Origin of the sequence: uncultured Adlercreutzia sp., from assembly GCF_958431955.1 — a bacterium.
Taxonomy (GTDB): Bacteria; Actinomycetota; Coriobacteriia; order Coriobacteriales; family Eggerthellaceae; genus Adlercreutzia.
This window is the reverse complement of sequence record NZ_CAUASN010000015.1, coordinates 1-57,671: the sequence shown is the minus strand read 5'-3', so window position 1 is coordinate 57,671 and position 57,671 is coordinate 1. Positions and strand designations below refer to the sequence as shown.

The 57,671-nt window shown below is 66.6% G+C and carries 45 protein-coding genes and 1 tRNA gene (1 of these 46 running past the window's edge); 11 read left to right on the top strand and 35 right to left on the bottom strand.

All coding sequences use genetic code 11. The annotated features are described in order from the left end of the window. Positions 1-682, bottom strand: the 5' portion of a protein-coding gene (locus Q5064_RS06320; protein ID WP_302963114.1) for a helix-turn-helix transcriptional regulator. The gene continues 518 nt to the left of window position 1, outside the view; the window shows 682 of its 1,200 coding nt (coding positions 1-682); the start codon lies at positions 680-682; the stop codon falls past the left edge of the window. 504 nt (positions 683-1,186) lie between these two features. Between Q5064_RS06320 and Q5064_RS06315 the strand changes: the two genes are divergently transcribed. Then, positions 1,187-2,815, top strand: a complete 1,629-nt coding sequence (locus Q5064_RS06315) for an FAD-binding protein (RefSeq protein WP_172711591.1) — start codon at positions 1,187-1,189, stop codon at positions 2,813-2,815. A gap of 325 nt (positions 2,816-3,140) precedes the next feature. Here Q5064_RS06315 and Q5064_RS06310 read toward each other — a convergent pair whose 3' ends face one another. From Q5064_RS06310 to Q5064_RS06295, 4 genes are all read right to left on the bottom strand, one after another. Further along, positions 3,141-3,776, bottom strand: a complete 636-nt coding sequence (locus tag Q5064_RS06310) for a 5-formyltetrahydrofolate cyclo-ligase (RefSeq protein ID WP_135970694.1) — start codon at positions 3,774-3,776, stop codon at positions 3,141-3,143. Positions 3,777-4,168: 392 nt separating this feature from the next. Continuing rightward, positions 4,169-4,244 (bottom strand) — tRNA-Ala (locus tag Q5064_RS06305). Positions 4,245-4,312: 68 nt separating this feature from the next. After that, positions 4,313-4,639 carry a Veg family protein gene (locus tag Q5064_RS06300; RefSeq protein ID WP_016308269.1) on the bottom strand — a complete coding sequence of 109 codons (327 nt, stop codon included), beginning with the start codon at positions 4,637-4,639 and terminating at the stop codon, positions 4,313-4,315. Between the two features lie 281 nt (positions 4,640-4,920). Beyond that, positions 4,921-5,673 (bottom strand): SDR family NAD(P)-dependent oxidoreductase, encoded by a 753-nt coding sequence (locus Q5064_RS06295; RefSeq protein ID WP_302963110.1) that lies wholly within the window; start codon positions 5,671-5,673, stop codon positions 4,921-4,923. A 217-nt stretch (positions 5,674-5,890) separates the two neighbouring features. Between Q5064_RS06295 and Q5064_RS06290 the strand changes: the two genes are divergently transcribed. Continuing rightward, positions 5,891-6,880 (top strand): C-terminal binding protein, encoded by a 990-nt coding sequence (locus Q5064_RS06290; protein WP_302963109.1) that lies wholly within the window; start codon positions 5,891-5,893, stop codon positions 6,878-6,880. 219 nt (positions 6,881-7,099) lie between these two features. Here the strand turns inward: Q5064_RS06290 and Q5064_RS06285 are convergent, their stop codons facing one another. The 10 genes from Q5064_RS06285 to Q5064_RS06240 form a co-directional block, all read right to left on the bottom strand. Next, the gene (locus Q5064_RS06285) at positions 7,100-8,299 is read right to left on the bottom strand and encodes an NADP-dependent isocitrate dehydrogenase (protein WP_302963108.1); all 1,200 of its coding nucleotides are present in this window, start codon (positions 8,297-8,299) and stop codon (positions 7,100-7,102) included. A 192-nt stretch (positions 8,300-8,491) separates the two neighbouring features. Next, complete coding sequence (gene recQ / locus Q5064_RS06280) at positions 8,492-10,369, bottom strand: DNA helicase RecQ (protein ID WP_302963106.1); 1,878 nt, start codon at positions 10,367-10,369, stop codon at positions 8,492-8,494. Further along, complete coding sequence (locus Q5064_RS06275; protein WP_302963105.1) at positions 10,369-10,989, bottom strand: GNAT family N-acetyltransferase; 621 nt, start codon at positions 10,987-10,989, stop codon at positions 10,369-10,371. The genes recQ and Q5064_RS06275 overlap by 1 nt, the downstream gene beginning before the upstream one ends. A gap of 402 nt (positions 10,990-11,391) precedes the next feature. Next, entirely contained in the window at positions 11,392-12,378 is a 987-nt protein-coding gene (locus Q5064_RS06270; protein WP_302963104.1) for a hypothetical protein, read from the bottom strand. A gap of 748 nt (positions 12,379-13,126) precedes the next feature. After that, on the bottom strand, positions 13,127-14,692 hold the full coding sequence (locus Q5064_RS06265) for a cellulase family glycosylhydrolase (protein ID WP_302963103.1): 1,566 nt from the start codon (positions 14,690-14,692) through the stop codon (positions 13,127-13,129). 173 nt (positions 14,693-14,865) lie between these two features. After that, the gene (locus tag Q5064_RS06260) at positions 14,866-15,963 is read right to left on the bottom strand and encodes an rRNA adenine dimethyltransferase family protein (RefSeq protein ID WP_302963101.1); all 1,098 of its coding nucleotides are present in this window, start codon (positions 15,961-15,963) and stop codon (positions 14,866-14,868) included. Continuing rightward, positions 15,947-17,044, bottom strand: a complete 1,098-nt coding sequence (locus Q5064_RS06255; protein WP_302963100.1) for a flavodoxin family protein — start codon at positions 17,042-17,044, stop codon at positions 15,947-15,949. The genes Q5064_RS06260 and Q5064_RS06255 overlap by 17 nt, the downstream gene beginning before the upstream one ends. Next, positions 17,037-18,071, bottom strand: a complete 1,035-nt coding sequence (locus tag Q5064_RS06250) for a TatD family hydrolase (RefSeq protein WP_302963098.1) — start codon at positions 18,069-18,071, stop codon at positions 17,037-17,039. Before Q5064_RS06250 ends, Q5064_RS06255 begins: the two co-directional genes overlap by 8 nt. Positions 18,072-18,091: 20 nt before the next feature. After that, positions 18,092-19,666, bottom strand: coding sequence for a methionine--tRNA ligase (metG, locus tag Q5064_RS06245; protein ID WP_302963097.1), 1,575 nt, complete (start codon positions 19,664-19,666; stop codon positions 18,092-18,094). A gap of 230 nt (positions 19,667-19,896) precedes the next feature. Next, on the bottom strand, positions 19,897-22,452 hold the full coding sequence (locus Q5064_RS06240; protein ID WP_302963095.1) for a hybrid sensor histidine kinase/response regulator: 2,556 nt from the start codon (positions 22,450-22,452) through the stop codon (positions 19,897-19,899). Positions 22,453-22,706: 254 nt separating this feature from the next. Between Q5064_RS06240 and Q5064_RS06235 the strand changes: the two genes are divergently transcribed. Then, a complete protein-coding gene (locus Q5064_RS06235) occupies positions 22,707-23,693 on the top strand; it encodes a sortase (RefSeq protein WP_302963094.1) in 987 nt (328 codons plus the stop codon). 69 nt (positions 23,694-23,762) lie between these two features. Here the strand turns inward: Q5064_RS06235 and nifU are convergent, their stop codons facing one another. Beyond that, positions 23,763-24,218: a Fe-S cluster assembly scaffold protein NifU gene (gene nifU, locus Q5064_RS06230; protein WP_302963121.1), complete on the bottom strand. Its 456-nt coding sequence runs from the start codon at positions 24,216-24,218 to the stop codon at positions 23,763-23,765. Between the two features lie 44 nt (positions 24,219-24,262). Continuing rightward, positions 24,263-25,489 (bottom strand): cysteine desulfurase NifS, encoded by a 1,227-nt coding sequence (gene nifS, locus Q5064_RS06225; RefSeq protein WP_302963092.1) that lies wholly within the window; start codon positions 25,487-25,489, stop codon positions 24,263-24,265. 152 nt (positions 25,490-25,641) lie between these two features. On the opposite strand from nifS, the gene Q5064_RS06220 reads away from it, so the two are divergent. The 4 genes from Q5064_RS06220 (at position 25,642) to Q5064_RS06205 (ending at position 30,871) form a co-directional block, all read left to right on the top strand. Then, positions 25,642-26,043 (top strand): Rrf2 family transcriptional regulator, encoded by a 402-nt coding sequence (locus Q5064_RS06220; protein ID WP_302963090.1) that lies wholly within the window; start codon positions 25,642-25,644, stop codon positions 26,041-26,043. Between the two features lie 172 nt (positions 26,044-26,215). After that, a complete protein-coding gene (locus tag Q5064_RS06215; protein ID WP_302963088.1) occupies positions 26,216-26,350 on the top strand; it encodes a hypothetical protein in 135 nt (44 codons plus the stop codon). 109 nt (positions 26,351-26,459) lie between these two features. Further along, positions 26,460-29,102 (top strand): hypothetical protein, encoded by a 2,643-nt coding sequence (locus Q5064_RS06210; protein WP_302963086.1) that lies wholly within the window; start codon positions 26,460-26,462, stop codon positions 29,100-29,102. Continuing rightward, a complete protein-coding gene (locus tag Q5064_RS06205; protein ID WP_302963085.1) occupies positions 29,009-30,871 on the top strand; it encodes a hypothetical protein in 1,863 nt (620 codons plus the stop codon). The genes Q5064_RS06210 and Q5064_RS06205 overlap by 94 nt, the downstream gene beginning before the upstream one ends. 74 nt (positions 30,872-30,945) lie before the next feature. Here Q5064_RS06205 and Q5064_RS06200 read toward each other — a convergent pair whose 3' ends face one another. The 4 genes from Q5064_RS06200 to Q5064_RS06185 are packed head-to-tail and all read right to left on the bottom strand — an operon-like array spanning position 30,946 to position 37,940. Next, positions 30,946-31,521 (bottom strand): M48 family metallopeptidase, encoded by a 576-nt coding sequence (locus Q5064_RS06200; protein WP_302963083.1) that lies wholly within the window; start codon positions 31,519-31,521, stop codon positions 30,946-30,948. 33 nt (positions 31,522-31,554) lie between these two features. Further along, entirely contained in the window at positions 31,555-32,412 is an 858-nt protein-coding gene (gene rsmI / locus Q5064_RS06195) for a 16S rRNA (cytidine(1402)-2'-O)-methyltransferase (RefSeq protein ID WP_302963082.1), read from the bottom strand. After that, positions 32,412-37,202 (bottom strand): 2-hydroxyacyl-CoA dehydratase, encoded by a 4,791-nt coding sequence (locus Q5064_RS06190; RefSeq protein ID WP_302963081.1) that lies wholly within the window; start codon positions 37,200-37,202, stop codon positions 32,412-32,414. The genes rsmI and Q5064_RS06190 overlap by 1 nt, the downstream gene beginning before the upstream one ends. A 21-nt stretch (positions 37,203-37,223) precedes the next feature. Further along, positions 37,224-37,940 carry a TetR/AcrR family transcriptional regulator gene (locus Q5064_RS06185; protein ID WP_302963080.1) on the bottom strand — a complete coding sequence of 239 codons (717 nt, stop codon included), beginning with the start codon at positions 37,938-37,940 and terminating at the stop codon, positions 37,224-37,226. Between the two features lie 352 nt (positions 37,941-38,292). Between Q5064_RS06185 and Q5064_RS06180 the strand changes: the two genes are divergently transcribed. After that, positions 38,293-39,597, top strand: a complete 1,305-nt coding sequence (locus tag Q5064_RS06180) for an LCP family protein (RefSeq protein WP_302963079.1) — start codon at positions 38,293-38,295, stop codon at positions 39,595-39,597. Positions 39,598-39,739: 142 nt separating this feature from the next. Here Q5064_RS06180 and Q5064_RS06175 read toward each other — a convergent pair whose 3' ends face one another. The 11 genes from Q5064_RS06175 to Q5064_RS06125 form a co-directional block, all read right to left on the bottom strand. Next, positions 39,740-40,171, bottom strand: a complete 432-nt coding sequence (locus Q5064_RS06175; protein ID WP_302963078.1) for a DUF4405 domain-containing protein — start codon at positions 40,169-40,171, stop codon at positions 39,740-39,742. After that, positions 40,168-40,530, bottom strand: coding sequence for a hypothetical protein (locus Q5064_RS06170; RefSeq protein ID WP_302963076.1), 363 nt, complete (start codon positions 40,528-40,530; stop codon positions 40,168-40,170). Before Q5064_RS06170 ends, Q5064_RS06175 begins: the two co-directional genes overlap by 4 nt. A 111-nt stretch (positions 40,531-40,641) precedes the next feature. Continuing rightward, positions 40,642-41,910, bottom strand: a complete 1,269-nt coding sequence (nrfD, locus tag Q5064_RS06165) for an NrfD/PsrC family molybdoenzyme membrane anchor subunit (protein ID WP_302963074.1) — start codon at positions 41,908-41,910, stop codon at positions 40,642-40,644. A 17-nt stretch (positions 41,911-41,927) separates the two neighbouring features. After that, the gene (locus Q5064_RS06160) at positions 41,928-42,560 is read right to left on the bottom strand and encodes a 4Fe-4S dicluster domain-containing protein (protein WP_302963073.1); all 633 of its coding nucleotides are present in this window, start codon (positions 42,558-42,560) and stop codon (positions 41,928-41,930) included. Beyond that, on the bottom strand, positions 42,561-45,107 hold the full coding sequence (locus Q5064_RS06155; RefSeq protein ID WP_302963072.1) for a molybdopterin-dependent oxidoreductase: 2,547 nt from the start codon (positions 45,105-45,107) through the stop codon (positions 42,561-42,563). It abuts the gene before it with no gap. Positions 45,108-45,292: 185 nt separating this feature from the next. Then, positions 45,293-46,678: a radical SAM protein gene (locus Q5064_RS06150; protein ID WP_302963071.1), complete on the bottom strand. Its 1,386-nt coding sequence runs from the start codon at positions 46,676-46,678 to the stop codon at positions 45,293-45,295. 186 nt (positions 46,679-46,864) lie between these two features. Beyond that, positions 46,865-47,263 carry a GntR family transcriptional regulator gene (locus Q5064_RS06145; protein WP_302963070.1) on the bottom strand — a complete coding sequence of 133 codons (399 nt, stop codon included), beginning with the start codon at positions 47,261-47,263 and terminating at the stop codon, positions 46,865-46,867. A 35-nt stretch (positions 47,264-47,298) separates the two neighbouring features. Beyond that, complete coding sequence (locus Q5064_RS06140; protein ID WP_302963068.1) at positions 47,299-48,273, bottom strand: slipin family protein; 975 nt, start codon at positions 48,271-48,273, stop codon at positions 47,299-47,301. 53 nt (positions 48,274-48,326) lie between these two features. After that, on the bottom strand, positions 48,327-49,298 hold the full coding sequence (nrfD, locus tag Q5064_RS06135) for an NrfD/PsrC family molybdoenzyme membrane anchor subunit (protein WP_302963067.1): 972 nt from the start codon (positions 49,296-49,298) through the stop codon (positions 48,327-48,329). Positions 49,299-49,539: 241 nt separating this feature from the next. Further along, positions 49,540-50,178 carry a carbonic anhydrase gene (locus Q5064_RS06130; RefSeq protein ID WP_302963066.1) on the bottom strand — a complete coding sequence of 213 codons (639 nt, stop codon included), beginning with the start codon at positions 50,176-50,178 and terminating at the stop codon, positions 49,540-49,542. Positions 50,179-50,373: 195 nt separating this feature from the next. After that, positions 50,374-51,261, bottom strand: a complete 888-nt coding sequence (locus Q5064_RS06125) for a LysR family transcriptional regulator (protein WP_302963065.1) — start codon at positions 51,259-51,261, stop codon at positions 50,374-50,376. Positions 51,262-51,462: 201 nt separating this feature from the next. Here Q5064_RS06125 and Q5064_RS06120 point away from each other — a divergent pair, with 201 nt between their 5' ends. Then, the gene (locus Q5064_RS06120) at positions 51,463-53,070 is read left to right on the top strand and encodes an FAD-dependent oxidoreductase (RefSeq protein WP_302963063.1); all 1,608 of its coding nucleotides are present in this window, start codon (positions 51,463-51,465) and stop codon (positions 53,068-53,070) included. Positions 53,071-53,331: 261 nt separating this feature from the next. Here the strand turns inward: Q5064_RS06120 and Q5064_RS06115 are convergent, their stop codons facing one another. The 3 genes from Q5064_RS06115 to Q5064_RS06105 form a co-directional block, all read right to left on the bottom strand. Then, positions 53,332-54,624, bottom strand: a complete 1,293-nt coding sequence (locus Q5064_RS06115; protein ID WP_302963062.1) for a HipA domain-containing protein — start codon at positions 54,622-54,624, stop codon at positions 53,332-53,334. Between the two features lie 3 nt (positions 54,625-54,627). After that, complete coding sequence (locus Q5064_RS06110; RefSeq protein ID WP_302963061.1) at positions 54,628-54,840, bottom strand: helix-turn-helix domain-containing protein; 213 nt, start codon at positions 54,838-54,840, stop codon at positions 54,628-54,630. A 190-nt stretch (positions 54,841-55,030) separates the two neighbouring features. Continuing rightward, entirely contained in the window at positions 55,031-55,156 is a 126-nt protein-coding gene (locus Q5064_RS06105) for a helix-turn-helix domain-containing protein (protein WP_242369493.1), read from the bottom strand. Positions 55,157-55,402: 246 nt separating this feature from the next. Here Q5064_RS06105 and Q5064_RS06100 point away from each other — a divergent pair, with 246 nt between their 5' ends. Both Q5064_RS06100 and rhaM read left to right on the top strand, forming a co-directional pair. After that, positions 55,403-56,767 (top strand): PFL family protein, encoded by a 1,365-nt coding sequence (locus tag Q5064_RS06100; protein ID WP_302963060.1) that lies wholly within the window; start codon positions 55,403-55,405, stop codon positions 56,765-56,767. A 199-nt stretch (positions 56,768-56,966) separates the two neighbouring features. Then, positions 56,967-57,278, top strand: a complete 312-nt coding sequence (rhaM, locus tag Q5064_RS06095; RefSeq protein WP_302963059.1) for an L-rhamnose mutarotase — start codon at positions 56,967-56,969, stop codon at positions 57,276-57,278. Positions 57,279-57,671 lie beyond the last annotated feature (393 nt).

Here is a 57,671-nt window from a genome sequence, read left to right as displayed (position 1 = left end):
CATCGAACACGCGGATGAGCGCCAGCACCACGCCGGCGGCCGCGGAGAAATCGCCGTGGGTAAGCGAAGAGAAGCTCACAGCCACAAGCCCCAAGAACAGCACCGCGAAAAGCCCGTTGCCGAACAGGCACACCGCACGCAGGTACCGCGATGCCTTCGAAGACGTCGCGAGCATGAGCACGCTGAGCGCGAACAGGAGCAAAAACGTCACCCCGCGGGACAGCGGCGCATCGCCCAAATATTCCAGCACCGGATCGGCCACATAGAGCAGACCGTGCACGAGCACCGTCGCGAAAAAGATGACGTAGAAGAAGCGCCACCCGTTTCCATAGAGGTCGGCGTCGCACGGGGAAGGAACTTCTCCCCCGTCCGCCGCGGCAGACGCGGGGACGGCCAAAAGCCCGAAGCAAAGCTGGGCGATGCCGCTCAAGCTGAGACCGGCCACGGCGATAAACGCGTAGAAGGGCGCAGGCGCCGAGTACGCGAATGCCACATGGCCGCAGAGCGCCGCCAAAACCACGAGTGCCAGAACTGCCTTCAAGCCCTCCCGTCGCGCAAGAACGCCGAGCATGAGGAACATCCGGGCTCCGAGGGCCACCAGACCGAGGGCGTAACAGCCGGCGCCCAAAGCACCCCATATCAGCGCCGCATCGGAACCCACTGAGGGAGCAAACCAAAGCATCACCGTACCGCCTGTTGCCACGACGGACGCCGCGGCGGCAACGCTGAGGGGGCGAAGAATTCGCCCAATGCGTTCGCAGCCCACGATGCAGCCAATCAGCCCAGCGGCAAAAATCAGGGAGAAAAGGGCGAAAACGACGAACTGCTGCGCCCCGAATCCGGAGAACAGCGTCGTGTGGTAGAGGTTGTGCTGCAAGTACGGAACGGTGAAGAGCACGCTGAAGAAGCACGCCGCCATCCGCCGCACGCTGTCAAGCGATGGGATCCGCTTTTTCGTTCCTTCGCGCATCGCCCCTCCCCCATCCTGCGACGAATGCCGCATATCGCCTGATCATCTTCATATTTGCCCAATTTTTGGGCAAAGCATCCATGGAGCCAATGCTCGAAATTACCCTAAAACGGGAGTTTCGCCCGAAGCATTTTCCCTCCATGATCGAGCCACTGCATGGTAGCAAATTCTCCGCATCCATGCAGCGAAGGAGAACCTATCGGAAGGGAGATTATCATGGCAATGGCACAGAGCCGCCGGTCCTTCGTGAAGACCGCGGGAACGACGCTTCTCGTTGCGGGGCTGACGGGCATGGGCCTGGCAGGTTGCAGCTCGAAAGGCGGCGCCTCCGAGAGCGCACCAGCCGCAGACGGCGACTTCGCCTGGGACGAGGAAACCGACGTGCTCGTCGTGGGCGCGGGCCTGGCCGGCGTGGCCGCGGCCGTCACCGTGGGCAAGGAGAGCCCCGATGCCTCGTGCCTGCTCATCGAGAAGGGCACAAGCCCCCTCGGCAACGGCAACAGCCCGTTTTCCAGCGGCTGGTTCATGTACACGAGCGCCGACCGCGAGCAAGCGGCCCTCGACTATCTGAAGGAGCTGCGCCACAGCGACACGGGCACGCCCGACGACGTGCTCGCCGCCTTCGCGACCGAACTGACCCGCAATCTCGATTGGATCAAGGAGCTCGGCGCCGCCGACACCGACCTGACCATCGTCCCCGGCACCACCGACTACGCCTGCTTCCCCGAATACCCCGAGCTGGAGCATTCCGCGGCCATCGACTACGCCGCATTCACCGCCGAGGACAGCAAGTGGGACCACGTCACCAAGTTCATGAACGAGGTGGTGGGCGGCCTGCCTTCCGTCACGCTGAAGACCGAGTGCCCGCTCGTGGCCCTGGTGCAAGATCCGACCACCAAAGCGGTGCTCGGCGGCATCTACAACGACGGCAAGAACGACGTGCGCGTAAAGGCGAACAAGGGCGTCATCATGACCTGCGGCGGCTTCGAGAGCAACCCCGATATGATGGCCAACTATTTCTCCCAGCCCACGGTGACTCCCATCGCCGCCCAAGAGAACACCGGCGACGGCCACCGCATCTGCGCCCTGCTGAACGTCGCCGAGTGGCACATGAATTCCGGCGCCGGCTTCTGGAACACCATCCGCAAGCTCGACGATTCGGGATGGGGCAAGTACAACGGCTCGGGCAGCCCGCTCAAGAACCTCGGCATTACCGTAGGCGACAACGGACGGCGCTTCTACATGGATTGGGACGCCTGCTGCACCTTCGATTGGGACCAGTTCTACGCGGGCGTGCCCATGAACGCCGCGGTGGGTTCGCGCCACGGCCACATGCAGTTCGGCGGCAACTGGCACCTTTTGCCCATGCCCGAAATCAGCTGGTTCGTCTGCGACCAGGCCGCCATGGACGCCGGCGCCTACGCCTTCCAAGGCACCGACCCGGTCGCCGAGGGCTTCGGCTACAAGGCCGACACGCTGGAGGATCTGGCAGCCCAGGCGAACCTGCCCGTCGACGAGTTCGTCGAAACCGTGACCGTGTGGAACGGCTACTGCGAGAACGGCAAGGACCTCTCCTTCTTCCGGCCGCCGAGCACGCTGACCCCGGTGAAGACCCCGCCGTTCTACATCATGATGCAGCGGCCGCAGATGCTGAACACCGACGGCGGCCCCGTGCGCAACGCCAAGGGCGAGATCATCGACATCGAGGGCAACGTCATTCCGCACCTCTATTCCGCCGGCGAGTTCGGCTCGGTGTGGTCGGGCCATTACCAGGGCGCCGGCAACCTGGGCGAGTGCCTGGCCTTCGGCCGCATCGCCGCCCGCAGCGCGCTCGCCAACGAGTAGACCGCTCGACCCGCGGTCGACTGCGCCCGCGGGCACCCGCATCGCGCCATTCCCCAGCCCCGCCGACCCCTCCCCCGGCGGGGCTTTTCATCGGGGATGGCTTGCGCAAAGCAGGGAGAGCATGGAGCCGGCCCCGTTCGCAACCTTACGCCGCATACCCGCAGAAGGGAAACGGAAATCATCCCGAGAAATTTGGCAAAAACTCAAGTTAGTAGGGTGGGGATTTGAGAAAACGCTCGTCTGCCGACCCTTATTGCCCCCAGGTTGCCGTTTCGGAAGGTGCCGACGCTTCGCAAACCCTACCAAACTCGTTTTTTTGCGAAAATCAGCTTGAGATTTTTGAAAGTGCCCGCAAACCGTGCTCAGTCACCACTTCGTCCACTGGCATGTCATAGTCCTCGTGCGGGAGGTGGTCGGCGAGCTGGGCGGCGCGGCAGAGGCCCATGGAGGTGCCGGGGAACGTGGGCAGGAAGGTGTCGTAGAAGCCGCCGCCGTAGCCGAGGCGGTAGCCCTCGCGGTCGAAGGCGAGCCCGGGCACGAGGGCAACAGGGGTGTGGAAGTCGCGCGGCGTCACCTCGCGGGCCGGGTCAGCTGGCGGCTCTTCCACGCCGAAGGAGCTGCGCTCAAGGCAGTCCAGGGAATCCACCGCGTACCACCGCATCTGGCGCGTACCGGGCACCACCCGCGGCAGGGCCACGGTCTTCCCCAAGCTCCACGCCCGTTCGATAAGCTCCCGCGTATCCACCTCAGCCCCAAAGCTCAGGTACGTGAACACCCCGTCGGCTTCCGCAAACTCGGGCAACGCCGCCATGCTCCCCGCAATAGCCGCATCCGCCGCCCGACGCTCCCCTTCCGACAACTTGGCCCGGAGCATCCTGAAGTGCTGCCGCAGGAGATTCTTATCTGCTGGTAACTCCACCGAGCGTTCCCTTTCTCTCGCATCAAACACGCAGCCCTGCATGAGAGACTGTCCGCTCCAAAGCACATCCATCCTGAGCATTCCTCGCATGCAGATACTTCCCCGCAATCCCCTTTTGAATGAACTGCCCGATTTTGTATCCAAATCTGCAGTTATCAGCGTCTCGAAGGCCTCGGCGTCGAGCCTCATTCTTCTCGCAAAACCAAAACGCCAGTTCAGAGCTATATGAGAAGTGCTACACACTGACCGGCAAATAATACCGACGCTGATAACTGCAGATTTGAGTACATCATACGTCAGTTCGCGAAAATGAGCGAATGCAGGACGGTCGCGCATTGTATAAACGCGGGCAAGGTCGATAGCGTGCGGGCACAGATGCGGGCACAATCCATGCAAAACGGCCCCGGGATATTCCCGAGGCCGTTACATTTCCGTGGTGGAGATGATGGGATTCGAACCCACGACCCCCACGTTGCGAACGTGATGCTCTCCCAGCTGAGCTACATCCCCACGAAGGTGTGCGCTTTCGCGCAAGGCAGTAGTTTGCCCGATTTGGCGGCGGTTGTCAAGCGCTGCCCTTAAGAGACCACGCGCTCTTCCATAACGTAGTCGATCAGCTCCATGGACTCGTCCACAAAGGGGGCGAACAGGGGCTCGCCGTTCTGGGACAGCTCCACCATGCCGGTGAGCACGTCCACGTACTGGTAGGACTGACGGGCGGTGCGGCCGCGCTTGCGGTCCACCTCCATGATGAACAGCTGCGGGTGAACCTGGGTGAGCACGCCTTCGCTCTCCACGATCTTCGAGCGGCCCATGTTGGCGCGCACTTTCAGTCGTTGACCGACGAAATCATTCAAGGTATCATGAATGCCATCGACGATCTTTGCCTGCTTGGCCAAATCCATTGACTAACTTCCTCACGTGTGCTGACGGTACAAGTACAGCCCCATATCATACCACGATTGTCAAGCCCCGCAACTTTTTTCGGTCGCGGGAAGACCGACACCGCCTAACGGATTCCCCGCTTGGAGGCCACTTCAAGAGCCTTGCCGACCACGGGAGCGTAATGCTTCACGATGCCGCCGCCCCGCCCGCACCAACGGCGAAGGGGCGCACCCTGCGGTGTGGGCGCCCCTTCGCCGTTGAAATGCCTCCGTGCCACGGCCTGAACAGCCGCGCGGCAGCCCTACGAGTGCTTGTGGATGCCACCGTCTACCATGTAGGACTGGCCGGTAAAGTAGCCGCCCTCGTCGCTGACGAGCAGCACGATGAGCGGGGCACAGTCCTTTTCGGTGGTACCGATATAGCCCAGCGGGGTTTTCGACTCCAGGTTCCGCAACGCCTCGGCTTGGGTCTCGCGGAAGAAGTCAGTGGCGATGATAGGCAAAAACACGTTCACCGTGATGCCGTAGCGGCCCCACTCGTTGGCCGCCGTGCGGGTGATGGCGCGGATGGCCTCCTTGGCCATGCCGTAGGCGCCGAAGCCCGCGTTGCCGTCGTAACCGGCCGCGGAGGCGGTGTTGATGATGCGCCCGTGACCGCTCTCCTTCAAGTAGGGGAAGCACGCCTTCATGAACATCATGGAAGCGAGCGGGCCGCTCTCGAAGGCTTCCAGAGTGTAGGCCTCGTCCACGTCGTTGATCTCGCGGTACTGCATGGCGCCCTGGGCGCAGTTGATGAGGATATCGATGCCGCCGAAGCGCTCGACGCACTGCTCGACCACGTTGTTGATCTGATCGATGTCGGTCACGTCGCAGGCCACGGGCAGCACTTCCCCGCCGAAGGCCTCCACTTCCGCCTTCAGCTCCTCGAGCTTCTCCACGCGGCGCGCGCAGGCGCAGATCTTCGCGCCGTTCTCGGCCAGCACCTTCGCCAGCCCGCGCCCCACGCCAGAGCTGGCGCCCGTCACGATGGCCACACGTCCCTCGAGCTTCTTCATGTCGTCTCCCATCTGTTCGTACCGCACGGTTGCACCCCGATGCGGCGCCTGGACGGGCGGGGCCGAGAAGCGGTATAGCGGCCGGGCCTTCCGAGGGCGCCGTTTGACGACCGGGCCTGTAAGTATAGAGATGTTCGCCGCCCAATGCCGCGAAAGACCCGCGCGGGGGCTACAATGGGCAACCGAATGGAACAGCGTCGCGTGAAAGGAAGGCCCTATGGCGACCATCGTGATGTCGGATTTCGATTTCGACGACTGCGCGTTCGAGCGGGAGATGGTGGAGGCCGCCGGCATCCGCTTCGAGAGCTTCGACGACGGCCGCGCCCGCACGCCGGATGAGATCGTCGAGCACCTGCGCGGGGCCGACGGGGCCATCACCTCCTACGGGCGCTACACCGCCGAGGTGTTCGAGGCGCTGCCCCAGCTTAAAGTGGTAGCGAAGACGGGCACCGGGGTGGACAACATCGACGTGGCGGCCGCCAGCGAGGCGGGCGTGGCCGTGTGCAACGTGCCCGGCTACGGCACCGAGGTGGTAAGCGACCACGCCATCGCCCTTGCGCTCGCGTGCCTGCGGCGCATCAACGAGATCGATGCCGACATGCGCGCTGGCGTGTGGGACTTCCACCGCCGCCGCCCCTTGGGCCAGGTGCGCGGCCGCACCTTCGGCATCGTGGGCTACGGCAACATCGGGCGCGCCTGCGCGCGCAAGGCCGCGGGCCTCGGCTTTTCCGTGGTGGTGTGGGACCATAAGGGACACCCGGGAAGCCTGACGCCCGAGGGGTACCCCTACCGCGAGCTGGACGAGCTTCTACGCGAGGCCGACGTCGTGAGCTTCCACACGGCCCTCGTGCCGGCCACGCACCATTTGCTGAACGCCAACAACCTCAAGCTCATGAAGGAGGATGCGGTGGTGGTGAACACCTCGCGCGGCGCCGTGGTGGATCTGGACGCCGTGGCGGCCGCCCTGTGCGCGGGAAAACTCTGGGGCGCGGGCATCGACGTGTTCGAGACCGAGCCCGTGCCGGCCGATGCGGCCATCATGCGCGCGCCGCACACCGTGCTCACGAGTCATGCGGCCTACTGGTCCGAGGAGTCGGCCGCCGAATTGCGCCGCCGCTGCACGCAAAACGCCATCGACGTGGTGCTCGGCCGCATGCCCGAGGCCTGCGTGAACCCGGAGGTGCTCCCCTGCGCCCTCGCGAAGTAGCGGGGCGCAGGAGGGCACGACCAGGGGCGTTTGCGTGCTGAAGCGTTGGAAAATGTGCTTTTCTGTACACTGCTCTGATCTGCTGTTTCTTTAGGTTTTCGCAGGTCAGGCTAGGAGTTTTCTCGTGCCCAAAAGTTCACATTTTCCAACTGATTCGTCCCAGAAAAGCAGGATTTCCAAACAGGGGAAGCAAGGGCCCAGCAACTGGGCCCTTGGGTCTTAGGCCAGGCGGCGGGCGATAGCCTGGATGAACTCGCCCGTGCTGAGAGTCACGGGATTCGGCAGGCTCGTGATGCGAGCCAGGTCGCCGGTCATCTCGCCGGCCTCGATGGTGGCCAGGGTAGCAGCCTCCAGGCGGTCGGCGAAGGCCACGAGCTCGGGCAGCTCGTCCAGCTCGCCGCGCTTGCGCAGAGCGCCCGACCAGGCGAAGATGGTGGCCACGGAGTTCGTGGACGTCTCCTTGCCCTCCAGGTGCTTGTAGTAGTGGCGCTGCACGGTGCCGTGGGCGGCCTCGTACTCGTAGACACCGGCGGGGCTCACGAGCACCGAGGTCATCATGGCCAGCGACCCGAAGGCGGAAGACACCATGTCGCTCATCACGTCGCCGTCGTAGTTCTTGCAAGCCCAGATGAAGCCGCCGTCGGCCTTCATCACGCGGGCCACGGCATCGTCGATGAGCGTGTAGAAGTACTCGATGCCGGCCTCCTCGAAGCGGGCGGCGTACCGGTCGTCGTAGATCTCCTGGAAGATGTCCTTGAAGCGGTGGTCGTACTTCTTGGAGATGGTGTCCTTCGTAGCGAACCACAGATCCTGCTTGGTGTCGAGGGCGTACTCGAAGCAGCTCATGGCGAAGCTCGCGATGGAGGCGTCCAGGTTGTGCATGCCCTGGGCCACGCCGGCGCCCTCGTACTGGAACACGAGCTCGCGAATCTCGGTGCCGTCGTCGCCGGTGTAGACGAGCTCCACCTTGCCGGGGCCGGGCACGCGAATCTCGGCGTTCTTGTACACGTCGCCGTAGGCATGGCGGGCGATGGTGATGGGGCGCGTCCAGTTGCGCACGCAGGGCTCGATGCCCTTCACGATGATGGGGGTACGGAACACCGTGCCGTCCAGCATGGCGCGGATGGTGCCGTTGGGGCTCTTCCACATCTCCTTCAGGTCGTACTCGTCCATGCGCGCGGCATTCGGCGTGATAGTGGCGCACTTCACGGCCACGCCGAGGCGCTTGGTGGCCTCAGCCGACTCGATAGTGACCATATCATCGGTGGCGTTGCGGTTCTCCAGGCCCAGATCGTAGTACTCGGTCTTCAAGTCGACGAAGGGGCAGATCAGCTCGTCTTTGATCATCTGCCAGATGATGCGGGTCATCTCGTCGCCGTCCATCTCCACCAGCGGCGTAGTCATCTGAATCTTGGTCATGACGCTCCTTTACCTCGAAATTGATGGCACCCATGCTACCGCGAAACGAGAGCCCCGCGCTCAGCAATTCGCTTAGAAACAAGGATGTAACGGGGAAGCGCCATCCGGGTCGGCCGCCGTGCCCGGCTGGGGCAGGCGAAGGGGCGCCGCCCGCTGAGGGCACGGCCGGGCGAAGGGATGCCGCCGAATCCCCTACCCCTCCTCCTGGAAGGCGGCGATCTCGGCGAGGAAGGCCTCGCCGTAGGTTTCCAGCTTCTTCTGGCCCACACCGGGCACGTCGAGGAAAGCGCTCTCGGTGGCGGGGCGCGCGGCGGCCATGGCCGTGAGCGTGGCGTTGCTGAACACCACGTAGGGCGGCACGTCGGCCGCCTCGGCAAGGCGCTTGCGCAGATCGCGCAGGCGCTCGAACAGGGCCTGCCCGGACGCATCCAAATCGGACGCCCCCGCGCTCTGCGCCGCCCGCGGCCCGGCCAGGCGCTGCGCCTTCGAGGGCAGGCGCTTCATGAGCAGCTGGAAATCGTTGCGGGCCGCCTCGCGGTAGCGGCCGCCCGCGCACACCACCGGATACTTCCCCTCGGTGATGGCCAGGTAGTCGCCGGCGGCAAGCAGTTCCACCACCTCCATCAGCAGGGCGCGATGAGCCGCGCAGCTGCCGTAGGCGGTCGCCGCGGTAAGCCCGCGGGAGCGGATGGCCTCGGTATCGGCACCGCGCAGCACGTCCACCACAACGGTCTTGCCGAAGCGGCCGCGCAGCTCGTGCACGCAGCGCATGACCGCCCGCGCCTCGGCGGTCACGTCGACCACTTCCATATCGCCATCGCAGTTCGAGCAGCAGCGAGCCGGCTGCAAGGGAGCCTCACCCTCCCCTTCCCCGAAGTAGCGGAGCAGGTAGCGGCGCAGGCAGTCGGTGGTGTAGCCAAAGCCCACCATGGCCTCCAGCATGCGGCGGCGCCCGGCGCGCACCACTTCGGCCTCCTCGGGCGTAAGCGCCTCGTTGGTCGATTCCTGCTCGATGAAGAAACGGCCCGTGGCGATGTCGCCGTCGCACCACAGAAGCAGGCACTCGGCCGGACTGCCGTCTCGGCCAGCGCGGCCCGCTTCCTGGTAGTAGGCCTCCACCGAGCCGGGCATGTTGTAGTGCACCACGTAGCTGACGTTCGACTTGTCGATGCCCATGCCGAAGGCGTTCGTGGCCACCATCACCGGCGCGGCGTCGTTCACGAAGGCCCGCTGGTTGCGCTCGCGCTCGTCGGCAGCCAGCCCCGCATGGTAGCGCGTGGCCGCGATGCCGCGCTCCCGCAGGTGGTCGCACACCTCTTCCACGCAGGCCCGCTTGCCGCAGTACACGATGCCGCTCTCGGCGCGGCGCTCGTCGATGAAAGCATCGAGCCGTGCCAGCTTGCGCTTGGCCTCGCAGCGCTCCACCGAGAAGTGCAGGTTCGGCCGGTCGAAGCCGGTCACGGTGCACGCGGGGTCGCGCAGCTGCAGGAGGCGCACGATATCGGCCCGCACACGCTCGGTGGCCGTGGCCGTAAGGGCCGCCACCACGGGACGGGCGGGCAACGCCGCGATGAAGTCGCCGATGGCCAGGTACGACGGCCGGAAATCCTGGCCCCACTGGGACACGCAGTGGGCCTCGTCCACCGCCAGGAAGGGAATGGCCGCACTCGCGGCGAATTCCGCGAAACGCGGGTCGGCCAGGCGCTCGGGCGCCACGTACATGAGGTCGTAGGCCCCGGCCCGCGCCCGGGCGAGCACCTCGGACTGCTGGGCCGGCGTGAGAGTGGAGTTCAGGTACGCCCCGCGCACGCCGGCTGCCTTCAAGCTGCGCACTTGGTCGGCCATGAGCGACACGAGCGGACTCACCACCACGGTCAGCCCCGGCAGCACCACCGCCGGCACCTGGTAGCAGATCGACTTGCCCGCGCCTGTGGGCATCACCGCCAGCGCATCGCGGCCGGCGAGCACGGCGCTCACCACCGCCTCCTGGCCAGGGCGGAAGTTCCGGTAGCCGAAGTGCTCCGCCAGCACGTCGCGCGCCTGCGCCAGCGCATCTTCCCGCACTTCCATCAGCGCGCCCCCTTCCCCGCATCCGCGTTCTCGGCGTTCATGGCCGCCTCGGCCGCGCCGAGCACCTCGCGCACCGCCGTCGCATCGAGCTCGTCCAGCGGCACCACCGGCCGCGGCTCGTCGCCGAACGGCCCGATGGCCTTGCGCAGCCACGCCACATCGTGCCAGCGGCCCTGCTTGAAGCCCGCCTGGCGCTGGATGCCCATCAGCTCGAATCCGAGCTTCGCGTGCAGACGGCGGCTCGCCTCGTTGGGCATCGTGATCAGGCTGTAGGCGTTGCGCACGCCCTGCTGGGACAAAAGGTCGATAAGCGCCCAGAACAGCACGCTGCCCCGCCCCCGGCCCGTCTGGCCCGGCGCAAAGTACACCGAGAGCTCCACGTTCCAGGCGAAGGCCGCCCGCTCGCCCAACCGATGCGCGTAGGCGAAGCCGACGATGGAACCGCCCTCTTCGACCACGAGATACGGGTAGCGCCCGACGACCTCGTCCATGCGCGCGGCAAACTCAGCCGGCGAGGGTACCGCGGTCTCGAACGTGACGGCCGTCTCCTCGATATAGGGCGCGTACACGGAGAGCACCCCCGCCGCATCCGCCGCCGTTGCCAGCCGCACCGTCACCATAGAGCCTTCCTTCCCCGCCACGGGACGCGGACGCCTTCCGCCCCGCTGCTTCAAATCGATCATCGAGCATGCTAACACTAAACGCTCCTTCCTGTCGCCGCGCGGCCGTCTCCGCCGTTTACGCCGCCATCGGCTGCCCTTGCCCGCAGCTGGCACTCCACGACGGAAAGTCGCCATTTTTCGGTTTGGTGCCCGAAAAACGCCACCCGACAACGGAAAGTCGCCCCCATCGCGCCGTCAGACCCCTGGCCGAGCGATGAACCCCCGCAAAAGCGCCACATAGCGAGGCCCCTCACCTATCGCGGCCCGATCCTCAGCCGCCAAAGGGCGACTTTCCGTCATCGAGCGGCGCGATTCGCAACTCCCGCCCTCCCGAGGGCGACTTTCCGTCGCCATGAGGCACTAGCTTTCGGCAAGCCGCTCGGAGCCCGCGACGCGGCGGTAGGCATTCAAACAGAAAGCCGTCTCGTACAGGGCGGCGTGCTTGGCGTCGAAGCTGTTGCCCCTGATGCGCAGGGTGCGCCCGAGACCTCGCGACAATTCCTTCGCCACATGTCTCATGCTCGCCGCGTCGTAGAGCTGCCTTGCGGTCACCGTGAGAACCTTGAGCCCTCTGCTCGCATAGGCGAGGCGCTTCTTGGAGTCGCGCGTCACTTGCGCCGGAGTCAAATGCTCGGCATTGGAGTCGTACTCCAGCACCACCCCCTCGTCGGGCCAGTGCACGTCGGGGACGATGGTCTCACGTCCCGCAATGGCCCGCGCGCCGCGCCCGAGCCTCATGCGGCGATTCGCCCGGCCGCCGAGCAATCCGTAACCCCCGTGCAGGCGCGGGAGGCCCAGCACCATGAGCAGGAATATCTCCGGTGGCGAGGCCGCTCGCTCCACAATATGCGGCAGCGCGCGCCTCAGAGCCTTCACGCCTTTCAGCCCAGCGTGCCTGGAGACGAAGGCCGCGATCCGACGCTTGGAGGTCAGGGGGCTACGATGCCCGAGACCCCCTTCCGCATCAGCCCGGAAGCAGAACGTTCCGCACAGCGCCGAAGCCACGGTGATCAGCTCGCACAGGGTCGCCGAGGGAGCCAGCTGCGCCAACGCCAGTTCGGGGCACGCTGCGAACACGCCGGGGGCGATGTGCGAGAAGTCGCCTTTTGCGTAGCGGCGCTGCGAGATATGGAGCACCACCTTGTCCGAGAGCCGCCGATACCGTCCCGGCACAAGGCAATGGTAGGGCTCGGGGATATGCGGCAGCTCCATCGAGATGCGGGCGACGGTGCGCACGCTCGGGTTGCATCGCTCGAGGCAGCCGCCGTCCATGCGTCGCGCATCCGGCGGCCTGTCTGCCGTAAGCCAGTGGGCGACCGCGGAGCGGCCGAAGAGGACAGCGCGCATGGTGCTCCTTCCATGATGACGGCGGGACGCGCACTATAGCAAACGGGATTCCCAGCCCAGTCCCCACAGCGTCGCACTTGAGTCGCGGTCGATACGGGAGCTCTGGCAAACTTCGACGTTTTACCTGATCAAATCTTTGTTTCGGAATCTTGCGCAGACAGGTGAAACCCTGTCTCCACGGGCGATCCACAATATAACCTCATCTCGGCCAGGTTGCCCTGCGAAAACACGCCGCTGAATTGCGAAAAGTCGCCCGAAGGATGCCTCTATGCACCCGGAAGAAACCGCAGAGACACCCCTTCCCCAGAATGTCCACGAGTTTCACCTGATGGAAGCCACAGAGAAAAGAACTGTCAGCCATGCACCCGCAAGAGGGGCTGCTTCCACGGCGACTTTTCGCAATTCAGTGGCCTGTTTTCGCAATCCCCGCGCGAAATGGCGACTTTCCGTCTACCAGCGCCGCAGCTCTTGGCCCAACTCGCCTGCCGACGCCGCGGCTCTTGGCCCAACCCGTCCGTCAGCGGCGCGATCCCCGACCAATCCGTCCGTCAGCGGCACGATTCCCGACCAATCCGCCCGTCGGCGCCGTGATTCCCAACCAATCCGCCTGCCGACGGCGCGGTTCCCAGCCCAATCCGCCTGCCGGCGCCGGGGCTCCCGGTCTGGACCCATCCGCCAGCACGGCAGACCCGGCCCGAAGAGGCGGGGGGGGGCGGGAGCGGCAGCCGCGAGAAAGGCCGGTGTCGGGCTACAGATCCACGACGGCCAGCTTGGAGGGGCCGCTCACGATGAAGCCGATGCCCTCCACGGTGTCACCGGCGCCCACCTTGCCGTTGCTCTTGTCATTGGAGACCGTCAGCTCGTTGGCCGCCGCACTCGCCACGCAGTTCCAGCTGTCCTCCAGCTGCACATCGGCGTTGAAGGGGATGGTCACCGACCACTTCTTCGTGGCGGCGCTGTAGTTGCTGCCGGCCATCTCGTACTTGAAGAAGGTGCGGCCGTCCTCCTCCCACGTCTCGGTCACGTTCAGCTGCCACTGGATAGTGTCGCTCGAGAACGCCATCATGGCCGAGCCCGTGGTGTTCGGTTTCTTGTCGGCGCGGGCCAGCTGCACCTCCTTGCGGTCGAAGCCGGGGCCGCGCAGCGCGTCCACGAGCCAGAGACCCTCCTCGCTCAAGTCGTCGAGGGTGAAGCCCGAGGTCTTGGACACCTCCGGCTTGAACAGAGCCGCCGTCTCGTTCTTGTTGGACAGGTTCCAGCAGATGTAGCTCACGTTGAGCTCGTCCATGAGGGCCAGCCACTCGTCGGCCGACTCGTAGTCGATGACCCCGGAGCCCGACGACTCGCAGATGCCGAACTCGGTGACGAACACGGGCAGCCCGCCTTCCACGGCCGCGCGCAAGCGGTCGCGCATATCGCCCTGATGGGTGGCGGCGTAGAAGTGCATCGCGTACATGACGTTGGCCTGGGACAGCGGGTCGGCCGCGGCGGCCTCCACGTCCTGGGACCAGGTGGGCGTGCCCACGACCACCACAGCGTCGGAGTCGTTGGCGCGGATGAGGGGGATGACCTCGTTGGCGTAGTCCCTGATGTCCTTCCACGAGGTGCTGCCGTTGGGCTCGTTGCAGATCTCGTAGATGATATTGTCGTAATCGGCCAGGCGCGCGGACATCAGCTTGAAGAACTCCTTGGCGGCCCAGGCGTGCTTCTTGGGGTTCGCATCAGACAGGATGTGCCAGTCGATGACCACGTACATGTCGGCCTCGGTGGCCTCCTTGGCGGCGTCGAGCACGAGCTTGTTCATCTGCACGCGGTTGCCGTCGGTGGCGTAGCCGCCCTCCTCGTCGGAATACACCGCCAGGCGCACCACGTTGGCGCCCCAGTCCTGGCGAAGCTCGGTGAAGAGGTCCTGGTTCGCGTACTCGGGGTACCAGGCGAGGCCGTGGGTGGAAACGCCCCGCAGCTGCACCGGATTACCCGACTCGTCCACAAGCTGGGAGCCGTCCACGTGCAGCGCGCCGTTCTCGGAGGGGCAGGCCAGAGGCCGCACCTCCTCGTCGGCGGCATCGGCGGCGGCAGGCGCCGGCGCGGGAGTTTCCTCCTCCTCTTCCTCCTCCTTGGGCTCCGGGGCCTGGGGGCGCGTGGGCTCGGCCTCCACCGCCAGACCCGAGTAATCGGGGCGCTCGGTGTTGGCCGCCGTCACGGCGAGGACGATACCCACGGCCACAAGCGCCACCAGCGCCACAGCCGCCACGGCCAGGCGCTTGGCGCCGCCCTTCTTCTTCTCGGTCGTCTGCGTCGTCTGCGTGTCCACGGCGCCCATCCTTCCCCGTCAATGCATCGGATCGCCGAGCTCAGCCATGGGCCGCCCCGGACTTGGTAAGCGCTTTATTGTAGCGCAGCCGCGGCCGCAGCCGAAAGGTGCCGCCCGCGAAGCGCACCTGATGGACATAAGGGCCCGGCCTCGGATGGCTGGCGAAGATGGCCCTAGGCGCCCGCTGCGACGAGAGCCTGCCCGAGGGCGAGGAACTCCTGATGGGAAAGGGTCTCGCCGCGGCGGCGGGGGTCGATGGAGGCAGCCTCGAAAAGGGAGGGCAACGCGACGGCCACCCGGGCGCCTTCGAGGGCGCAGCCGTCGGGCAGGGAAACGGAGCCACGGCCGGAGAAATACGTCTTGCAGGAGTTCGCCAGCGTTTTGCGACGGTTGGCGAAGGCGGCGTCGGCCATGAGGCACGCAGCCGCCACGAGCACCGGCGAGGCCGGGGCGCCGTCGGCCATGAGGGGTGTTCGGCGGTTCAGGCGGATGACGGCGGAATCGACGCGCGGCGGCGGGAAGAAGTTGCCCGGCCCCACGGCGAAACGGCCGACCGGCTCGGCGTACAGGCCGAGTTTCACCGTGTAGGCGCCGTAGTTCTTGGTGCCCACCTGGGCGGCCATGCGATCGGCCACCTCCTTCTGCACCATGACGGTGGCGGAATCCAAGCTGGGGAAGTTCTGGAAGTAGTCGAGAACCACCGTGGCCGCCACGGCGTAAGGGAGGTTGGCGACGAGCTTGTTGGGGAAGGGCTCGCCCGGGGACGGAGGCACGGAATACCCTGATTCGCTCAAGCAGTCCTCGCTTTGGGGAAATGCCCACTGGGCATTTCCCGTCGCTGCGGAACTCGCTCGGTCAGGGCATCCCGCGCCTCCGCCGAGCTCTTCCGTTGCTGCAGCAATGTCCACCCGCGTCACATCCAGGGCGTCCTTTTCGATGAGGGCGAACTTCTCGCGCCAGGGGTAGAGGGTGTCGGCGAGCACGGCGGGCAGGTCGGGGTCGCGCTCGACGGCCACCACGCTTGCGGCGTGCTTGAGCAAGGCGATGGTGAGCGTGCCGATGCCCGGGCCCACCTCCAGGATGCGGTCGGCGGGACCCACCTCGGCCAGGGCGATGATCTTTCTCAGCACGTCGTCGTTCACGAGGAAGTTCTGCCCGAGCGTGTACTTGGTGCCGATGCCGTGGGCATCAAGCACCGCACGGGTAGCAGCCGGCGTGGAAAGCGGCGAGAGGCGGTCCTTCCCCGCGGCGTAGCTATCGGTGACCGCCACGGCCGTTGCCCTTCTTCTTGGTGTTCTTCTTGCCATAGGCCGGGCCTCCCTTGCCCGTGCCCTTGCGGCCTCCGCGAGAGGCGCCAGCGCCTCCTTTGCCGCCCGCGCCGCCCTTGCCGGAACGGCCGCCGCGGGCCGGGGCCTCCTTCGGCTTCGTCGCCGGGGCGGCAACCGACAGCTGGGGGCGCTTGCGAGGACCGGGGGCGCCAGACGCGCTCGGAGCCTCGGACGCACCCGGCTCGCCGGGGTCGTCCCAACCGCCATCCTCCTCGAAGGCGGCGAAGTCCTCATCTGCGAAGTCCACGAAAGCGACGGGGTCGCCCTCCGGCTCCCACTCGTCCGCCGCATCGCAGGAGGCCGCCCCGCCGAGCTCGCCGCCGCGCTCGCCGCTATCGCCATCGGCACCGTCGCCCGCAAACCCGTCGTCCGCGAGCTCGCCGTCCCAGCCGAGGGCACCGAAGCCGCCCACCGGGGGCAGCGGGTACTCCTCGGCATCGGCGGTGATCTCGCCGTCGGCGCGGATCTTCCCCACCCAATCGAGCACGAGCTCCACGGAGAAGCCGGCCACGGAAAGCGCCGAGCGCACCGTGCCGATGAGCGGCTCGAAGCCGTGGGGGTCGCCGCCGGCGCCCACCACGTGGATGACCGCCGGGCGCTTGGGGTAGGTGCGCAGATCGGTGAAGTAGTAGGGCTGCAAACGATCGAGCAGCGCCTTCATCTGGGCGGGGGCGCCGGCGAAGTACACCGGGCACACTACGATGAGCTCGTCGGCCGCGTCCAGGTGCTTGCGCACCTCGTTCATGTCGTCGTCGATCACGCAGTGGTGGAAAAGCGCCTCGGATTCCACGACCGCCTCCTGGGGCAGCAGGGGGTCGCCCTCCTGGAACACGTGGATGGGCTCTTCCGACACGGCGCGGCACGCGTCGCAGCCGGTGCATGGGCGCACCTCGGTGGAGGACACCGACACGATGGACACGCCGTCTTCCGGGCACTCCTCGATGCAGGCGTTGAACAGCTCGTCGGCGAGCGCGGCGCTGCGCCCGTCGGCGCGGCACGATCCGTGCAGGATGACTCTATGCATGGGACACTTCCTCTCCGCCCCGGGCCGCCTCCTCGCGCTGCCACGCGGTGGGCGCGCGGTCGAGCAGGGCCAGGGCGTTGGCGTACAGCTGGGCCAGCAACGCGGCGCGGGCCTTTGGCGTATCGGCCCCGCGAACCTCGCAGAGCTTGGCGGCGGTGAACACGGTGTGAGCCGGCCCGCAATGAGTGCCGCGCAGGGGCTCGGGCGTCATGTAGGGCGAATCGGTCTCGGTGAGCAGGCGATCTGCCGGCACGATGGCGGCGGCCTCGCGCACCTCGTCGGCGCGCTTGAAGGTGACCGGTCCCCCGAAGGCGATGAAGCAGCCCGCCTCCACCCACCGCGCCACCTCGGCCGCATCCAGGTTGAAGCAGTGCAGCAGCGTGCCGGCCTCGGGGAAGCCCTCCTCGGAGAGGATGGCGAACCCGTCGTCGTGAGCCTCGCGCAGATGCAGGCACACGGGCAGCCCCGCCTCCTTGGCCAGGCGGATCTGGGCGCGGAACACCTCGCGCTGCACCTCGCGCGGCGACAGGTCGTAGTGGTAGTCGAGCCCGATTTCACCCACGGCGCTCACGCGGCGGTCGTGCAGATGCTCCCGCAGGGCGCGAGCCACGGCGGGCGTGTAGCCCTTGGCGTTGTGCGGGTGCACGCCCGCGGCGATACGCACCGCCGGCAGCGCCGCCCAGGGCTCGCGCGCGGCACCGGCACCCGCCGCCTCCGCGGGCCCGTCTGCCCCCTCGCTCGCAGCCGTTATCGCCCGCAGCACGCGGGAGGCCTCCATGAGCCAGCCGGGCAGCGCGTCGAAGGTGGCGAAGCCGTCGTCAGCCGGATCCACGATGGTCTCCACGAAGCGCACGTTATGGGCAGCCGCCCGGGCCAGCTCCAAGGCCGGATCGGCGAGCATCTGCAGGTGCGCGTGGGTGTCGGCCACGGGTCCTTCCAGCGCAGGCGCTTCCACCTCGCGCCACTTGCCGCCCTTGCGCTTCTGGCGAAACTTCGCGTCGTAGAATATCGGCTCGTCGTTGCCCACAGCGCCCTCCTTCCGGCCGCCTACAGTTCCGGCAGGTTGTCCACGTCCAGGCGCGGGAAGAGAGGCTCTCCCACCTCCACGGCCACGCTGGCGGGCAGCTGCCCCCAGGCCGTGGCCTCCTGGATGTCGGTCACCGCCGCGATGTCGCCCAGGCCCAGACGGCGGAACACCTCGGCAGAGGTGCTGGGCATGAACGGCGCCATGTACAGCGCGATGATGCGGATGGCCTCCAGGCAGTTGTACAGCACCGCCGCCAGCTCGTCGGCCTTCGCGGGATCCTTCGCCAGCGCCCAGGGCGCGCTCTCCTCCACGTACAGGTTCACGCGGCCCGCGAGCTTCTGCACGGCGGCCGCGGCCCCGGTGAAGTCCACCTCGGCCATGCAGGCGTCGTATTCCGCGTACAGCGTATCGGCGATCTCGCGCAGGGGGTTGTCCTCGGCGCCGGCAGGAGCCTCGGGCACGCGGCCCTCGAAATACTTCTGAGTCATGTTGGTCACGCGGGACACGAGGTTTCCCCAGGTGTTGGCCAAGTCGGCGTTGTACACCTGCACCATGCGCTCCATGGAGATGGCCCCGTCGTGGCCGAACTGCACGTCGCTCATGAAGTAGTAGCGGTAGGCGTCCACGCCGAACACGCGCACCAGGTCGGCGGGCATGAGGCCGTTGCCCTTCGACTTCGACATCTTCTCGCCCTTGGTGAGCAGAAAGCCGTGGCCGAACACCGTGTGGGTGATGGGCATGTCGGCGGCCATGAGCATGGCCGGCCAGATGACGCAGTGGAAGCGCGTGATGTCCTTGCCCACGAAGTGGTACTGGATGGGCCAACGGCGGTCGAACTCGGCCTCGCGCTCGGGGTCGCCGTACCCGATGCCGGTGAGATACGCGATAAGGGCGTCGGCCCACACGTAGAACACGTGGCCCTCGTCGAAGGGCACGGGAATGCCCCAGTCGAAGCTGGAGCGCGAGATGGACAGATCCTGCAGACCGCCCTTCACGAAGGAGACGATCTCGTTGCGGCGGCTCTCGGGGCGGATGAAGTCGGGGTGCTCGTCGTAGAAGGCCAGAAGCTTATCCTGGAACTCCGAGAGCTTGAAGAACCAGTTCTCCTCGCCCGAGGCGCGGCGCACGGGGCGCTTGCAGTCGGGGCAGACAAACTCGCCCTCGTCGTTCTTCTCCAGATCGCTCTCGGCGTAGTAGGTCTCCTCGTGGATGCAGTACCAGCCCTCATACGCGCTCTTGTACAGCCAGCCCTTATCGTGCAGCTCGCACCAGAGCTTCTGCACGGCGCGGGTCTGGCGCTCCTCGGTGGTGCGCACGAAGTTGGTGTAGTCGATGCCCAGAAGCTCCCAGGCATCGGTGAAGGCCGGGGCCAAGTGGTCGCACCAGGCCTGGGGCGTCATGCCGTTCTTCTCGGCGGTCTCGGCGATTTTCTGGCCGTGCTCGTCGGTGCCGGTGACGAACGACACGTCGTAGCCGTTCATGCGCTGGTAGCGGCAGATGGTGTCGGCGGCCACCGTGGTGTAGGCGGTGCCCAGATGCGGCGCGGCGTTGATGTAGTAGATGGGCGTCGTGACGCCGAAGGTTCCCTTGGCCATGGCTGGCGGGCCCTCCTCTCCGGATGCGCGCGGCCAATGACGCCGCCGCTCCCTCGGGGTTTTTCGCGTGCAGGCTATCTTAACACTGGGAAGAGTCGGCACGGCCGAGAACGCCGCGGAGGGTGGCGGCTCGCGAGCCGTCGCCCCGGGCGGGCCGGGGCGGCCCTAGCCGAGAACGCCGCGGAGGGCGCCCGCGCGCGAGCCGTCGCCCCGGGCGGGCCGGGGCGGTCCTAGCCGAGAACGCCGCGGAGGGTGGCGGCCAGATCCTTCACGCTGATGGGCTTGGAGAGGTGGTCGTCGGCGCCGGCGCGCTTGGACTCCTGCACGTCCTCGGCGAACGCGTTGGCCGACAGCACCACCACGGGCAGCGCGCGCAAATCGACCCGCTCGCTCGCGCGGATGGCGCGGGTGGCCTCCAGGCCGTTCATCACCGGCATCTGGATGTCCATGAGCACCACGTCGAAGTGCCCCGGCTCGGCGGCGTCGAGCATCTCGAGCGCCTCGCGCCCGTCGAAGGCGCATTCCACGGCGAGCCCGAGCGACTCCAGCAGCGCCACGGCGATCTCGCTGTTGAGCTCGTTGTCCTCCACGAGCAGCACGCAAGCCGCCGGCAGCGGGCCGTCCTGCCCGGCTTCAGGGGCCTCCGGCTCGCAGGGCGCCTCCGGCTCGACGGCCCCGTGGCGCAGGTTCAGGTGCACGGTGAAGGTGGTGCCCGCGTTAGGCACGCTCTGCACCTCGATGGTGCCGCCCATGAGCGTCACGATGCTCTGCACGATGGAAAGGCCGAGGCCCGTTCCCTCCACGCGCTCGGTGCGCGAGTCGTGCTCGCGGGAGAAGGGCTCGAAGACGTGCTCGATGAACTCGGGGGCCATGCCGCAGCCGGTGTCGCAGAACACGAGCTCGTAGTCGCTCGTGCCCTCGATGCGTCCGGCCTGCTCGCGGATGCGCGCCTTCACCGCACCGCCCGGGCCGGTGAACTTCACAGCGTTGCCGAGCAGGTTCATGAACACCTGCTGCAAGCGCAGCCCGTCGGCCTCCACCACCGGGTGGGCCACGGCGTCAAGCTCCACCGCGAAGCTGATGGAGCACTCCTCGCAGCGCGGGCCGAATATGGTCTCCATCTCGGCGGCCAGCTCCCGCAGGTCGACCGCGCCCATGGTGAGCACGAGCCGGCCGTTCTCGATCATGGACAGGTCGAGGACCTCGTTGATGAGCCCGAGCAGGTGGTTGCTCGACAGGGTGATCTTGGCCAGGCAGTCGTCCACCCGCGCCGGGTCGTCCTCGCTCATGCGCGCGAGCTCGGTCATGCCGATGATGGCGTTCATGGGCGTGCGGATGTCGTGGCTCATGCGCGAGAGGAAGTCGCTCTTGGCGTTGTTGGCCGCCACCGCCGCGCGGTAGGAGTCCTCCATGGCCTGCTGCATCTGCTTCTCGCGGGCCTTCATGACGGTGACGTCCTGGGTGGTGTACACGAGGCGCACCGCACGGCCCCACTCGTCGCGCTCCACGCAGATGAGGTTCACGTCCTCCCACTTCAAATCGCCTCCGCGGTTGAACTGGTACTCGAAACCCAGGTTGTCCACCCCGGGCGGCATGGCGTCCACGATGGCCGCCTGCGAGAAGCGCTCCACCACCTCCCGCTTCGCCTCGTCGCCCACCACCAGGCCCTCCAAACGGTCCACCATCTGCTGGTAAGTGCCCTCCAGCGCGTAGGGGTCGTTCGGGGTAGCAGGCCCGCTCATGTAGCGGAAGCGGCCGGTGCCGAAGTCGATGAGCACCAAGCGCTCGGTCAGCTTGCCCACGCCGGCCTGCACGTCGATGCGGTCCTTCATAGATCGGGTGAGCCGGCGGTGGCGGCGGCTGTTGTAGACCACGATGCCCACGATGACCACGACGAACACCGCCACGATGACGAACAGCGCGCTCCAGCCGCCCTCGTTGGCCGCATCGATCATCTGACCGGTGGCCGCCGAGGGGAAGGTCTCCAGGATGGCCCAGTCGAGGCCGGGCACGTTGGTGACGCAGGCCGACCCGACGCCCTCGGTGCCGTTGTAGGTGAAGGCCACGCTCTCGCCGCCGGACAGGGCGCGCCTCAGGCCCTCGGCGTTGGCGACCCCGCCGTCGGCGGCGAGGTCCTCCACGAGGTTCGTGCCCACCATGGACCCGTCGGAGGCGGCTACCACCTCGCCGGTGGGCAGACACAGGAGCACGTGGGACTCGTAGCCGAAGAAGCTGTTCTGCAGCAGCTCGTTCAGGCGCCCCTCGTCGTAGTGGGCCAAAAGGAGCCCGATGACGGGGCCGTCGGCGCCCTCCCGCACCGGGGCGTAGAAGTAGATGAGGTTCTCGTGGGTGAGCCGCGTGTTGAAGATGCACTCGATGCCCGACTCGCCCGCCATGGCCTGCTGGTAGTAGGCGCGGTCGCTCACGTTCACCGCGTCGCGGCCCGGCGAGTGCTGCATGCCGTCAGCGTCGACGAAGTCGATGGAGTCGAAGGGGGAGATGGCCCCGATGTCGCGCAGCCACTCCTCGCTCGTGGCGGCGGCCGCCGCATCCGGCGACTCCGACGCGAGGGCGGCGATGGCCTCGATGTCCTTCTGGGTGTTCTGCATGAACGTGCCCACGAGCTTGGCCGTCTGGTTGGTGGCGTCGGTGACGTACTGGCTCGTCTGGGCCACGATGCGGTTGCTCGTCTGCTGCATGAACATGGAGAAGGTAACCACCACGGCCACGAAGACGACGAGGAAGGCCACCACCGATAGCCAGTACTTCCTGCCCTCGTCCGCCATGCGCACTCCCTTAGGTCCCGTTCTCTCTCATCATCATGATAGTGGATGGAAGGGCGCGCGGCGCGGGAGAAATCGGAACCGTCACCGACTTTGCGCATGGGAAAAACTCGGGCGGTAATTCCGACCTTTTCCCTTTACTTTTCCATCGGAGGGCGTTAAAATGCGAACAAACATTCGCTATTGAGATGAGGGAAGGGAGCCGCCAAGGCCCCTCGGGGCCGTGCGCCCCTCATCTCCCAAGGAGAGGAGGGGCTATGGGGAAGGCGCCGAGGGAAGTCATTATCGCAACGTCTGCCGCGCTTGCGCTCGGCCTGGGAACGTCGGCCACCCTTGCCTGGGCCGTCGACGGGGAGCCAGCGGCAGGCGTAGAGGCCGTCGCCAGGTGCGGGGAGAGCGTCGCAGCGGGATCTGATCTGGGCACGGCGCTCGGCTGCGGCCTGGCCGATGTCGCCGTCGAAGCACGGCAAGCCGCGGCCGGGGTACGGCGAGCCGCCCTCGAGGGCGAGCTGCGCGCGGCGGCCGGAAGGCGGGGCGACCCGGAGGCGGCCGATGCGGAGGACGGGACGGACGAGTGCGAGGAGCAGGGGCGCGGCCCGGCGGAGGAAGCCGCACGAACCGAGAGCGCGCCGGAAACCGGAGGCCGTGCAGGAGGCGCGAAGGCCGCCGAGTCCCCCGCGCGCAACGGGGCATCCGATGAAGCCGATGAAGCCGGCGCGGCGCCTCCCGCAGGCGATGCCGCCGAGGAGCGCCGCGAGCCGGCACCCGAGAAAGGGAGCGCGGCCGCAGCCGAGCTGGCGGAGCCCTCCCCGCCCGAAGATGTTCCGCCAGCGCCCTCCGAGGGAGCCGCACCTCCCGCCCACGGCACGCCGGCGCCCCGCACGCTCTCCGTGGCGGGGACGGCCATCCCCTATCGCGATGTGCGCGGAGGCACCACGCCCGATACGGGAGCGGGCCTGTGGCTCGGCTCCGATGCCACCGACGACGGCAGCTGGGGCTACTTCGTCGGCCACAACCCGGGGGCCTTCGCCGCCGTGAAGGATCTCAGGCCCGGCGATGCCGTCGGCCTCACCGACAGCGCCGGGGCCAGCCGCACCTACACCGTGCGCGAGGTCTTCGCCGTGGAGGTAACCGCCACCTGGAAGGCCATCGCGGGCCGGGTGACCGGCTACGGGGAGTCCGTCATCCTGCAGACGTGCACCGGCGACGGTGCCACGAACACCATCGTCGTGGCGGCCGCCTAGGAGCCAAAACGCGAAGCGGCCCCTCCGAGGAGGGGCCGCAGGAGCGCGGGGTAATCGCGACAGGCGAGGCTAGTCCTCGTCGTCCTCGCCGCCATGATGGTGGTCGTGCTCGGAGATGTCGCTCACCGGCTTCTCCAGGCCCTCGATCTCGATACCGTTCTTCTCGGCGTAGTCCCAAAGCGCCGCGTGGATGGCCTCCTCAGCCAGAAGCGAGCAGTGTACCTTCACCGGCGGCAGACCGTCCAAGGCCTCCATAACGGCCTTGTTCGTCACCTCGAGCGCCTCCTGCACGGTCTTGCCCTTCACGAGCACCGTCGCCATGGAGCTCGTGGCGATGGCCGCGCCGCAGCCGAAGGTCTTGAACTTCGCGTCCTGAATGACATTGTTCTCGTCGATATCCAGATACACGCGCATGATGTCGCCGCACACGGCGTTGCCCACCGTGCCGCAGCCGCTCGCGTTCTCGATCTCGCCCACGTTCTGCGGGTTCGTGAAGTGCTCCATCACCTTGTCGGAGTAGTTCATAGCCATGGGTGTTCTCCCTTTCTGAAGGTCGTGTCTGAGAGTCGTTAGTTCGCGTAGGGGAAGCCGTCGGCCTTGAAGTGCTCGATGACCGAGTCCACCTTGCCCCGCTGGAAGTCCTCGTACAGCGGGCTCATCATGCGCAGGTTCTGAAGCGTGGTCTTCAGAGAGTCCACGGCGAAGTCCACGTCTTCCAGGGTGGTATCGCGGCCGATGGTCATGCGCAGGCTGCCGTGGGCGATCTCGTGGGGCAGGCCGATGGCCAAAAGCACGTGGCTCGGATCCAGCGAGCCGGAGGTGCAGGCGCTTCCCGACGACACGCAGATGCCGCGCGCCGCCAGCTGCAGCAGCATGCCCTCGCCCTCGATGAACTCGAAGGAGAAGTTCACGTTGTTGGCCAGGCGGCTCTCCCAGCTGCCGTTCAGCTTCGCCGAGGGAATCTCGTCCAAGATGCGGCGGATGGCATGGTCGCGCAGGGCCAGCTGGCGGTCGTGCTCGTCGGCCATGTCGACCGCGGCCAGCTCGGCCGCCTTCGCGAAGCCCACGATGCCGGGCACGTTCTCGGTGCTTCCGCGCCGGCCGCGCTCCTGCTGACCGCCGTCGATGAAGTTTTCCACCTTCACGCCCTTGCGGATGTAGAGCAGGCCCACGCCCTTCGGCCCGTAGATCTTGTGGGACGAGGCGGACAGCATGTCGATCCCCATCTCGGCCACATCGATGGGCTCGTGGGCGAAGGCCTGCACCGCGTCGGTGTGGAAGGTCACGCCGTGCTCGTGGGCGATGGCCGCCAGCTCGGCAATGGGCTCGATGGTGCCGATCTCGTTGTTGGCGAACATGATGGAGGCGAGCGTGGTGTCGGGGCGGATGGCCACGGCGAAGTCCTCGGGGCGTACGAGCCCGTGCTCGTCCACGGGAAGGTAGGTCACCTCGAAGCCCTCCTTCTCCAGAGCCTCGCAGGTGTGCAGCACCGCGTGGTGCTCGATGGCGCTCGTGATGAGGTGCTTGCCCTTGCCGGCGTTCGCGCGGGCAAAGCCCTTGATGGCCCAGTTATCGGACTCGGTGCCGCCGCTCGTGAAGTACACCTCGCGGGGCGCAGCGCCGATGAGGCCGGCCAGCGTCTCGCGGGCGGCGGCCACCGCGTCGGAGGCGTCTTGGCCGAGCGGGTAGATGGAAGAGGGGTTGCCGAACTGCTCGGTGAAGTACGGCAGCATGGCCTCCACCACCTCGGGGCGGACCGGCGTGGTAGAGGCGTGGTCGAGGTAGATCTGCTTCATGGGGCTCACGGTTCCTCGTTCTCGTTGCGATGGGGCTTTCGGCACCGCTCGCTCCTCCGAGAGTTCCGCAGCCGTTCCATCTAAGTCTAGTAGTTTGCTAGGTTTTAATATAAACTGGAAAATGGAATTGTCAAGAAGGGAACGGCAACGATATGAAGATCTCGACGAAAACTCGCTACGGCATGCGCGTCATGCTGGATCTGGCGGCGCGCTACGACGAGGGGCGCGCGCCTTTGAAGGACATCGCCGAGCGCCAGGGGCTTTCCAAGAAGTACCTGGAGCAGGTGGTGGCACCGCTTACCGCGGCGGGGCTGCTCACCGTCACGCGCGGGTACGCGGGCGGCTACCAGCTGGCCCGGCCGCCGCGCGAGATCACCCTCGCCGACGTGGTGAGCGCCTCGGAAGACGGCCTCGAGCTCATGACGTGCACGAGCGACCTGCTCGCCTGCGAGCGCGCCGACGGCTGCCCGAGCCGGCGCGTGTGGGGCGGCCTGCAGGACGCCATCAACGACTACTTGGAAGGCCAGACGCTGGCCGACATGGTGGTCTCTTAGCCCAAGGCCGCCCCCTCGCCCGTAAGCCACATGATGCCAAGCACCGTTGCAGCCCAATGGGCGCGCGAGTTGCGAGCGCCTCCAATCCCGACTGACACGCTCAGGGTTGCGGAAAGCGGGGCAAAGGGGTATATTCGGGCGGACTCTTGTCCATGAGAGAAGGAGATCCGACATGAGAGAGAAGCGACGGGGGTCGCTTCTGAGCCTCGGCCTGGCGGCCGTGCTCGCCTGCGGGATGCTGCCCGTCACAGCCGCAGCCGAGCCCGAGGGCAAATTCACAGAGACCCCCCCCCATCGAGTTTTCTGAGCCGATAGCTGACACCGCCTCGGCCCTCCCCTGTTCGAGCGCGACGCTCGACGACATCAACACCGGCAGCCCTCTGCCACGCCCCGCATCGGTCATCGAGCTCGGCGGTTTGGTTTTCTGGGGCATTGACGGAGACACGGCCGAAGCCGGCGACTTCTCCTACAGCAGCAGCACCGACCAGGTGACCGTGCTAACATCTAAGCACCTCGTCGTGCAGAACAAGAACACGAGCTCCTCAACCACCACGAGCATCCTCATCCCCGCCGGCACCGACGCACGCATCGTGCTCAACGGCGTCTCCATCTCAACCCCCTCGAGCGTGCTGCGCCCCGCCATCGACGTGACCCCCGGAGCCTCCCTCCATCTCGTGCTGGCCGACGGAACGCTCAACAGCCTGTTTGCCGACGGCAAGGGTGCTGCGGGTCTGCGATGCACCACAGGGAGCAAGCTCGTCATCGACGACACGGTGCCCAACAGCGGCATCGTTCCCGAAAACGGCCAGGTGAGCATTGATGCAACCCTCGACGACGGAAAGACCCAGGTGAGGCGCGGCGATCCCCTCAGCGTGCTCGCCAGCGACAACCCAGGAACCCTCAATGTCTCGTCAGCCATAGGAACCAAGGATCTTATCGATGGCGCCTGCATCGGCGGCAACCGCAACGAGGCGGGCGGCGCTATCACCATCGAAGGCGGTCGCATCCTCGCGAAGAAACCCGTCATATACGATATCGGCGGCTCGGCCGGCATTGGCGGTGGCATGTACGGCGACGGCACCAGCATCGACGAGTGGATCACCATCAACGGTGGCTACATCGAGACCCAGGGAGGTCACCACGGCGCCGGCATCGGCGGCGGCGTGCGCAATGGAGATGCCGGCACGCGCTGCGGCAACATCCGCATCAACGGAGGCTACGTGAAAGCCACGGGCGGCGGCTGCTCGGGAGGATTTGGGCAAGGCTGCTGCGCCACCACCCGAGCCGATGGTTACCAGATCATCCTCACCGGCGGCACGCTCATTCCTTCAGGCGGCACCTGCGACATGGGTCAGACCGGCGCCAAGATCACCATTACCGGCGGCTCTATCGGCAACGGCGGCAACGTCGCGGACTTCCGGTTCCTCGGCGGCAACGGCACCGAGGCCTACAACGGCGCGGGCGAGCCTATCGAGATGATCCAGGTGGACCTCAGGTCCGACGTGGGCGAGAACACCTACAAAATCACCGACTGGCAGCTGCTCGTGGACGGAGAGCCCTACGACTACGGGGCGCCCGCCGAATTCGACAAGGGGAACCTGTACCTGTGGCTGCCCAAGACCGTGAAGCAGGACAGCGAGGTGACCGTGAAGCTCACCTACCTGGACACCGACAACCTGGACGAGAACGGCAACCCCACCCCCGTCACGCCGCTGCCGCTGTTCCGCCCCTCCGACAGCTCGCTGCCGCCCGGGGTCACCAACGACGGCAAGCTGCGGCGCTACGCCGACTTCACCCTGGACGCCGACTACCTGGCGGCCCTCGACAAGTACTACGACGGCAAGGGCGCGGCGATGTTCCCCCTGCCGCTGCGCACGCCCGACGGGCGCGACCTCACCGAGGCCGGGAAGATCACCTTCCGCTACCAGCACCTCGACAGCGCCGGCAACCCCACGGGCGCCGAGACGGCCGACGGCTCCGACGTGGGCACCATGAGGTTCACCGCCGTGTCAACCCAGTACTCCGACGACACCGAGGGCGGCTTCTCCGAGAGCTACTGGGGGCACCGCGCCACCGGTCAGTTCACCATCTGGCCCATCGCCTCTAAGGTGAGCGACATCGCGGCCGAGTGGGTGGACGACGGGGACCCCGGGGCGGTGGCCCACCCCTCCGACCAGGTGCTCAAGGTGAGCGCCACCATCGGCGCCGCCCCCACCGTGGACGGCCAGCCCGGCTCGGAGGCCACCAAGCCCACCTGCCAGGCCCCGCGCGGGCAGGTGCAGATCTACGTGGACGGCCAGCCCGTGGGCGCGCCGGTGGACCTCGTGTACGCGGGTGACTTGGACGCCGAGGGCAACCCCATCCCCGAGGGCGACCCCCGCGTGACGGCCAAGAAAGTGGAGAACGGCCAGGGCGGCTCCACCGCGCTCTTCTCGCTGGCCCGAGCGGCCTCCGCCTCGGACTTCCTCGTGCCCACCCAGGGCCAGCAGGGGCGCCACGAGATAGCGCTCCAGTTCCTGCCGCCGTCGGCCGCCCAGGCCGCAGCGGGCCAGCCGGCCAACTACCTGGCAAGCGCCGCCCCCAACGAGGACAGCACGGTGCCGCGGGTGGAGGTGGCCATCGACCCCATCGACCCGAACCCCGCGGTGACGCCCCAGCCCGACCCCGACTGCACCGACCCCGACGCGCCCGAGCCCGAGGTGTCGACGGGGCCCGGAAAGCCCGCCGACCCGAACGCCGACCCGGGCAAGCCCGGCGACAAGGTGTTCCGGGGCACCATCGTGACCACCTGGGGCGAGCCGAGCGATGCCGACCCGCATCCGGGCCGCGTGCTGCTGAAGGTCACGACGCCCTCTTCCGGCCCCCTCGAGGTGACCGACGCCAGCGGCAACGTGTTCACCGCCGACTTCCTGCGCGGCGAGGACGGTGCGCCGGTGCGGGGCGAGGACGCGGCTCCTACACCCTGGTGCTCGACCCGACGGCCGTGGGCCGCGGCGAGCTCACCTTCAAGCAGAGCCCCAACGGGGCCTACACCGGGAGCACGTGGATCTACGACGTGACCGTGCTGCCCCAGCCCAAGATCGCCCCGGCGCCCGCCCTCTCGAAGGAGGCCGAGAACCTGACGCACCCGAACGGGCCAACCCAGCCCGGCGACCGCATCCGCTACACGGTGACAGCAAAGAACACGGCCGCGGGCTCGCTTTGGACCGGCGTAGTGATATCCGATCCGCTGCCGGCGAGCCTGGTGCTCGACGAGGGCAGCGTGCGCCTGGACAACCCGCGGGGCGGCTTGAGCGACGTACCGCTCGCCAAGGCCGCCTCGGTTTCCGCCGGCGATGTGGGAAGCTACTCGCTCTCGGCGCCCGGCGCCGGCGGCCGCCCCGTGCTGACGGTCCCCGCCGGGGACATCGGCGGGGGCGGCTCGGCCACGCTCGCCTTCGAGTGCACCGTGCGCGAAGATATCGACTTCGCCGACGCGGCGGCGGTGGACCTGGAGAACGTCGCCTCGGCGGAGGGCAAGCGCCCCAACCCCGACGACCCGGACGGCCCCGACGTGGGGCCGGTGGCGCCGCCCGACACCGACCCGGCGACGCCGCCCGGCGGCGGAACCGTGGCACCGGCCGACCCCGACGCGCGGGTGTCCAAGAGCGTGGAGAACCTGACCGCGCCCGGCGCGAAGGTGACGCGCTTGGGGGACGTGCTGCGCTACACCGTGGAGCTGCGCAACGACGGGCCGGCCGACAGCTGCCTCATGGCCGCCGTCATAAGCGACCCGCTGCCGGCGGGGCTCGAGCCCGTGCCCGGCACCCTGCGCCTGGCCGTCGACGGCGGCGAGCCCGTCGGGGTCCCGGACGCCGCCTACGACGCGGCCAGCCGCACCATCGCCGTCTCGGCCGGCGACCTGTGGGGCGGGCACGTTGCGGCGCTGACCTTCGAGTGCGCCGTCGGCGAGGAGGCGCTCGGCGGCGACGTGGCCAACGTCGCCCACGCCGGCGGCGAGGTGCCCTCGGAGAATCCCGGCGCACGGCCCGAGGCCCCCGAGCCCGGCCAGCCCGCAGAGCCCCCGGCAGGAGATCCCGAGGCCTCCTCGCCGCCCGCCGAACCCGCGCCGGTCGTCCCCGGCGACCCCGACGAGGGCGACGTGAAGGTCGAGAAGACCGCCGAGAACCTCACGCGGGACGACGGCACCACCCGCGTGGGCGACACGGTGCGCTACCGCATCGCCCTCTCGAACTCCCAGCCCGGCACCGGCTGGATGGACGCGGTGATCCGCGACGAGGTCCCCGAGGGGCTGGAGCCGGTGTCCGGCACCCTGAAGCTGACCCTGCCCGACGGCTCGGAGGTCGCCGTGGACGACGCGGCCTACGACCCCGCCACCCGCGTGCTCGCCGTGGCCGTGGGGCACCTCTACGGCGGACAGGTTGCCGCGCTCTCCTTCGACGCGCTCGTGACCGAGGAGGCTCAGGGCGCCGACATCGGCAACGTGGCCGATGCCTACGGCACGCCGCCGAGCACCTGGGATCCCGAGAGCCCCCACCCCGAGGCCGGCGAGCCCTTCTCCCCCGACGGGGGCTGGGACGCCTTCGAGGAGGGCCGCCAGAAGACGACGAGCCCGGCCGCCTACCCGCCCGGAACCGACTCGTCGGGCGGCGTGCTGGGCGCCGACGACCCGGGCGCCCTGACGGCCAAGAAGGCGACCACCATCCGCCACAGGCTCGCCCAGACTGGCGACGCCCTGATCGCGGCTGTGCTCCTCCCTGCAATCGCCGCCCTAGCAGCCGGCGCGGCCCTGCTGGCCTCCCGTCGCCGCCAGCGCTGGGCCCGGTAGCGGGAGCGCCCAGAGCGACGTTCTAACACAGAGGCGGGGCCGGCGACTGTCAATGCCGCCGGCCCCGCCAGCCCCTACCGCAGCTTCGCGCGGCGGGTCTTCCAGTCGGGCATGAAGTGGTCCATGAGCGCGTGGAAGCGCGGGCCGTGGCCGCGTTCCAGCAGATGGCACAGCTCGTGAACCACCACGTATTCCAGGCACTCCGGCGGGTACAGCGCCAAGCGCACGTTGATGCAGATGCGCCCCGTGGCCGGCTGGCAGCTTCCCCAGCGGCTCTTCATGTTGCGGTAGGCGATCGTGCCCGCCCTCACGCCCATGATGGGCTCCCAGGCGGCGATGAGCGGCGGCACGCAGGCCGCCACCACCGCCTTCCAGGCCGCCACCTCCTCGGGCGTGGCCGCTGCGGCCTCGGCGCGGGGCGAGGCGGCGATGGCCTGCTGCTGGCGCTCGATCCAGGCGCGCTTCTCGCGCACGAACCCTTTAATGGTGGAAAGCGGCAGCCGCAGCGGGGCCGATACCTCGATGCGCCCGTCGGGTGGCTTCACCCGCAGATGCATGTTCTTGATGGCCTTGCGCGTGAGCCATACTTCTACATCGTCGATGAAGACGAGCTCGGTCGGTAATGTCTTGTGCCTTCGCGAGTAAGCCATAGGTGCCTCGTTTTGCCGGTTCGGGCAGTGCCGCTATCGTGCGGCCTTCATGGCCATGTCATAGGCGTCGTTGCGGGGAATGCCGAACTCGGCGGCCAGGCGGCGCGCGACCTCCTTGGTGCGCAGGCCCTCCGCAACCAGCTCGGCGGCGCGCACCTCGGCCGAGGCCGCAGCCGCTTCAGCGCCGGCCGCCGCCTCGGCCTCATTCGGCGCGTCGATGACGAGCGCGATCTCGCCGCGGATACCGCCGGGCTCCTCGGCGCGGACGGCGAAGCGCTCGGCCAGGTCGGCCGCCGAGCCGCGGGCCACCTCCTCGTGCAGCTTCGTGAGCTCGCGGCAGACGGCCACCTTGCGCAGGGGTAGCACTTCGGCAATGACCGAGAGCGTCGCTACGAGGCGATTCGGGCTCTCGTAGAACACGAGAGCCGCATCCAGCCCGCGCAGCTCTTCCAACACCGCCCGCTGCTCGCCCGCCTTGCGCGGGAAGAAGCCGCCGAAGTAGAAGCGGGGGCACACCGTGCCCGAGGCCACGTAGGCGCAGGCCGCCGCCGAAGCACCGGGCAGCACCTCCACGGGCACGCCGACCTCCCGCGCGGCCGCCACGAGGCGCAGCCCCGGGTCGGACACCCCGGGCATGCCGGCATCCGAGCAGTAGGCGATCACCTCCCCCGCCGCCACACGTTCCACGACCATCGCCGCCTTCGCGCCGATCATGGCCTCGTCGAGCCGCTCCAACGGCTTGCGCATGTCGAAGTGCGCGAGCAGCTTCCCCGTCACCCGGGTATCCTCCGCGCAGACCGCATCGGCCCCGCGCAGCGCCTCGAGCGAGCGCAGCGTCATGTCCCCCAAGTTCCCAATGGGGGTCGGCACGATGACGAGCTTGCCGGCCACTACTCGGCCACCTCGGTGGTCTCCACTTCCACGGCCTCGGCCACGGGCTCGGGGGCCTCCGGCGCGCCGTCGCGGGCCGCATCGCGCGCGGCGCGAGCCTCGGCCTCCTTCTCGGCCAAGTTCGCCTTCGCCACGGCGATCATGAGCTTGATGCGGTTGAGCTGGTTCACCTCGCTCGCACCGGGGTCGTAGTCCACAGCCACGATGTTGCTCTCGGGATAGCGGCGGCGCAGCTCCTTGATAGTGGCCTTGCCCACCACGTGATTCGGCAGGCACGCGAAGGGCTGGGTGCACACCACGTTCGGGCAGCCGGAGCGGATGAGCTCCACCATCTCGGCCGTGAGCAGCCAGCCCTCGCCCATGGAGTTGCACAGGGACAAAATCTCGCTCGCGTAGTCGGCCAGCTCGTAGATGTCCGCCGGCGGGTGGAAGCGGGCGCTCTTCTCCAGGGCATCGGTCACGGGCTTGCGCAGCTTCTTCACCGCGGCCAGGCCGATGCGGCTGCCGAGCGCGCTCTTCCTCGACTTGCCGATGGGCTGCTGGAAGATGCCGCCGGCGATGCCGAACAGGAAGAACTCGATGAGCCCGGGCACCACGGCCTCGCAGCCCTCGCGCTCGATGACGTCCACGATCTGGTTGTTGGCCGTGGGATGGAACTTCACGAGGATCTCGCCCACCACGCCCACGCGGGGCTTGGTGCCCTCGCCGGCCAGCGGCAGCGTGTCGAAGTCCTCCACGATGCGGCGCACCGTGCGGCGGAACTCCGACTGGCGCACGCCGCGCTCCAGCTGGTGCTTGCAGGCGTCCATCCAGTAGTCGAACAGGCGGTTCGCGCTGCCGGGCTCCACCTCGTAGGGGCGCGTGCGGTACAGGCACATCATGAGCAAATCGCCGTACTGCAGCGCGTAGATGGCCTGGTAGAGCATCTTCGGCGTGATCTTGAAGCCGGGGTTCTCCTCGCCCAAATCCTTGAACGAGATGGCGATGACGGGGATGTGCCCGAGGCCCACCGACTTCAGCGCCTTGCGGATGAGCGAGATGTAGTTGGTGGCACGGCACCCGCCGCCGGTCTGGGTGATGAGCACGGCCAGCTTGTCGGTGTCGTACTTGCCCGAGAGCACCGCCTCCATAATCTGGCCGGTGACCAGGATGGACGGGTAGCAGATGTCGTTGTTCACGTACTTCAGGCCCGCGTCCACCGCGCCGTGGTCCACCGAGGGCAGAAGCACCGCGTTGTAGCCGGCCCGGTGGAAGATGGGCACCAAAAGCTCGAAGTGGTAGGGAGCCATCTGGGGCGCGAGGATGGTCCAGCCCTCGTCGCGCATTTGCTCGGTGAACTGCACGCGCTCAAACTCGGTGGAGGCGCCCTCGCGCTGCTCCACCTCGGCAGCGGCCACCACGCCGTCGGCCTTCTCAGTGAACGACGCCGGCACGAGCTTGTCCAGGTTGTCCAGATCGATGCAGGCCGCGGGGCATCCCACGCGCTCGGCAGCCGCGTCGGCGGCTGCCTCGGCCTCGCGGTCGGCCTGGTCCTTCAGGGCCGCGAGCAGGCTGCGCACGCGGATGCGGGCGGCACCCAGGTTGGAAACCTCGTCGATCTTCAGCACGGTGTACACCTTGCCGGCCGCCTCCAGCACCTCCTGCACCTGGTCGGTGGTCAGGGCGTCCAGGCCGCAGCCGAAGGAGTTCAGCTGGATGAGGTCCAGATCCTTGCGCTGGGTGACCACCTTGGCTGCCGCGTACAGGCGCGTGTGGTACATCCACTGGTCCACCACGCGGATGGGACGCTCCAGCTGGCCCAAGTGCGCCACCGAGTCCTCGGTGAGCACGGCGAGCCCGAAGCTCGTGAGCAGCTCGGGGATGGCGTGGTTGATCTCGGGATCCTGATGGTAGGGGCGGCCCGCCAGCACGATGCCCCGGGTGCCGGTCTCCTCCATCCAGGCGAGCGTCTCCACGCCCTTGGTGCGGATGTCGCGCTTGAAGGCCTCGTCCTCGTCCCAGCCCGCTTCCACTGCCGCATCCACCTCAGCGCGGGTGATCGGCACGCCGCGGGTGCCCACCGCGTCCGCGAAGTTCTCGGTCAGCTCCACGAACAGGCGCTCCTTCAGCTTGTCCTTGTCGTGGTAGGGCACCCACGGGGCCACGAACGCCACCGGCGAATCCTGCAGCTCGTCGATGTTCAGGCGCAGCGCCTCGGGGTAGCTGGCCACGATGGGGCAGTTGAAGTGGTTGCCGGCGGTCTCGTCCTCCTGGCGCTCCCACTTGGAGCACGGCATCCAGATGAAGTCCGGTTCCTTCGCCAGCAGGTTCATGATGTGGCCGTGGGACAGCTTGGCCGGATAGCACACGCTCTCAGACGGCATGGACTCGATGCCCGCCTCGTAAGTCTTCTTCGTGGAGGGGTCCGACAGGATAACCCGGTAGCCGAGCTTCGTGAAGAAGGTGAACCAGAAGGGGTAGTTCTCGTACATGTTGAGCGCCCGCGGAATGCCCACGGTGCCGCGCGGGGCGTCTTCGGGGGCCAGCGGCTCATAGCCGAAGGTGCGCTCGGCCTTGTACTCGAACAGGTTCGGCACCGCGCTCTTCTCGGCGCCGGTGCCGAGGCTCTCGCCCTTCTCGCAGCGGTTGCCGGTGATGAAGCGGCGGTGCTTGCCCGTGGTCGCGTCCACACCGAAGTCGTTCACCGTGAGCAGGCAGCTGTTGGAGCAGCCCTTGCAGCGCACGGTGCGGTGGGTGGGGGCGAGGGCCTCGATGGCCTCGAGGCTGAGCAGGCCGCTTTCGGGCAGCTTCGGCCCCACGTCGGGCGAGAGCGGCTCGGCCTCGGCGCGGCGGCAGGCCCCCTCGTAGCGGTCGCGGGCGAGCAGCGCCGCACCGAAGGCGCCCATGTTGCCGGCGATGTCGGGCCGCACGGCGTTCACCTCGGACAGCTGCTCGAAGGCGCGCAGTACCGCGTCATTTAGGAACGTGCCGCCCTGGACGATCACCTGGGTGCCCACATCGTGCGGGTCGCGGATCTTGATAACCTTGAACAGGGCGTTCTTGATGACGGAGATGGCCAGGCCCGCGGCGATGTCGCCCACGGTGGCGCCCTCCTTCTGGGCCTGCTTCACGCGGGAGTTCATGAACACCGTGCAGCGGCTGCCCAGATCCACCGGGTTCTCGGCGGAGATAGCGGTCTGCGCGAACTCGGCCACGTCCAGGTTCAGGCCGCTCGCGAACGACTCGATGAAGCTGCCACAGCCCGACGAGCAGGCCTCGTTCAGCATGATGTGGTCGATCACGCCGTCCTTCACGCGCAGGCACTTCATGTCCTGGCCGCCGATGTCCAGAATGAACTCCACGCCCGGGAGCATCTCCTGGGCGCCGCGCAGATGCGCCACGGTCTCGATCTCGCCGGAATCCACGCGCAAAGCCTCCAGCAGCAGCCCCTCGCCGTAGCCGGTCACCGTGGCGTGCCCGATGGTGACGAGCGGCGCGCCGGTCTTAGGGTCGCGCGGCAGCGCCCGGTACAGCTCGGCCACGGCCGCCTTCGCGCAGCCCAGCACGTCGCCCTTGTTGCTGGCGTAGGTGGACCACAGAAGGGCGCCGTCCTCGGCGATGAGCGCCGCCTTGAAGGTGGTCGACCCCGCGTCGATGCCGAGGAAGGCCACGCCGCGGTAGTCCTCCAGGCTCGCGCGGCGCACGCGCTCGGCGTCGTGGCGGCTGCGGAACTCGGCGAGCTCGCCCTCGTTCGCGAACAGCGGGGCCAGGCGCACCACCTCAGAGCCCTGCATATCCCCCAGGCCCTCCAGGCGCGCGAGCACGTCGGCGAGCTTCTCGGGGGTCGCGCCCTCGGCCACGCCGGCGATGGCGCAGCCGGCGGCCACGAACAGGTGCGCGTTCTCGGGCACGATGATGGCGTCGTCGGTCAGCTCCAGCGTCTCGTAGAAGCGCTTGCGCAGCTCGGGCAGGTACTGCAAGGGGCCGCCGAGGAAGGCCACGTTGCCGCGGATGGGCCGCCCGCAGGCGAGCCCCGAGATGGTCTGGGTGACCACCGATTGGAAGATGGAGGCGGCGATGTCCTCGCGGCGCGCGCCCTCGTTCAAAAGCGGCTGCACATCGGTCTTGGCGAACACGCCGCAGCGGCTCGCGATGGGGTAGATGGTGCTGTGGTCGGCCGCCAGTTCGTTCAGGCCGCCCGCGTCGGTGTTCAGCAGCGCGGCCATCTGGTCGATGAAGGCGCCCGTGCCGCCGGCGCAGGTGCCGTTCATGCGCTGCTCGATGCCGTTGTCGAAGTAGATGATCTTCGCGTCCTCGCCGCCGAGCTCGATGGCCACGTCGGTTTTGGGAATGAACGTCTCCACGGCGGTCTTGCTCGCGATGACCTCCTGCACGAAGGCGACGTTAAGCCACTGGGACAGAAGCAGGCCGCCCGAGCCGGTGATGGCGATGGTCATGGACTCGGCGGGATACGCCTCGGCCGCCTCGCGCAGCACTTCCACGATGGTGGCGCGCACGTCGGCGTGGTGGCGGCGGTACACCGCCCAGAGGATGTTGTGGTCGTTGTCCAGCACCGCGAGCTTCACCGTGGTGGAGCCCACGTCGATGCCGATGTGGAAGGGACACGCCTCGGCCGCGGCGCGAGCGGCGGCGCTGGCCTCGGCGGCATTGGCCTGGGCCTCTTCCACCACCGACACGCGCGGGGCGCAGGAGGCGCAGCCCGCCGCCGGCTTCACGGCAGCAGCGGCGCCGGGGGCCTTCTCGGACGTGGAGGCCTCGGTAATGATCTCGGTGTACTTGCTCTTTTTCATAGGTCGGTCTCGCTTTCCCCGTTACAGCTCGATGGACTCGCCGGGTTTGATGAAGAACAGGCGCATGGCGATCCGCGCCATGTCCTCGGAGGATTCCGGTGTGCCGCGCTCGATCCAGCAGGCGATGATGCCCAGGTAGGCGGCGGCGTAGAAGGCCACGTAGTAATCCACGAAGGCCGTGGGGTTCGCGCGGTACTTCTCGTGGAGGATGTTCTGCACGAGGTTCTCGCACACCGCCTCGCGCAGCCTGGGGGCGAAGCGCGCATCGCCCCCAGGGCCCAGCACCGCGTGCAAAAAGGCGCTCTGCTCGCGCAGGTAGTCGAACAGCTCCACCAGAAGCGGCAGGGGCCGTCCGGCCACCCGGTAGGCGAGCATATCGGCCAGGGTGATGTCGTGCATGCGCCCCTGCAGGGCGCCGATGTCGGCCATCACCTCGTCCTCCAGCACGGCTAGCAGGTTCTCCTTGTCGCTGAAGTGGTTGTAGAAGGTGCCCCGGGTCAGATCGGCCCGCTCGCACAGGTCGTTCACGGTAATGGCATCGAAGCCGCGCTCCTCCAGAAGCGCGATGAGCGCCTCGCGCAGGGCCCGCTTCGATTTCGAGATGCGCCTATCCTCGCAGGGGACTGCGGGCGGCGCGCAGACGGCGGTGGCTATGGCCCTCTCCTCTCGGTCGGCAAGGCGCGCCCTCCACGGGGAGGGGCGCCGCTCGTCCCCGACCGCGAGCGCCTCGCACAGCATCTGCGGTCGGGTTCATTTTCGACACAACGGCTAAAAATAGACAGCTTGTTCAATAGTGCGCATTCTACCGACTTCCGCACGGCAAAACAAGCGCGAGGGAGCCGCAGGGAGGGAAATCTCCCTCGTTTTGCCAAAAAATCTCCTTGTTAGGTTTCCCGCAAGCGAGATCGAGGCATCCGTACCTCGCGCGCCCCCTTCATATCCGGTGCGCCGGCCCAAAGCGGCCTTCGCGTAGGGATTCCGTAAAAAAGAACTCCGCCCGCTTGTTTCCTGGTATCTTTAAGCTTCACACGCAGTCAAGAACCAGCATGCGACGTTCAGTGAGGAGGAAGGCGCCCCGGCGCCGAACCCTATGGCAAACAGACCCGGCAAGCACTCCGCTCCCCTTCCGTCCCGCGGGGGCCGTCGCGGAGCCCACTCCGCCGACTTCTCCGCATACGGCCGCTCCCCCCAGGGCGCCAACCCCGGCACGGCGGGGCACGGGCGCGCTCGCTCGGCCTTCGACGACACCGGCTTCGCCGCCGCCCCAAGCCCCGTGACGCCCGGCGCGGCGGCCTCGCGCAGCTTCTCGGCCACCGACAGCCTTGCGCGCGCCAAGGCCGCCCGCAAGAAGAGCCGCGGCAAGAAGATCGCGCTGGGCATCGTGGGCGCGCTCGCCGTCATCATCATCGGCGCGGGAACGGCCGCGGCGCTGTACCTCAACAACATCAACAGCACCATCCAGGACATGGACGAGACCGAGAAGATGGAGCTGACCGAGCAGCTCGCGCCCCCGAAGGCCACCGACGGCTCCTACTACGTGGGCATCTTCGGCAGCGACGCCCGCAAGGGCGAGACGGCCAGCCGCTCTGACGTGACCATGCTCGCCCGCATCGACCCCGATAAGGGCGTGGTCGACCTCGTGTCGGTGCCCCGCGACACCATGATCGACATCGAGGGCCACGGCACCCAGAAGATCAACGCCGCCTACGCCTTCGGCGGCCCCTCCGAGGCCGTCAAAACGCTGTCCACCTTCGCCGGCGTGCCCATCACCCACTACGTGGAGGTGCACTTCGAGGAGTTGCAGGACGTGGTGAACGAGCTCGGCGGCATCCAGGTGAACGTGCCCGAGGGCTTCTACTCCGACACGAGCGGGCTGACCATCGAGGCCGGCGAGCAGACCCTGGACGGGGCCCAGGCCCTGGCCTTCGCCCGCGAGCGCCACGCCACGCGCGCCGGCGACTTCTCCCGCGCCCAGGCCCAGCGCATGATCATCGAGGCCATCGTGGAGAAGGTGCTGGACGCCTCCCCCACCGAGATCCCCGGTATCGTGGAGTCGCTCGCCCGCTGCGTGACCACCGACTACTCCGTGAGCGACCTGGTGTCGCTGGCGCTCACCTTCAAGGACTCGGGGCTGACCATGTACTCGGCGGCCTGCCCCAGCTACACGCTGAACCAAGACGGCATCAGCTACGTGGGCACCCAGTACGCCGAGTGGCAGGACATGATGCGCCGCGTGGACGCGGGCCTCGACCCCAACGACACCGAGGTCGAGATTCCCGAGCCCCAGGCGAGCGACACCGAGCTGGGCGCGGCCACCAATGCCGCCAGCCCCCAGGACTACGAGGGCCTCATGGCCGATGCCATGACCACCGACGATGTCGTGCAGGTGGATTAGCGGTCTAGCGCGGCCACCAGCGACCGTCATCGCCGGAAACGACCAAGCGCCCCGGGCAGCTCTCCTCGAGCCGCCCGGGGCGCTTTCTTGTTGCGCATGCCCTGTCGAGGGGCGAGCCTCCCGCCCTCTCGCACACGCGAGCCTATTCCCCCTCGCCTGCGCGGGCGCGCTGGATCAGGCGGCGCAGCGCACCGACGTTGAGCGCCCCGTGCACCACCAGAAGGGCGAGGAGCACCTTGGCCGAGGCGGCATGCAGCGGCCCCCAGAAGTAGTACCCCTCGGCGTACAGACCGAGCGCCGGCAGCACGGCACCCGACTCCATGAGGCCCGAGAGCACCACGACCGCCACGGCGAGCACGAGCGCCGCGTCCAGCAGAACCCGGCCCGTCGCGCGCAAAGACCGGCGGCCGGACAAGAGGCGCCCGACGAAATCGACGTGCTGGGCGCCGTGGACGAGCAGGACGAGCCCCACGCCGAGGCCCAGCCACTCGTGCAGCCCGACGCCCGTCAGCCTCGGCAGCGATACCACGATGTACAGGGCCAGCGCCAAGGCGTCCACAACGAGCGCCCTCATGATCGTCCCACCTTTCCCACAATGCCGATCAGCGCCACCACGAGGGCCACCGGCATGAGGATCCACAGGTTCAGGCTCGCATCCGATGCCTGGTAGTAACGCGACGAGAGCGTCTCCCACCCATGGCATTCCACCGATGCGCACGAGGCCTCCGGGCAGGTCATCTCATGCACGCCGTCGGGCTCGGGCACGTCGTCGAAACCGTGGCACGTGCCCGAAGCGCACCCCACCACGGGGCAGGGCGACTCGGCCGTAACGGGCCGCACGCTCAGCGCGTCGGGCCTCACGAGGGCCACCGCGCCGATAACGCACGCGCCGGCCAGCAGGAACACCGCCACCGTCGCAATGATCTTCCTCATAGGATTCCTTCTTCCCTTGAAAGAAAAAGGGCCGCCCGCCCCACGGCAGACGGCCCGCATGTCAGAGAGACGCGAGGCCGATTGGAGGGTTCGGCCCGCATCTGCGAAACGCTACTTCTCGGCGGGTCGCAGAGGAAGGAACTTCAGACCCAGGAAGAAGATGAGGAACCCGAGAGCCACAACACCCAGTGTCACGCCGAACTCCAGCGGCGTGGGCCAATAGACGAGGTTCGCATAGGCGTCGGCGAGCGTGCCGTCGGCGTAGGTGACGCTCATGGAGTTCATCGCGAAGGGCAGATCGAGGTTGGTGATCTGGAAACCGCCCACCAGCAGCTGCACGCGCTTGCAGAAGATGCCCGCGATGGCCAACAGCGAGGCCGCCACCAGAAGGCCGTTGCGGCGCAGGGCCGGCGTCAGGCAGATGACGGTGCACACGGCGCATCCGATAATCTCGAACCAGAAGTAGGGCGCCAGAGGACCTTGAGTCAGCAGAGCCACCACTTCGGCGCCAGCGCCGCCCGGGAAGCCCTCGGTGAGCAGGTCGCAGCCGAAGAAGTACAGGTCCACCAGAACGAAGGCGCCGAGGAGCTTGGCCAGGCGCACCACGTTGTCCTGCTCCACCTCCAGGTAGCCCGCGCGGCGCAGCCCGATGACGACGGCCATCACGAGCGCCGTGCCGCACACCAGGGCGGAGGACACGAACCAGGGAGCCAGAAGAGCGGTGTGCCACATCTCGTGCCCCTGCTGCAGGCCGAAGATCCAGGCGGTCACCGAGTGCACGAGCACGGCGGTGACAAGGGCGACTACCGAGACGATGCGCAACGCCACGGCGCTGACCTTGCCGCGCTCGGCCTGGATCTGCGCCCACAGGTACACGCACGACAGGATGAGATAGGTGGCCAGGACGATGATGTCCCACATGAGCGGGCTGCCCAGGTTGGAGTACACGAACAGCTCCCACACGCGGAAGGGCTGGCCCATGTCCACCACCACAAGGCCGATGGCAACCACCGTGCAGGCGATGGAGGAGAACACGGCCACCTTCGAGATGCCGCCGAAGCCGCGGATGCCGAGGGCCTTGGGCACCGACGAGATGATGAGGCCGCCGGCCGACAGGCCCACGAAGAACATGAAGCCCGTGATGTAGAGGCCCCAGCTGTCAAGGTTGCGCATGGCAGTCTGCACCATGCCGCCCGACAGCTGCATAAACCACAGCGCCAGCCCGGCCAGCACCGCCACGGCGCTCACGCCGATGGCCACGTTCAACGCCGGACTCTTCACCGAAGCCGACGAACGCGCACCGGCGCGGGGCCGCTCGCGGGGCGCCGAGAAATCGAGGTCGTCGTTGGCGAGGGCGCCGCCCTGCATATACTCAGACATAATGTCACTCCCCTCTGCTAAACGAGATAATAGGTCGAAGGCTCGGTACCGCGCTCTTCCAGCAGGCGCTTGTGGGACCGCTCCGCGAGAAGCTGGCTCACCTCGGACGTCGGATCGTCCAGATCGCCCCAAAAGCGGGCGCGCCCGACGCACAGGTGCATGCATGCCGGCTCGATACCCTGGGAGGTGCGGTGGTAGCAGAAGGTGCACTTCTCCACCACGTGGCGCTGATGCTCGGGGGCGTCCTTGCTTCCCATAGCGTAGTCCATATGGAATGCTGGCTCTTCCCAGTTGAAGGAACGCACGCCGTTATAGGGGCAGGCGCTCATGCACATGCGGCAGCCGATGCACTTGTCGTAGTCTTGGCGCACCACGCCCGTCTCCGGATCCTTATAGGTGGCGCCCACGGGACACACCTTCACACACGCCGGGTTCTCGCAGTGCTGGCACGCCACGGGAATATAGCCGAACTGCAAGTTGTCCGGATACGATCCGCCGACCATGTCGAATCCCATCTCTCCGCCGTTGTCGGTGAGGATGCGGTTCCACCACACATCGACGGGCAAGTTGTTCTCCGTCTTGCACGCCATGGCGCACACGTGGCAGCCTATGCACTTCTTGGTGTCGATCACCATTCCGTAGCGGGTCATTTACTTCACCTCTCCCTCGTACTTGCGAACCTCGACGAGCGTGTCGTCGAACGACGTGTTCATGTGGAGCAGATTCAAATGGTCGTTAGTCAGTTCTTGGTAGCTGCCTGCCACATAGGCTCCCCGATGCCAGCCCTTGGGCGAGGAGACCATGCCCGGCCTCACGCCCATGTCGAATTTCGCCTTGCACACGCAGTGGCCGCGGTCGTTGTAGGCCTCGACATAATCACCCTCGGCGATGCCGCGCGCCTCGGCATCGACGGGGTTCATGCGCAGATAGGGCTCCGGATCGAGCTCGCGCAGCACGGGAGCGTGGTTGTACTGGGTGTGCAGATGCCACCTCGTGCGCTCGCAGTAGTGGTACAGGGGGTACTTGTCGTGCTGCTCGCTCTCGTCATAGGCCTCGAAGGGCGTATGGTAGGTCGGCATGTGGTAGAAGTCCTTGTCGATGGGCTTGCCGATGTTGATGCGCGCCCCGGGGTTCTCGACGTAGAATTCCAAACGGCCCGAGAGGGTAGGCCAGCGCTGCTCCTCCCAGTGAATCCAGTTCTCGTCGCGGTCGGCCAGGACGCCTTTCTCCTTGAGGTTGTCGAGGTTGATGCCCAAAGGCTCGCCCTTCTCGGTGTCGACCACCATGCGCATCATCTCTTCGTTTGATTTGGCGTAGAACGCCTTGGCCGCCTCGTTGTCCATACGCTCGGCAATGGCCCGGAAGATCTCGACGTCCTCCTTCGCCTCGCCGATGGGATCGGCCACCTTGTTCGCCATGTACAGGAAGGGCGTGTGCGAGCTGGCCTGAATCCAGTCGTATTCGAAGTAGTGGGCGCAGGGCAGCACGATGTCGCTGTACTCGCAGGTTTCGGAGAACTCCATGTCGTTGGTCACGATGCAGGGAATCTTGGGGAGCACCTCTTCGATGGTCCTCTTCTGGGCGGCATAGCTGCCGACGGGGTTCGCCCCGATGTTGTAGAGAAGGCGCACCGGGAAATCCTCGCCCTTCAGCTTGCCCGTCTCCAACACCTCGGGTAGATGAAGCCACGGCAGCTCGTCATTGAGCCCGTTGAGCCCGGTCGGGAAGGCAAGGCCGGCCATGTTGATCGTCGGCTTGCTCTTCCCCAAGTGCCCGATGGAGGCGCCGCGCTTGCCGATGTTGCCCGTAAGGGCGGCAAGGCACGCCCAGGTCATGCCCATCTCCTCGCAGTTGTCGTACAGATGATAGCCCGCGTAGATGGTAGAGGGCGCATCCTGGGCGTACATGCGGGCGAGCTCCACGATGGTGTCCGCCGGAACCTCGGTGATCCCCTCGGCCCATTCCGGCGTGCAGGAGGCCATGTGCTCCTTGAACAGCGACCAAGCCGTGGTTACCTTCACGCCATTCACCTCGAAGCTGCCCTCCAGGGCGGGATTGGCCACCTCGTTGATAAGGCCCCAGGCGTTCTTGTCGGCGTCCCAGACCACATAGTGGGCCGTCTCCTCAAGCGTGGGCACCTTGCCGGCCTTGACGCCTTGGAGCAGAAGCGTGCCGAAGAACGGGTACTCGGGCAGCTCGGCCGGCCCGTCCTCGCCGAAATCCGTCGCGCGGAGGAAGTGGCCGTTGTCCTCGCGCACGAGGAGGGGAGCGCACGTCTTCTCGCACATGAAGTCCAGATCGTACCACTCGTTATCGATGATGGCGTTGAGCATGGCCATGCCGAGGGCCGGGTCGGTGCCGGGCTTGATGGGCACCCACTTGGTGGCCTGCTGGGCCGCAATGGTGTAGGTGGGGTCGATAACGACCAGGTTGGCGCCGGCGTCCTTGGCCTCCATGCAGAAGTGCCAGCTGTGGGGCTGCGAGTTGGGCGGGTTCGTGTCCCAGATCAGGATCGTCTTGGCGTAGCGGTAGTCGCCGGCCATATTGCGCTGGTTGAAGTCCCAGCCGCTGCCAGTCACCTCGCCGATACCGACCAAGTCGCCGTAGTCGAGGCACACGTCCAGCCCTTGGAAGCCGAAGGCGTTCGCGAAGCCGAGGCCGGCGATCAGGCCGCCGTAGGCGGCGAAGGAATTGCCGGCGGAGACGAGCACGCAGTTCGAGCGCACGCCGTAATGCTCCGTGTTGTAGGTCAGCGTCTCGGCCACCAGGCCGATCGCCTCGTCCCACGAGAGGCGCTCCCACTCGTCGCTGCCGCGGTTCTCGACATGGGGCTCTTCCAAGCTCCAGGTCTTCCGCTTCATGGGATACAGAACGCGGTTGAAATCGTACATCCGGTTCGCGTGGCTGAATCCGCGCATGCAGATGCGCTCGTAGGACGGGTACGGAAGGTCCTCGTTGGACCGGATGTTGACCATCTTGCCCTCGCGCACGGTGGCGATCATCGAGCAGTTGCCCTGGCAGTTGCAACCGCAGACGCAGACCACCTCGTGCTCGTCGCCACCTGCGGCCTCCTCGCCGGTGGCGGCGAGAGCCGTCATCGTGGTGCCCCCTACAGCGGCAGCGCCGGCCGCAGCGGCCGTGGTCTTGAGAAAGCTCCGGCGGGAAATGCCCTTGACCGGGGTCTTCAGCTCCGACATTGCTCCTCCTATCTCCAAATGCGGCAGAGGCATGTCCTCTGCCCTCCATTCGGGCGCCATGCATGAGCGCCCACCCTCATGCGGGGTTGGCCCCTCCCCGCTCTCACTGCGCAGTATAGTCTCTTTGTTTCTTTGTCGCAATACATTGTGACAATTATTTTTTAACTCGTTTTGGGGATGGACGCTCAGCGAGCCCAATTCTTCTCGAACCCCTGGAGGCACCGCTCACGCGCATCGGCCAGGCCGGTGTCGTCGACAAGCCGAACGGGAGCCTCGCTCGCAGCCTCCACCTTCAGCTCCCGCAGCGACCGCCCCTCGTCCGCCACGATGTTGAAGGACACGCATAGTCGCTCGGGGTCAGGCGCAGCCGCACGGGCGAGGGGAAGCCAGCGAGGATGGAAGGCCAGCGACCTCCCCTCGGCGTCCTCGAGAAAATGGGAGCACCCCTTCCTCTCGAGCGCGCGGCGCACCGGCATGCGGTCGTCATCGAAGGCCACCGCGGCCTTCAGGAAAAAGTCATCGTAATCGAAGGCGTAGCAGGGATGAATATCGACGAAGGGCTCGTTCGTATTGCGCACCTGGGCACGGTGCTTGTTCTCCAACGAGCAGTAATGCAAAGAGAGCCGCAGACCTTGCTCGCGCGCCCAAAGCATCAGACGCAAGCACGCCTCCTCGCTGTCCTGCACCGCCAAGGCCCCGGCGTAGGTGTAGTCGAACAGCACCCGCTGAGGCGGATTGCGCAGGGTGAGGCCGAGAGAGGCGAACACGGGCCAATTCCACATAGCGTAGGCGAACTCCAGCAAGTTGATGCCGTCGACGCCCAGGACATCGAGCTTCGCCAAGAGATCCTCCATGAACGATTCGGTTCCCGGGATGACGGGCATCTCCACCATGACGGTGGGCACGCTCTCGCGCGCCCAGGCCACACGCTCCAGCACCTTCTCCAAAAGCGCCGGCTCGTCATCTTGCTTGACGGAGAATCGGATTTCGTGGAGCCCCGCCTGCACCAGACGATCGATCAGGTCGCGCGTCAGCAGATCGCCCGACGTGTACAGGCGCAGATGCACATCGGGAAACAGCTCGGCGGCGCGGGAGAAGAAGGCCACGGCTTCGTCGGCCATCAGAAGCGGCTCGCCCCCGGTCAGCGCGACGCACGCCGGGGGACAGGGCTCGGCGGCCAAGTCATCCAGCTGGCGACGCCAGGGGAAGGGCCGCTCGCACCAGTAGGCGAAATCCTCCTGGTTGGGGTTGAAGCAGAAGAAGCAGTCGCGGTGGCAGTTGTTCGTCAAGGCGAAGCTGCGGCTCACGCAGGAGCCGGTACAGGCCTCGCAGGCCACGCTCATGGGGCCGAGGGCGACGCTCGCCCCGCCGTTGCGAATGCGCGCGCCCTTCTCGCGCAGCCGGCCGAGCAGCTCCTCGCGCTCGCGGCGCTCGGTATCGCTCGGAGCGAACGCCACGCCGGTCGCCTCGAGGGCGGCCATGTGCTCCGCCTCGATGCCCTCGTACAGCGCGAGGGCCGACTGCAGGCCGTCGCCTGCGCCGATCCCTTTGGTTTCCCTCTCGACTGCCATCTTTCCCCCTGGACAGCATTGTCTCGACCGCTCGATGTGACCGTGTCTCTGTCACGATGTCACATTATCACAATATCTTGCGACAATAAAGACTTGACTTGATCTGATTGAAGCCGCGCATCCGGACGCCCCGCATCGCCGAGCCCTGCGGGTCGCGAGTCTCGCGGCTCCCGAGCAAACGCGCCTCTAGCGCATGAAATCCCGATGCGCGAGGCGAGCCTCCACCATGGCGACGATGTCGTCATCGGCCAAGCCCGCATTCGAGCACACGCGGATCATGTCGTCGATCACCAGCTCGATGGGAGAATCGGAAGCGGTGTGGGCGCCCAGGTCGTGACGCTCGGCCACGAAGGTGCCCCGCCCCTTGCGGGTTGAGATGTAGCCCTCGCGCTCCAGGTCCATGTAGGCGCGGTTCACCGTGTTGTAGCTGATGTCCAGATCCACCGCGAGCGCGCGCACCGTGGGAAGCCGGTCGCCGGGAACATAGGCGCCCGAGCCGATGAGGTAGGCGATGCGGTTCTTGATCTGTATCCACACCGGCAGGCCGGAGTTGTGGTCGATGGCGAAGGATTCAAGGGCGTTCATGGTATATCTCTCTCGTCGCTAACGGACATATCCTATCAGAGTCCCCCGCCCTGCCTCTGAACCCCCTCCGCAAAACCATCGCTCACGGCCGTGGGCACCGTGACTACCGCGCTGCCCGAGCCCCTCACCGTCTCGTACTGCATGAGCATGGTACGCAGCTTCAGGGCCGCGTCGGCATCGCCGTACACCTGGGCCGCCTCGGCAAGCATCTCCGCAAGGTCGGCCTCCGCGCTGGCGACGGTCATGCGAGCGTTGCGCTCGCGGTCGGCCTGGGCCTCCAGAGACATGACATGCTGCAGGTCGGCGGGAATCACAATGTCACGCACCTTCACCGAGATGACATCGACGCCCCAGCCGGCCGCCTCCTTCTCGATATCGGCCTTGATCTCCTCGTCCAGCTGGTCGCGGCGCAAGGCCACCTCGGCCACCGTGGAGCGGCCCACCGCCTCGCGCAATGAGGTTTGGGCAAGATACGATATGGCCGCATAGTAGTCCTCCACCTCCACGCATGCCTTTTCCGCATCCCACACCACCCAGAACAGCACCGCGTCGATGTTCACGGGCACCAGATCGGCCGTGAGCGTACGCTCGGCGCGGAAGGGCGTGGCGATGGTGCGCTGGTCCACGCGGATGGTTCCGTACTCCAAAATGGGAATGGTGGCGTAGAAGCCCGGTCCCACCACGCGGTCCAGCTTGCCCAGGCGCAGCACCACCACTTTCTCCCAGCCGAGCGCAATGTGAAGCGACGAGGCCGCCACGAGCGCCGCGGCCAGCGCACCTAGAATGCACGCGAGGGAAACGCGCCCCTCCAGGGCAATGCCGCAGGCGAGCACCGCCGCGCCCGCGGCCAAAAATACCGCAACGCTGAACACAAGCGCCCCGTTGCGCGACGATTTGCGCGGCACATAGGACGTGGCGGCGAGCATCTCGGCCTCGTTGTCGCTCCAAGGACCGCAGGCGGTCTCTCGCTCGTTGCGGAGGCCCTTCTTGCTTCTCGTACTGCCGAACATCGTCTATCCCTTCCTCTCGTTCCGTTCCAAATTCGCGCACTGCCCCTCGCGGCTCAACCCGGCACCGCAGCGGCCAGCCGGAATGCGAGCTCGGGTGTTTGGGAGATATCGAAGGCGGCCAGGCCGGCCACGCCCACGCGCAGCGCGGCGGCGCCTAGCAGGATGCAGAAGGCGATCCAGAGGCCCTTCACCCGGCGGTCGCCCGCCGGATAGCTCCATTCCAAGACGAAGGGGGCACCGAGGCCGCCGAGCACCAGCACCACCCAGAACAGCACGGCTCCGTCGCCGGCGACCAGAGACGAGGCGCCGGCCCTCGTCCCCTCGTCGGCCAGCTGCCCCCCGACGAACAGCGCCAGCAGCGCCGCCTCGGCGAGGATGATGACGCGGTCGGCGCGCCCCAGCCGTCGCAGCGCCGAGCCGAAGGGCAGGCGCGAGTCGACGAGGGACGCCGCGACGAACACCACGGCCGCGCCGCACGAGAGGCTCGACAGCAGGAACAGGGCCGGCAAGACCCCCGTGCGGTAGGCGAGCACCGAGGGAAGCGAGCCCAAGAGCACGCCCGTGTACGCCGCCGTGACAAGCCCCGCCGCAACGGCGAAGATCGCAGCCGCCAGCACCGGGGCCGGGCGCAGGCGCATCCCCAGCCCGTTCGACGCCGCCGCGAAGAACGCGGCCGCGACGCTCGATGCCAGCAGGGCCCAGGCGCCCACCGTGACCACCGAGAAGCGCGGCGCGAGCCACAGGGCCGCCACGCGCTCGGGACGCCCCGCGTCCGCCAGCAGGCAGAGCGAGCCGGCGCCGAGCAGAATCAGGCACAGCACCCAGCCGCGCGACAGGAGCTCATGGGGAACCCGTAGGCGCTGCGCCCATCGGGCTGAGCACGCTCGCATCACGCCCAGGGCACGTCCGCTCGGCAACGCGCCGTAGCGGCCGATGTTGGCGCATTCCAAAACGCCCAAGACCACGCACGCGCCCGCCCCTGCCCCGCCGAAGAACAGGTAGGCCACGGCAAGCTCGCTGAACAACCCTCTCCCCCGCCTTCCCGCGCTCTGCGCCTGGACGCGAATGTCATCGCCGCCAGTGTAGCCCCTCTATCACTTTATCGCAAGCCATTACGATAAGACCTTTCTCAGCGGGAGGCTCCACGACCAGCGGGCGGAGCCGACGGGCGCCCATCGCGATGACCCGCCACCTTCCCCCATTTGCGCATCAGGTGCACCGCAATCGCCTTTGAAGCCGCGGCGAACGTCGAGGCCAGATGGGCCCCTAGCCGGCCGCTCCTTCCAGGAAGTCCACCACGCCGCAGTGGGTGTGGTACACCGCCGCGCGGATCTCCAGGCCGTCCTCGGCGGCCAGGCGGGCAAGCTCGGGGCTCGCCTCCAGTTCGGCCACGGCCGCCCGGGCGTTCACCACGCTAGCCGCGTAAGGGTCGCGCACGTCGCCCAAGGCCTCGGAGATGCGCTCGGTGATGGCCGACACGGAGCCGCGCTCGCCGTCGAGGGCCGCCTTGATGGCGCCGCAGTGGGTGTGCCCCAGCACCAGCAGCAGGCGCGTGTGCAAGTGCTCGCAAGCGTACACGGCGCTGGCCAGTTCCACCGGCCCCACCACGTTGCCGACCACGCGGATGACGAACAGCTCGCCCAAGCCCGTCATGAAGATGTGCTCGGGCACCACGCGGGAGTCGGCGCAGGTGATGACGCAGGCAAAGGGACGCTGGCCGTTCTCGAACAGGTCCTGGATGCGCTCGGGCGACAGGTCGCGCTCGTGGTCGAGGGCCGCCACGTAGATGCGGTTGCCGTCCCGCAGCCGCCGCAGCGCCTCGTGCGCCCCCACATGGGCGTCAACGTCGTAGTCGTCGGCCGTGTAGGCCATGGCCATCGTCGCCGCACGTTCGTCCGCTGTCATTGCTTCCTCGTTCTCATTCATTGCCGTTCCCTTTTTGCTGCTGGGTCTTCTTGTCGCATTCCATCATGGCCCGAAAGGGCGCTGCAGAAAAGAACGCATCTACCAGCGGGCCGAGAAGACAGCCGACTCGCTTGCCGCCGACGCGCCCCTCGCGCGCTTCCAAAATCCGAAGCTTCGACGCGATAAGGCGGCTCGTCAGCAGAAGACGGCCAGGCTGGACAGATGCGCCAGAAACGCCTCGTCCCACAGGCTCAACGAGCGATCGCACCGGTAGGCAACGGAAAATCCCCAGGAAGCGTCTTCAATGGGCACGCCCACAAAACCCTCGTGAGGAAAGGAGCCCACATGGGAGCGCACGGTTATAGCGAGCGCCCTGCGCTCAAGAGCTCGCTCAAGGACCTCGATCATCTGATCGGCATAAAAGATGCGGCAATCCGGCGCCTCGGCGCGGAGACGCTCCACAACGGGCGCAAGCGATACATACTCATCGGGAGAGAGGCAGGCCACCTCGCACCCTGCCGCATCGGCCAGGCGCGCCGTCTTTCGCTGAGCCAAGGCGTGCGCGGCGTCAACCCAGAAGAACATCGAGTCTCGATGCAGAGGAACACTGGCAATGCGCTCATTTTGGATAGGGTCATTCAACAGCGCAAAGTCACACGCCTTCTCTAAAAGCATAGCCTCGCAATCGCCATCGAGCACCGCCCGCAATATCTCCACCGAGGCCCCGAAGACGTTCTCCTCATCGAAGGCGCAGATATCCTCCCGCGTGATCACGTTGAACAGTCCCGTCGAAGCAGCGAGCGTCACCGAACGCTCCTCGCGGCGGCGCAACAACTCGATCTCCTCGCTCATGACTTTCTGACGATCGAGAAACGCACGGCTGAAGGCGCAGAAGACCTCCCCGTACTCTGTTAGCCGCACCCCCTTGTGATCCGCCTCGAACAGGGGCACGCTAAGCGAGCGCTCCAAGCGTTCGATAGCGCTTGCGAGCCCCTGCTTGGTGATGAATAGCTCTCGAGCCGCACGCGCATAACTACCCGTATCGGCAAGTTTCGCCACATAGGCGAACACCCTCGTATCCATACAGCCCCCGCCCCTTCATTGCAGACCATTCAAGCATAGTCCCTCGAACCGCAGCCACGCAAGTACGCACCTTGTTGAAAGAGGGCAACAATTCGCTGATTCCCAAATCCCGTGTTTCCACGCCACAATAGCGCCACCAGTAAACCGCAGACGACTCGGAGCCCCACGCACCGAGCGCCTCATAGCCTACGGAGGAGGACCATGAGTATCTCTCGTCGAAACTTCTTGAAGTTCGGTGCCGCCGGAACCGCCGCGGCCGGCCTGGCCGGGCTAGCCGGCTGCGCCCCGATCGCCCCCGCGCCTTCCAGCGAATTGTCGGCCACCGGCACCGACGACTGGCTCGGAACCGCTCCGGCCCTCTCGCCCGACGATTGCACCCAAACCATCGAGTGCGAGGTGCTCGTTGTGGGGTCGGCGCTGGCCGGCTCCATGGCTGCCTATGGAGCAATGCGCAACGGAGCTGCCGTCACGGTCATCGAGCGCAACGCATCGCCCCACATCGGCGGCATGACCATTTCCTTCCTCAATGCGCAAACCCAGCTGGAGGCGGGCCTGCCGAAGTACGATCCCGTGGAGACGGCAAACGCCATGTTCAACCTCACTCAGTACCGTTCCGACATGCGCCTGAATGCCTTGTGGTGCGAGCGCTCCGGCGAGGTGTTGGACAATCTGCGGACCGACTTCCTAGAGCCCTATCAGCAGTACTACGCGCCCATCAGCCTCGAGGGCATCTTTCCCGATCCCAGTCAGGAGATTACGTCCTATATCAGCACCGGCGTAGCCTTCTCGGAAACGGATATCCTCACCGATTTCACCCACAACATCCATCAGTTCCTGGAAGACAAAGGCGTGGAAACCTACTACCGCACCAAAGCCGAAGTGCTCGTGCAGGATGAGTCCGGTCGCGTCACCGGCGTTGTAGCCACTAACGAGAACAGCGAGCCCGTCTATTTCAAGGCCGCCAAGGGTGTCATCATGTGCACTGGCTCCTTCGGCGGCAACGAGGCCATGATGCGCCGTTTCTATCCCGAGCACTTCGCCGAGTGGGCGCTGGCCAACAACGCCTATGAGGCCTACATGGGAGAGGATCCAGTGACCGATACCGAGATGGATGACGGACTGGGCCATCGCATGCTGTGCTGGGCCGGCGCCGAGATGGAAGAGATCTGCTCCTGGGCCTCCTGGCAGACCACCGGCTGGCGCTCGTTCCCCTACCTGTTGGTAAACTCCAAAGGCGAGCGCTTCATGAACGAGTGCACCTCGCTCCTCACTTCAGCCCACATCGTCGCCGACCAGCCGGGCCATGACGGCGTCATATGGCAGATCATCCCCACCAACGACTTCGAGATGCCCTCGTCTTTCGGCTACGACCGCGCGATGGCCGCCGAGATGTTCAAGATCGAGGAGAATGAGCACTACGAGGCAGATTCCATCGCCGAGCTGGCCGAGATGATCGGGCTCGACCCCGACACGCTCACCGCCACCGTCGAGCGCTACAACGAGCTGTGCAGCGCGGGCGCCGATACCGACTATATGAAGGCGGCCCGCTATCTGGACCCCATCGACGACGGCCCCTTCCAGGCGTGGAAGATGCAGTACCTGTTCTATTGCACCCTCTCCGGCGTACGCTGCAACGACAAGCTGCAGGTGCTTGATGCCAACCACGACCCCATCCCCGGCCTGTACGCTGGCGGCAACACCGTGGGCTACCGCTTCGGCGCCAGCTACGAATCGCTGCTCCACGGCGGCTCCAACGGCCTGGCCGCCACCCACGGCTACCTGGCCGGCGAGGCGGCCGCGCTGTCGTAAAAGCCCGGGGAAGCCCACTTGCCGTCCTCCTCATCGGGGCCCCGCGCGGGGCCCCGATTGCTTTCGGGGAAGCACTCTCTCGCTTCGGCTGTCGCGCTTTGCCGTGTGGCCACCAGGCGAATATCCCGATCGGCGCAATAGGCCACAATCCCCTCTCGCTCAATGGCGGCGGCGGGATTGGCACCGCTTATCTCATCGGCGATGCCCAGCTCCATCTCCCGGCCCGTCTTTCGCCCGACCGCCTTTTGGAACCGCGCCATGTTACGCACCCAGGCGGTCGATCTGGCCGCGAGCGAAGCGCTCTATGTCCGCCAATTTGGAAAGCGGGCGATTCAGGCTGTTTTCCATATCGGCGGCGATGCCGGACATAGACCGCAACGCACCCTCGCACACCTCGTCGATCAGGCGCATCATAACCTTCTCGGAAAGCGCCAGCTCCGCGGCGAGCATGAGAAAATCATCGCGCTCCACTTCGTCGATCTTGTTCGTGCGCCCAATGCGCATGGCCATATGGCGATCAAGTCCCTGATACACTACCGTGGAGGCCACGTCGTAAACAGGAGCAAGCTCGAAAGCCCGCCAGTCGGCGCCCCTCACAGCAGTAATGTTTTTGAGATGCCCATCGCAGTTGCCTACGACGGCGTTGAACACGAGCAGTTTTGCAAACGCTCGCAAATCCTTCACGGGATCAGTCGAGCGCACGGCTATCTCGTCGCCCACGCGCTTGGCGTAGCAAACGCCCCCCGTTTCGTATTTGCGCTCAGGCAAGAGCCCCAGTATCTGGCAGAAATCCTCCTGATGCATCCGCGCTACGCGATGAAAATCGGCCCCGGCACGTTTATCGACCTCGGGCAACACCTTCCGGTCGAATCGCTCGATAACGAAAAGCGGCTGCCCCTCGATAACGTCAATGAACGAATCGGGGACGCCGAGCCCGACCGATTCAGCCACGCGCAGACAGAAATTCTCGTTCTCGCTCAACTGCTCGAAACGCCGACTCGACGCCTTTACGATATGCGTCGAAGGAGCGCTCCCGCGGGGAAGCGCATAGCGAACCGTCCCTTCATGCACCTCAAGATACAGGCCCATCTTGGACTGGGCGCCCGCAAGAGATAGTTTCGCTTCCTCCTGCAGCTGAGCTACCCCCTCGGCCCCCTCGCGAAAGGCGCTCCCTATGGTTTCGCGCGAGAGCGGCTCGTAGCCGTAAGCCACTTCGGATTCTTTGCCCTCCTCCCGCTCCAACAACACGGCACCGATGCATTCGCTACCCAGCGCGTCGAGCACCTTGAGATACGACGAGCTTTTCACTTCCAGCTTCTTCGCCACCGCCGCCAAAGCGGCGCCTTCGGGCAAAAGGTTCTTGAAAAAGGGGCGCGCCTTCCGTGCGGGATAAGGCTCCTCTTGGAACGGAAGCGATACTGACAGAGGCGCTGCAGGATACCGTCCGGAAAACGCAGGATCATAGGAGAACTGTTCTTCGCGTCCGGGAATCGTTTCGAGTGTGCCAACGCGGTGGCGCTTCCCCTCGATTTCCCCGAATACCGCCATGCGCATGAGCTACCCCCGTTCCCGAAAATTGAGATCGAGACCCACTCGGTTGGCAACGCGAATCGCCTTTTCCAGCTGAGCCGTCGGCTTACCGCCCTCAAGCTGTGAGACGAACATGACGCCTACATCGCAGACCTCCGCCAACTCAGTTTGGGTGTACCCGAGTTTCTTCCTGCGATCCCGTATCGCTTGCCCGAACTCTTTTGCATTGCGGATAGCCATAGCGCATCCCATCGTCAGAAATTATTGCGAACGGGATAATACCAGAATTTCCTCTTGAAATTATCGCGAACGGAATAATTTGACCACGATGTACATGAATTATTGCGATCGTGATAATTGCTCAGTATAAACGTATGTTGAAATTTCATGGCAAGATCCTAGGATTTCAACGCACGTTGAAAAGCGGGGGCTACGCTGCTACCGAGTGCAACAAGTCGGCGGCGTCCACGCCGTATAGCTTTGCTAGAGCGAGCAGATTGTGGGTAGAGGGGTTGCTCGCGCCCTTCTCCCATTTGGAAATCCCTATAATTTTCATACGTCATCCTTCTCGCGTTGCCAACTTCGACACACAAGCCATCCTAGCATCGTCCCCGCAAAGCACCAGCAACTATGGCGCAACTTTAGGTTGATACGCATCCCACGGGCGAAAGGCCGCTCTTCCCATCAGTCGGCGGGCACCGTCTGCGTGCTCGGGCGCCCGAGGCGCTTTCCCGTTTGCTACACTGTGCGAATATGGAAAAGCCGCGGAGTTGGTCGCGAGCGAAGAACACGAGGAGCCATTATGCAGATTACCCCCGCAGAGGTTGCCGAGACCCTGGCTATGGTCTCGAAGCAGAACCTGGACATCCGCACCATCACGCTGGGCATCAACCTGCGCGGCTGCGTGGACGCCGACGTGGACGCGCTGGCGCGCAAGGTGTACGACCGCATGACCACGGCCGCCGAGCACCTGGTGCCCACCGCCGAGCAGCTCGAGCGCGAGTTCGGCATCCCCATCGTGAACAAGCGCATCTCGGTCACCCCCATCGCGGAGATCTGCGCCGCCGTGACCACCGACGACCTCTCCCCCATCGCGCGGGCCATGGATCGTGCCGGGGCCGAGGTGGGTGTCGATTTCGTCGGCGGCTTCTCGGCGCTCGTGCACAAGGGCGCCACCCGCGCCGACCACAAGCTCATGGATTCCATCCCCGAGGCGCTGGCCACCACCGACCGCGTGTGCGCCAGCGTGAACGTGGGCAGCACACGCGCCGGCATCAACATGGACGCCGCCTTCAAGATGGCCGGCATCGTGAAGCGCGCCGCCGAGCTCACGGCCGACCGCCAGTGCATCGGCGCCGGCAAACTCGTGGTGTTCTGCAACGCCGTGGAGGACAACCCCTTCATGGCCGGCGCCTTCCACGGCTCCGGCGAGGCCGACGAGGTGGTGAACGTGGGCGTGTCGGGCCCCGGCGTGGTGCGCGCGGTGCTCGCCGACCTGCCGAAGGAAGCCGATCTCACTACCGTGGCCGAAGCCATCAAGGCCACGGCCTTCAAGATCACCCGTGCTGGCGAGCTCATGGCCCGCGAGGCCAGCCGCCGCCTCGGCGTGCAGAAGGGCATTTTGGACCTGTCGCTCGCGCCCACGCCGGCCGAGGGCGATTCCGTGGCCGAGATCCTGGAGGCCATCGGCGTGGGCCAGTGCGGAGGCCCCGGCACCACCGCAGCGCTCGCCATGCTGAACGACGCCGTGAAGAAAGGCGGCGTTATGGCCTCCAGCAGCGTCGGCGGCCTGTCCGGCGCCTTCATCCCCGTGTCCGAGGACGCCGGCATGATCCGCGCGGCCGAGGACGGCGCCCTTTCCATCGAGAAGCTCGAGGCCATGACCTGCGTGTGCTCGGTGGGCCTGGACATGATCGCCGTGCCGGGCGACACCACCCAGGAGGCCATCTTCGGCATCATTGCCGACGAGTGCGCCATCGGCATGATCAACAACAAGACCACCGCCGTGCGCCTCATCCCGGCCATCGGGTGCCAGGTGGGCGACCAGCTGGACTTCGGCGGTCTTTTGGGCTACGCCCCGGTCATGCCCGTGAACCCCTACGCCGGCACCGTGTTCGCCCACCGCGGCGGCCGCATGCCCGCGCCCTTGAACTCGCTGAAGAACTAGCGGGCGCGTCACCCTCTTTCAGCTCCCCGGTTTCTCAGCATGCCGCCCGCGGTGCTCGGAGGCCCGAGAGTCCGCGAGTCCGCGAGCCCACGAAATCCTACAGCGTCGCATCAACGGCCCGCCCCTCCCCTCGGAGAGGCGGGCCGTTTCCTATACTGGCGGCATCCGGCATCGCAGCAGATCGCGAAAGGAGCGCGCCATGGTCAAGACGTTCAAGATGAAACTCTACCCCGGCATGGAGGCCGAGTACGAGCGGCGGCACAACGAGCTGTGGCCCGAGATGGTCGACATGATCCACGAACACGGCGGCCGCAACTACACCATCGCGCTCGACCCGGACACGCTCACGCTGTTCGGCTACATCGAGATCGAAGACCCCGAGCGGTGGGCCGCCGGCGCCGACACCGCCATCAACCGCAAATGGTGGGACTTCATGGCCGACATCATGGAGACCAACGAGGACAACTCCCCCGTCTCCGTGGACCTTCCCGTGCTGTTCCACCTGGATTAAGGGCGCCGCGTCGCACACCGCTCACCCCCTACCGACGCACCGCAGCGGCCGGGGCTCATTTCCCCCGTCGTCGCCCGCCGCACCGGCCGGCGCCCATCCCCCGGGGCGCCCGGTGCACCAGTCGACGCCCTTTCTCCTCCGGGGCGCCCGGTGCACCAGTCGACGCTTTCCCGGCCAAACAACCGTCTTTCGCGCGAGCATAGGCCAGCTTTCTGGCCACTTTCGAGCGAAAGGGTGCGGTATTTCCCAGATTCCGGACAATTTCTTCCTGTTCGCTCAAACGGAGAGCGGGATAATGGCCCACGGAACAAAACGAGGCAGCGAAAGCGAGCGAGATTATGCATGTGCACACCCCCATTACCGTGCGGTACGGCGAGACGGACATGATGGGGG

What these genes read in the sequence shown, in the direction of transcription:
- Q5064_RS06315 (WP_172711591.1), top strand. Translation starts at nt 1,187, where the DNA reads ATGGCAATGGCACAGAGCCGCCGGTCCTTCGTGAAGACCGCGGGAACG.
- Q5064_RS06310 (WP_135970694.1), bottom strand. Translation starts at nt 3,776, where the DNA reads ATGCAGGGCTGCGTGTTTGATGCGAGAGAAAGGGAACGCTCGGTGGAG.
- Q5064_RS06300 (WP_016308269.1), bottom strand. Translation starts at nt 4,639, where the DNA reads ATGGATTTGGCCAAGCAGGCAAAGATCGTCGATGGCATTCATGATACC.
- Q5064_RS06295 (WP_302963110.1), bottom strand. Translation starts at nt 5,673, where the DNA reads ATGAAGAAGCTCGAGGGACGTGTGGCCATCGTGACGGGCGCCAGCTCT.
- Q5064_RS06290 (WP_302963109.1), top strand. Translation starts at nt 5,891, where the DNA reads ATGGCGACCATCGTGATGTCGGATTTCGATTTCGACGACTGCGCGTTC.
- Q5064_RS06285 (WP_302963108.1), bottom strand. Translation starts at nt 8,299, where the DNA reads ATGACCAAGATTCAGATGACTACGCCGCTGGTGGAGATGGACGGCGAC.
- recQ (WP_302963106.1), bottom strand. Translation starts at nt 10,369, where the DNA reads ATGGAAGTGCGGGAAGATGCGCTGGCGCAGGCGCGCGACGTGCTGGCG.
- Q5064_RS06275 (WP_302963105.1), bottom strand. Translation starts at nt 10,989, where the DNA reads ATGGTGACGGTGCGGCTGGCAACGGCGGCGGATGCGGCGGGGGTGCTC.
- Q5064_RS06270 (WP_302963104.1), bottom strand. Translation starts at nt 12,378, where the DNA reads ATGCGCGCTGTCCTCTTCGGCCGCTCCGCGGTCGCCCACTGGCTTACG.
- Q5064_RS06255 (WP_302963100.1), bottom strand. Translation starts at nt 17,044, where the DNA reads ATGCATAGAGTCATCCTGCACGGATCGTGCCGCGCCGACGGGCGCAGC.
- metG (WP_302963097.1), bottom strand. Translation starts at nt 19,666, where the DNA reads ATGGCCAAGGGAACCTTCGGCGTCACGACGCCCATCTACTACATCAAC.
- Q5064_RS06240 (WP_302963095.1), bottom strand. Translation starts at nt 22,452, where the DNA reads ATGGCGGACGAGGGCAGGAAGTACTGGCTATCGGTGGTGGCCTTCCTC.
- Q5064_RS06235 (WP_302963094.1), top strand. Translation starts at nt 22,707, where the DNA reads ATGGGGAAGGCGCCGAGGGAAGTCATTATCGCAACGTCTGCCGCGCTT.
- nifU (WP_302963121.1), bottom strand. Translation starts at nt 24,218, where the DNA reads ATGAACTACTCCGACAAGGTGATGGAGCACTTCACGAACCCGCAGAAC.
- nifS (WP_302963092.1), bottom strand. Translation starts at nt 25,489, where the DNA reads ATGAAGCAGATCTACCTCGACCACGCCTCTACCACGCCGGTCCGCCCC.
- Q5064_RS06220 (WP_302963090.1), top strand. Translation starts at nt 25,642, where the DNA reads ATGAAGATCTCGACGAAAACTCGCTACGGCATGCGCGTCATGCTGGAT.
- Q5064_RS06215 (WP_302963088.1), top strand. Translation starts at nt 26,216, where the DNA reads ATGAGAGAGAAGCGACGGGGGTCGCTTCTGAGCCTCGGCCTGGCGGCC.
- Q5064_RS06200 (WP_302963083.1), bottom strand. Translation starts at nt 31,521, where the DNA reads ATGGCTTACTCGCGAAGGCACAAGACATTACCGACCGAGCTCGTCTTC.
- Q5064_RS06190 (WP_302963081.1), bottom strand. Translation starts at nt 37,202, where the DNA reads ATGAAAAAGAGCAAGTACACCGAGATCATTACCGAGGCCTCCACGTCC.
- Q5064_RS06185 (WP_302963080.1), bottom strand. Translation starts at nt 37,940, where the DNA reads ATGCTGTGCGAGGCGCTCGCGGTCGGGGACGAGCGGCGCCCCTCCCCG.
- Q5064_RS06180 (WP_302963079.1), top strand. Translation starts at nt 38,293, where the DNA reads ATGGCAAACAGACCCGGCAAGCACTCCGCTCCCCTTCCGTCCCGCGGG.
- Q5064_RS06175 (WP_302963078.1), bottom strand. Translation starts at nt 40,171, where the DNA reads ATGAGGGCGCTCGTTGTGGACGCCTTGGCGCTGGCCCTGTACATCGTG.
- Q5064_RS06170 (WP_302963076.1), bottom strand. Translation starts at nt 40,530, where the DNA reads ATGAGGAAGATCATTGCGACGGTGGCGGTGTTCCTGCTGGCCGGCGCG.
- nrfD (WP_302963074.1), bottom strand. Translation starts at nt 41,910, where the DNA reads ATGTCTGAGTATATGCAGGGCGGCGCCCTCGCCAACGACGACCTCGAT.
- Q5064_RS06160 (WP_302963073.1), bottom strand. Translation starts at nt 42,560, where the DNA reads ATGACCCGCTACGGAATGGTGATCGACACCAAGAAGTGCATAGGCTGC.
- Q5064_RS06155 (WP_302963072.1), bottom strand. Translation starts at nt 45,107, where the DNA reads ATGTCGGAGCTGAAGACCCCGGTCAAGGGCATTTCCCGCCGGAGCTTT.
- Q5064_RS06150 (WP_302963071.1), bottom strand. Translation starts at nt 46,678, where the DNA reads ATGGCAGTCGAGAGGGAAACCAAAGGGATCGGCGCAGGCGACGGCCTG.
- Q5064_RS06145 (WP_302963070.1), bottom strand. Translation starts at nt 47,263, where the DNA reads ATGAACGCCCTTGAATCCTTCGCCATCGACCACAACTCCGGCCTGCCG.
- Q5064_RS06140 (WP_302963068.1), bottom strand. Translation starts at nt 48,273, where the DNA reads ATGTTCGGCAGTACGAGAAGCAAGAAGGGCCTCCGCAACGAGCGAGAG.
- Q5064_RS06130 (WP_302963066.1), bottom strand. Translation starts at nt 50,178, where the DNA reads ATGACAGCGGACGAACGTGCGGCGACGATGGCCATGGCCTACACGGCC.
- Q5064_RS06125 (WP_302963065.1), bottom strand. Translation starts at nt 51,261, where the DNA reads ATGGATACGAGGGTGTTCGCCTATGTGGCGAAACTTGCCGATACGGGT.
- Q5064_RS06120 (WP_302963063.1), top strand. Translation starts at nt 51,463, where the DNA reads ATGAGTATCTCTCGTCGAAACTTCTTGAAGTTCGGTGCCGCCGGAACC.
- Q5064_RS06115 (WP_302963062.1), bottom strand. Translation starts at nt 54,624, where the DNA reads ATGCGCATGGCGGTATTCGGGGAAATCGAGGGGAAGCGCCACCGCGTT.
- Q5064_RS06110 (WP_302963061.1), bottom strand. Translation starts at nt 54,840, where the DNA reads ATGGCTATCCGCAATGCAAAAGAGTTCGGGCAAGCGATACGGGATCGC.
- Q5064_RS06105 (WP_242369493.1), bottom strand. Translation starts at nt 55,156, where the DNA reads ATGAAAATTATAGGGATTTCCAAATGGGAGAAGGGCGCGAGCAACCCC.
- Q5064_RS06100 (WP_302963060.1), top strand. Translation starts at nt 55,403, where the DNA reads ATGCAGATTACCCCCGCAGAGGTTGCCGAGACCCTGGCTATGGTCTCG.
- rhaM (WP_302963059.1), top strand. Translation starts at nt 56,967, where the DNA reads ATGGTCAAGACGTTCAAGATGAAACTCTACCCCGGCATGGAGGCCGAG.